Below are 56,760 nucleotides of genomic sequence, written 5' to 3'. Positions count from 1 at the left end.
GGGGCGTGGAGGTCGCCTGGCTGGAGGCCTCCGGTGACGACTCGTGGCGGGTCTACGAGCGGGTGGGTTACCGCCCAGCCGGGCACCGGCTGTACATCTCCCGCGAGGCGTAGCGCCGCGCTCAACGCGAGACGTAGGGCCACTCGCCGAACGCGAGGCGTGAGGGCCGCTCGCCGAACGCGAGGCGTGAGGGCCGCTCGCCGAACGCGAGACGCGAGGGCCGCTCGCCGAACGCGAGACGCGAGGGCCGCTCGCCGAACGCGAGGCGTGAGGGCCGCTCGCCGAACGCGAGACGCGAGGCGTAGGGCCACTCGCCGCACCTCAGACGCGAGGCGTGAGGGCGGATCGCGAAACGGCCGGTCCGGGACGGACCGGCCGTGAGCGGCATGATCGACCCGAAAGGCCACCGTGACAGGACTCTATGTTCGACCTGCTCCGATGCACCACGGTGCGACGATGTGGCCATGACCGTCGACTACACGGTGCGGCTGCGGTTCTCCGACGAGTCCCAGGCCGCGGCCACCCACACCAATCTCTCCGCGGTTCGGCTCGACGGGCGGGCGCTATGGATCGCGGGCGATGAGACGGCGACGATCGAGCGGCTGATCGCCGACGACGCGGAACGGCCCGTCGAGTTCGGGCAGGAGGCACGGTTCCGGCTGGCCGACTTCGTCGATCTGCCCGGCGTCGACGCCGACGAGGAGGCGGACGTGGAGGGGCTGGCCCGCACCGGTCACTTCCTCTGGGCGGTCGGCTCGCACAGTCTGCGCCGCAAGCAGATCAAGGACCGTCACGAGGGGCCGAAAGCGCTGCGCCGGCTGGCCCGGGTCGAGGGTCAGGCCAACCGGCAGATCCTGGTCCGGCTGCCGGTCACCGAGGTCGACGGGGTACCGACACCGGTTCGTGAACTGACCGTCGACGGGGTGCCGCACCGGGCCGCGTGCCTGAGTGCCCGCGACGACCTTCGGCGGCTGCTGCGCGACGACGAGCATCTGGGGCCGTTCCTGCCGATTCCGGGTAAGGACAACGGGCTGGACATCGAGGGCATCGCGGTCCGGGACGATCGGATCTTCCTCGGGCTGCGCGGGCCGGTGCTGCGCGGGTGGGCGTTCGTGCTGGAACTGCGGCCGTATGTGCTGGCCGACGAGCCGGGACGACTGCGACTGCACCGATTCGAGGACGGGTTGCCGTACCGCAAACATGTCCTTGATCTTGAAGGTCTGGGTGTTCGGGATCTCTGCCCGGCCGGGAACGACCTGCTGGTGCTGGCCGGGCCGACGATGGATCTGGACGGGCCGGTGCGCATCTACCGCTGGCACGACGCGTGTGTGGCGGAGGTGCCGACGATCGTGCGGCACGATCTGATCACCCGGGAACTGGAGCTGACCTTCGGCGAGGGCGACGATCACGCCGAGGGCCTGAGCCTGGTCGGGACCGATCGGGTGCTCGTCGTCTACGACAGCCCGGCAGCGGTGCGGCTGGAAGCGGACGGCGCGGTCGTCGCCGATGTCCTGAAACTCCCCTGATCCGGCGGGTCATCGCCGGCCGCCGGAAAATCGTCTGATGCGGCAGGTCTATGCACATCAGGCGACACTGGAGCTCGCGCCCGGAACCGATCCGGGCGCGCCCGGCGCGGCGATCACCGTGGCGCTCTGCGGGCGTGGGGAGCACGAGCCGCCGTGCCCGCTCGCGCCACACCACACCGCGGTGTCGCCGGTGGACGGCCGGCTGCGGTTGCGTGTGCTCTTCGCCACCGAGCCGAACCGGGTCGAGGACGTCCGAGACCGCATCGACGCGGCGCTGGCATCCGGCGACTGGCGGCTGATCGACTCCGGCTGCGCCCGGCTGGACCCCGCCGAACGGCCGCACGGTCGCCGCCTGCTGCGCCCGGCCGGACCCCGCTGAACGCCTGCACGGTCGCCGCGCTGCCTGCTGCGGCCTCAACCGCGGGCGGGGTGACCGGCCTGCGTGGGGCCGAGGAAAGCGGGCAACGCCGCCGCCGCGTCCGCGACTGGACCGCGCCAGGCCACGTAGCCGTCGGGTCGGATCAACACCGCTTCGGTGGTGTCCGCCTCCGGGACGGCCACGAGGAGGCGTTCGCCGTACCCGACGAGGGGTTCGGGGGTGACCAGCACGTGCCGCCCGGACCGCAACGCCTGGTAGAGGCGGCTGCCGCCGCGAAGGGTGACATCCGCGGCCCGCGGTGCGCCCGGATATCCGATGCCGATGCCGGAGACGACGCCGGTCGCCCGGCGGACGACCGGCGGGAGGGCGAGCAGCGCCGCGCCGACGCCGTTGCGCAGGCCACGGGCGACCACGGACCGCATCATCGCCATGCGGATGAGGGCGCCACTGCTGCGCAGCACGAGTTCGCCGACCGGGTGGCGTTCGCTCTGGTAGGAGTCGAGGAGCCCGGCGGGCGCCCAGCCGTGGATGGTGGCGGCGAGTTTCCAGGACAGGTTCGCGGCGTCCTGCAGGCCGGTGTTCATGCCCTGGCCACCGGCCGGTGAATGCACGTGGGCGGCGTCGCCGGCCAGGAACACCCGGCCGACCCGGTAACGCGGGGCCTGCCGTTCGTCGCTGTGGAAACGGGACAGCCAGCGGGCCTCGGTGATGCCGAAGTCGGTGCCGTGGACCCGGCGGGTGACCGCGCGCATCTCGTCGAGGGTGACCGGAACGTCGTCGGAGACCTGGTGCCGGCGGTCCCAGGCGAAGATCCGATACCACCCGTCGCCGAAGGGCGCGACCATGGCGAACGCGTCGCCGACGGCGTTGACCGCGAGGACGTCCTCGGGCGGAGTGGCGAGGCGCACGTCGGCCAGCATGATCGAGGTGAGCACGGCCCGGCCGGGGAAGGGCAGGCCGAGCGACCGGCGGACGGTGCTGTGCGCGCCGTCGGTGCCGACCACCCAGTCGGCGGTGACGGTCCGGTCGTCGAACTCCAGGACGACCCGCTCCTCGTCCTGCCGCAGCGCGCCGAGGCTCGCACCGCGTTCGATCCGGGCGCCGGCGGCCAGTGCCCGCCGCTCCAGGGCCGCCTCGATCCGGTACTGCGGGGTGATCAACAGGAAGGGGTAGCGCGTCGGCAGACCGGTCAGGTCCAGACGGATCCGGTCGAACAGGCGCAGACGCTCGACCCGGGCCCCACCGGTCAGGATCTCGTCGGCAAGACCACGGGCGTCGAGCATTTCGAGGGTACGGGCATGGACGCCGAACGCCCGGGTCAGGTTGGACGTCTCCGACCGGCGTTCGAAGAGGGTGACCGGGATTCCGGCCAGGGCCAGGTCGCCGGCGAGGAGCAGCCCGGTCGGACCGGCTCCGATGATCGCGACGGTGGTGTGCATGACGGCTCCTCACTCGTTTGCCAACAACTGTTGGCAACCATAGGCACGCCGGAAAGATCGAGTCAACGGTTGTTGGCAAACAGGCGTTGGCATAAAGTGGGAGTCATGACCGCACGCCGTTCCGACGCCACCCGGGCCGCCATCCTGGTCGCCGCCCGGGAGCGCTTCGCCGCCGACGGGTTCGAGCGCGCCACCATCCGCGCCATCGCCGCCGACGCCCGGATCGACCCGTCGATGGTGATGCGCTACTACGGCAACAAGGAGGCGCTCTTCGCCGCCGCGGCCGATTTCGATCTGCGCCTACCCGACCTCGGCGACACCCCGCCCGACCGGACCGGCGCGGCGCTGGTCCGACACTTCCTGCACCGCTGGGAGAACGACGAGACCCTGATGGCCCTGCTGCGGACGGCCGTCACCAAGGAGGCCGCGGCCGAGCGGATGCGATCGGTCTTCGCCCAGCAGGTCGGCCCGGTCGCCGCCCGGCTCGCCCCCGATCCCGCACAGGCCGCCACCCGGGCCGGCCTGATCGCCACCCAGATGCTGGGTTTCGCGCTGTGCCGCTACATCCTCCGGCTGCCACCTGTGGTGGGCCTGACCGCGGAGGAGGCGGTCGACTGGCTGGCCCCGACCGTCCAGCGATACCTCACCGGCGACGCCTCATGAGAAAAGCCGGGCCGATGGAGATCCATCGGCCCGGCTTTCACCGGGTGAAACTATGCGCCGCGCAGCGTGGCGCCGAACCGGGACGAGGTCAGAGCCACCGCGGCGTCGCGGGCGGCGATGGTCTCCTCCGAGGTGAGCGTGCGGTCCGGGGCACGGAACGTCAGCTTGTAGGCCAGCGACCGCCTGTCCTCCCCCAGCTGCGCCGACTCGTAGACGTCGAAGAGCGCCACCGACTCGAGCAGCGACCCGGCGCCCTCGGACAGTGCGGCCTGCACCTCGGCGGCCGGAACCGCACGGTCCAGGACCAGGGCGACGTCGATCAGCGCGGGCGGGAACGTCGAGATCTTCGGGGCGTCCACCACCGGCGCGGCCGGCAGGGCGTCCAGGCTGATCTCGGCGGCCGACGTCCGCTTCGGCAGGTCGAGGGCGGCCAGCACCGCGGGGTGCAGTTCGCCGGCGTGACCGACCACGGTGCCGTCGACCAGGACGGCCGCGCACCGGCCCGGATGCCACGGCGCGTGCTCGGCTGCCCGTACCGTGATCCGGTCCTCGGCGATGCCCGCCGCAGAGATCGCGACGCGCGCCGCCTCGATGGCGTCCGCCCAGGTCGCGGCCCGTCCGGCACCCCACCAGCCGGCCGGCTCGATGTCGCCGGCCAGCACCACGCCGAGGTGCCACGGCTGCTCGGGGACGATCGCGTTGGCCGCCGCCCACTCGGCGTTGGCCGGGCGCCGGTCCACCCCCAGCACGGGCGGGGCGGTCGAGGTCAGGTGCGGCAGGAACACCGTGCCCGCCTCGTAGAGCGCCACGTCCCGGCGGCCCCGGCTCAGGTTCCGCTTGAGCGTGCCGAGCAGCGGGCCGAGCAGCGTGGTACGCAGCAACGGCTCCTCCTCGGACAGTGGGTTGGTGAGCCGCACCGCACTGCGACGCGGATCCGCCGGGGGTAGGCCGAGGGCGTCGGCGGTGCCCGGTGACACGAACGGGTACGACAGCACCTCGACGTAGCCGTTCTCGGCGAGCGCACGACCGATCGACCGGCGCTGCTTCTGCGCCGGGGTGAGGCCACGGCTGGCCCCGGCCGGCGGCAGCACGCTCGGGATCTCGTTGTAACCGCCGAGCCGCGCCACCTCCTCGATCAGGTCGATCGGGGCGACCAGGTCGGGACGCCAGGTCGGCGGCACGACGCTGAGCACCTCGTCACCGCTGACCTCGCAGCCGATCTTGCGCAGCAGCTCAGCGGCCTGTGCACCGGTGTAGGGCAGACCGATGAGGCGGGACGGTGCCTCGGCCGGAAGCGTGAGCGCAACCGGCGCCACCACGTTGTCGATGTCAAGCACCAGCGGAGAGGCGGTACCGCCCGCGTGCTCGACCAGGATGTCGACGGCCTTCTGCAGCGCGGCGAGCGGCAGCGCCGGGTCGACACCCCGCTCCCACCGCTTGGCGGCCTCACTGAACAGCCTGTGCCGGCGTGCGGTCCGGCCGACCATGACCGGGTCCCAGTGAGCGGCTTCGAGGAGCACGTTGACCGTGCCCTCCTGCCACTCGCTGGTCTCGCCGCCCATGACGGCGGCGAGCGAGATCGGGCCGGTGTCGTCGCAGATCACCATGTCCTCGGCGTCGAGCGCCCGCGCGACACCGTCCAGGGTGGTCAGCTTCTCACCGGCCCGGGCCCGCCGGACGAGCAGGCCGCCGCGCAAGCGGTCCAGGTCGAAGACGTGCATCGGCTGACCGAATTCGAGCATCAGGTAGTTGGTGATGTCGACGGGCAGCGAGATGGCCCGGATGCCGGCCTGGACCAGGCGTCGCTGCATCCACTCCGGAGACTGCGCGTTCGGGTCGAGACCGCGGACGACACGGGCCGCGAACCGGTCACAGCCCACGACGTCGTCGATCGTGATCGGATGCGGAACGTCCGCCGTGCCCGCCGAGAAATCCACGGCGGCAGGATCGACGAACCCGACGTTGAAGTACGTGGCGAGCTCCCGCGCGATGCCACGGACGCTCATCTCGTAGCCCCGGTCCGGCGTGATCTCGACCTCGATGAGCACGTCGTCCAGGCCGACGATCGGGCGGGCGTCGAGGCCGGGCACCAGATCGTCGGAAACCGGCAGCACGATGATGCCGGAGTGATCCCCGGACAGGCCGAGCTCGGCCGCCGAGCAGATCATGCCGTTGGAGTTGCGCCCGTAGGTCTTGCGCGCACCGATCTTGAACCCGCCCGGCAGCTCCCCACCGGGCAGGATCACGACGACGAGGTCGCCCTCGGCGAAGTTCCGGGCGCCGCAGACGATCTCCTGCGGCTCCGGGTTGCCGACGTCGACGGTGCAGAAGCGGATCGGCTTCTTGAAACCGGTCAGCTCCTCGATCGTCAGCACCCGGCCGACGACCAGGTCACCGAGGATCGTCCCGGCCTGGTCGACGATGCCCTCGACCTCCATGCCGAGGTTGGTGAGCGCCGCGTCCAGCTCCGAAGCCGTGATCCCCGCGGGCAGCTCGACGTACTCGCGCAGCCACGACAGTGACGTCTTCATGACTTCAGGACTCCATTCCGAAGTTCGTGGTGAACCGCACGTCGCCCTCGACCATGTCGCGCATGTCGGAGACGCCGTTACGGAACATCAGGGTCCGCTCGACACCCATGCCGAACGCGAACCCGCTGTAGCGCGCGGGGTCGATGCCGCACGCGGTGAGGACCCGCGGGTTGACCATGCCGCAGCCACCCCACTCGACCCAGCGCGGGCCGTCCCGGTGCTCGGCGAACCAGACGTCGAACTCGGCGGACGGCTCGGTGAACGGGAAGTAGTGCGGCCGCCAGCGGGTCTTCGCGTCCGGGCCGAACAGCGCCTTGGCGAAGTGGTCGAGGGTGCCGCGCAGGTGCGCCATGGTGATGCCCTCGTCGATGACCAGGCCTTCGATCTGGTGGAACACCGGGCTGTGGGTGGCGTCCAGCTCATCGGTCCGGTAGACGCGACCGGGGCTGACCACGTAGATCGGCGGCTGCCGGTCCAGCATGGTGCGCACCTGGCCGGGCGACGTGTGGGTGCGCATGACCAGGCCGGGCAGATCGACGAAGAACGTGTCGGAGGCGCCGCGGACCGGGTTGTCCGGACCGATGTTGAGCGCGTCGAAGTTGGCCCACTCCAGCTCCAGCTGGGGACCGTCGACGATCTCGTAGCCCATGCCCATGAAGATGTCGCCCATGTGCTCCATGAGCGTGGTCAGCGGGTGCCGGGCGCCGCGCGGGCGGCGCGACCACGGCAGGGTGACGTCGACGCGCTCCTCGACCAGGACGCGGGCGGCCCGGTCGGCCTCCAACTCGGCCTGGCGGGCGTCGTAGGCGGCCTGCACGGCCTGGCGGGCGACGTTGACGCGCTTGCCGGCGTCGGACTTCGCGGCCGGCGGCAGCGAGCCGATCTCGCGGCGGGCCAGCGACACCGGGGAACGGTCGCCGAGGTGGGCGGGCTTCAGGGCCTGGAGCGCGTCGAGGTCGGCGGCGGCGGCGAACGCCTTCTCGGCCTCCGCCACGGCGCTCTCAAGCGACTCGGGTGCCAGCAGGACAGCCTGCTTCGGATCGTACGGATCGTTGCGGTAGGACATGGCTGGGCGAACTCCCTAACACCGGATTTGCCATCGGGGCGTCGCTGCTGAGCGCAGCGAAGGCCGCGGAGATGCGACAAAGCTGGAACAGTCTACGGAGGCACGGCTGAGCCGCGGCCCGCCGGTCAGGGAGTTGCGCGCAGAAGTGTCAGATCCGGCGCCCGCGACCAGCGGGCCGGATAAACGAAAGCCGACGACCTGACATGCGGCTCAGCATACCCTCAGCGCTGGGCGCGGGCCGAGGCATATAAACAGACCGCGGCGGCGGCGGCCAGGTTCAGGCTCTCGGCGCCACCGTAGATCGGCACGCGAACCCGGCGATCCGCCCCGTCGAGCAAAGAAGAGGGCAGGCCATGGGCCTCCGAACCGAACAACCATGCGGTACGGGCACCGAGCTGCCCACCATCGAGGAGGGAGTCCACGTCGTCCTCGCCGGTGCCGCTTGTCGCCAGCACCTGCAGCCCGTTGTCCTGGAGCAGTTCCACCACACCGAGCGGGGAGCGGACGACGTCCACATGGAACAGCGAGCCGGCGGACGACCGTACACACTTGCCGTTGTAGGGGTCGACGGCGTCGCCGGCGAAGATGACCGCCCCGGCGCCCGCCGCATCCGCCGTGCGCAGCACGGTCCCGGCGTTGCCGGGGTCCCGGATCTCGGCGACCACCGCGACCAGTCGCGGGTTCTTCGCCAGGGCCTCCCCGATCGGCACGTCGTTCTGCTCGCAGACGGCGACCAGGCCCTGCGGCTGGACGGTCTCGGCCAGCGCGGCCAGCGCCTCGTCGGTGACCGGCGACAACTCGGGGGCGAGCGCGGCCAGGTCGGCGTGCCTGTCGATCGCGGCCGGGGTCGCGAACAGCTCGATCACCGCGTCGGCGGCGAGCGCTTCCCGGACGGCCTGCGGACCCTCGGCCAGGAAGCGGCCGGTCTGGTCCCGGTCCCGGCGGCGCTGGAGACGGCGGGCGGCGACGATGCGGGGGGTACGGGGCGTGAACATGATCTCCTCACGACGATGCCTCCCGATCCGAAGATCGGGAGGCATCAAAACGTGCTACGCGATAGTGAAGGTTTGTTCGCGACGGTGGAGACCACCGCCGCGAACAACCTTCATCAGGCAGCCTGAGCGGCGGCGCCGCCGGTGCCCTCGGCCGCGACGGCCGCACGAGCGATCTCGACGATGGCGGCGAACGCGGCCTCGTCGTGGACCGCGAGGTCGGCCAGGATCTTGCGGTCGACCTCGACCTCGGCCAGCTTCAGGCCCTGGATCAGGCGGTTGTAGGTCAGGCCGTTGGCCCGAGCAGCCGCGTTGATACGGGTGATCCACAGCTGACGGAAGTCGCCCTTGCGGTCACGGCGGTCACGGTACGAGTACTGCATCGAGTGCAGCACCTGCTCCTTGGCCTTCCGGTACAGGCGGGAGCGCTGACCGCGGTAGCCGCTCGCGGTCTCGAGCAGGGTGCGGCGCTTCTTCTGGGCGTTTACCGCCCGCTTGACGCGTGCCATTTCTAGTTACTCCTTCAGGAAAACCGGGTCAGGCGCGCGTCAGCGGCCCAGAAGCTTCTTCACACGAGCGGTGTCGGCCTTGGCCACGGTGACCGTGCCGGTCATCCGGCGGGTGACACGGGAGCTCTTGTGCTCCAGGAGGTGACGCTTACCGGCCTGCTCGGTGACGAGCTTTCCCTTGCCGGTGACCTTCACCCGCTTACCCATGCCGGTGTGGCTCTTCATCTTCGGCACTTGACGCCTCTTTCTGATCTTTCCCCGCGACCGGGGGGACGCGGGAAAAAGCTGACTGAACTACTCTGCGGTGGTCTCGGCAGGAGCTGCCGGCGTTACGTCGGCGCCTTCGCCCTCACGCGGCTCACGGGCGGGCTTGGCGCCGGCGGCGACAGCAGCGACCGCAGCGGCCTTGGTGGCCCGGTGCGGAGCCAGAACCATGATCATGTTCCGGCCGTCCTGCTTCGGGCTGGCCTCGACGAAGCCGAGCTCCGAGATCTCCTCGCTGAGCCGGCGCAGGAGCCGGAATCCCAGCTCGGGGCGACTCTGCTCACGACCACGGAACATGATCGTCACCTTGACCTTGTCGCCCGCCTTGAGGAACCGCACCACGTGACCCTTTTTGGTCTCGTAGTCGTGCGGGTCGATCTTCGGCCGCAGCTTCATTTCCTTGATGACGGTCTGCTGCTGGTTGCGCCGCGCTTCGCGGGCCTTGAGTGCGCTCTCGTACTTGAACTTGCCGAAGTCCATGAGCTTGCACACCGGCGGCCGCGCCATCGGAGCAACCTCGACCAGATCCAGATCGACGTCCGCGGCCAGCTGGAGAGCACGCTCGAGCGGCACGATGCCGACCTGCTCACCCTCCGGACCGACCAGACGGACCTCACGAGCCCGGATCTGTTCGTTCACGCGTGGTTCGACGCTGATGGGGCCTCCTCAGTTGATACCTCACCCGGCCAGGTAGGTCGGGCGCTGCCAATGTCGGTCGGCCCCGAGTGTCCCGAGATGGGACGCCGGGAAAGTAGAAGGCCCCGTCTGCTCTCCCGAAGGAGGGCACGCCGGGGCCCGCTCGACCGGTCATCGGCGCCCAGAGGAGGACGCGCACCAGGCAGGAGATATTCCCCTACCAGGGAGACCGGACCCGGCCACGGTCAGTGACTCGGGTGGGAACCAGCGGGCTCCTCTTTCGCGCCCACTCAAACAAGTGGTGGGCGTGGTCGACTGCCCGCCATCCTATCAGGCGCCGAGCCGGCCCTGACCTGCCCTCCCGGCCCTCGCCGCACTGCGGTGCGGTCGGTCAGGTAGTGGCAGCCGCATGAAGAGCCCGCAGGGTGCGAACGCCGTCCAACGCGTAGTCCTTGTCCACGGCCTGCAACGCGTGCACCGGGACCTGATCGTCGTTCTCCAGCTCCAGATGCGCCCACGCGGAGTTCCGGTCGAACCGGACCGCCCGGACCACCGACCACGGCAGGTCGTAACCACCGATCACGTTGCGCACCCGCACCCCGGCGTCGTCGGCGGTCACCCGCGGCCGACAGAACAGCAGGATGCCGAGGCCGAGCAGGACACCCAGCCCGATCATCGCGAGCTGGTCACCGCGCTGGAAGCTGGCCTTCGAGTTCTGGAAGCCGGCCGACCCGGTCAGGCCGAAGCTGAGCACGGTGAACAGCAGCATGATGCCCGCGGCGAGCGGACCGGCGACCCAGCGGATCCTCTTCGGACGAAACAGTACGGCGGTCATCAGAGCCTGCAGTTCGCGATGTCGGTGACGAGGATGGCACGGGCACCCAGGTCGTACAGCTCGTCCATGACCCGGTGCACGTCACTGCGCTGGACCATCGCCTCGACGGCGACCCAGCCCTCCCGGTGCAGCGGGGAGACGGTCGGCGACTCGATGCCGGGGGTCAGGCCGGTGGCCTGGTCGAGCAGGTCGGCGCGGACGTCGTACGCCAGCATCACGAAGTTTCTCGCGACCAGCACGCCGTGCAGCCGGCGCAGCAACTGGGAGGCACCGGCCGGGGTCTCCCCCTCGCGCCCGATCAGGATCGCCGACGACTGCATGATCGGGTCGCCGATGGTGGCCAGGCCCGCCTGGCGCAGCGTCGCGCCGGTCTCCACCACGTCGGCGATCAGGTCGGCGACGCCGAGCCGGACCGCATTCTCCACCGCACCGTCGAGGCGCACCACGTCCGCCTTCAGCTCGTGCTCGGCCAGGTAGCGGCCGACCACACCGGGATAGGCGGTGGCGATCCGACGGCCGCCGATCTCGTCGACGCCGGTGAGCGTCCCGGCCGGGGCGGCCCAGCGGAACGTGGCCCGGCCGAAGTTCAGGTCGAGCAGCTCGGCGGCCGGGACCCCGGAGTCGACGAGCAGGTCACGGCCGGTGATCCCGAGATCCAGATCACCCGAGCCGACATAGGTCGCGATGTCCTTGGGCCGCAGGTAGAAGAACTCGACGTTGTTGGCTTCGTCACGGCAGATCAGATCTTTGGGGTCGGTGCGCTGGCGGTAACCGGCGTCCCGCAACATCTGTGACGCCGGTGCGGACAGGGTGCCCTTGTTCGGAATGGCGATGCGCAGCATGACGTGCTCCTTCAAGGTGTGAACGGGTCTTGTGGACGCGTGTCACAGATGTCGGTAGACGTCCTTGAGCTCGAGACCCGTCGCGATCATCAGAACCTGGGCCTGGTAGAGCAGCTGGGAGATCTCCTCGGCAGCGCGTTCCGGCCCCTCGTGCTCGGCGGCCATCCACGACTCGGCCGCCTCCTCGACGACCTTCTTGCCGATGAAGTGGACTCCGCGTTCGAGTGCCTCGACGGTGCCCGAACCGGGTGTCTTGTCCGCTGCCTTGCTTTGCAACTCGGCAAACAGTTCTTCGAACGTCTTCACGAGGACCGATTGTGGCAGCTCATCACGTCTTGACGACGAACGGCCCCAGCCCGTGGGACGTCTTCTAAGCTCCCGGGCATGGTCAGCCGATTCACCCCCGTTGCCCTCGGCGGCGCAGCCCTGCTGCTAGCCGCGTTGACGGCATGTGCCCCCGCAGACGAAGACGAGACGACCGCCACACCGTCGGCCGCCCCGACCGCCACGTGTGACCCGGCCTCGCTGAAGACCCTGACCGCCGGAAAGCTCACCGTCGGCACCGACACTCCGGCCTACGAGCCGTGGTTCGCCGACAACAAGCCGGACAACGGCAAGGGCTTCGAGTCCGCCGTCGCCTACCAGGTCGCCCAGCGTCTCGGGTACCAGCAGTCCGACGTGGTCTGGGCGCAGGTCGGGTTCAACAACGCGATCGCGCCGGGCCCGAAGGCGTTCGACATCGACGTCAACCAGTTCTCCATCACCGACGAGCGCAAGAAGGCTGTCGACTTCTCGTCGCCCTACTACCTGGTGCGCCAGACGGTGATCACCACCAAGGGCTCGAAGATCGCCGGCGCCAAGACACTGGCCGATCTGAAGGACGCCAAGCTCGGCGCCCAGGTCGGGACCACCAGCTACCAGGCCATCACCGACGTGATCAAGCCGGCCGGGCAGCCGCAGGTGTTCAACAACAACGACGACGCCAAGAAGGCGCTGGAGAACGGCACCGTCGACGGCATCGTGGTGGACCTGCCGACCGCGTTCTACATGACCGGCGCCGAACTGGAGAACGGCGTGATCGTCGGCCAGCTCGCCCAGGTCGGTGTGCCCGAGCAGTTCGGCATCGTGCTCGACAAGGGCTCGCCGCTGACCGGCTGCGTCAGCAAGGCGGTCGACCAGCTCCGCCAGGACGGCACCCTCGCCGTGCTGGAGAAGACGTGGCTCGCCGACACCGCCGGGGCTCCCGAACTCCAGTGACGTACCAACCGAGCATCAGGCAACAGGAACGGATCGCCTACCGTCGCGGACGGGCGGTCCGTTCCGTTCTGCTGGCCGCCGCATCGACGGCCGTCGTCGGCGTCGGGCTCGCCGTCGGCATCACCGGCGCACCGGGCTGGGAGCGGGTCAAGGAGTCCTTCTTCGACCTCGACACCGCGCGGAAGTACCTGCCGCAGATCCTGGAAGGGCTCTGGCTCAACCTGAAACTGCTGGTGGTCTGCGCGACCCTGGCACTGGCGCTGGGCCTGCTGGTCGCGGTGCTGCGGACGTTGCGGGGGCCGGTATTCTTCCCGGTACGTGCCCTGGCCACCGGATACACATACTCGTTCCGAGGCCTGCCGCTGATCATCGTGCTCTACCTGTTCGCGTTCGGCATCCCCGGACTGCGGCTCAAGGGCACCCCCGACGTGCTGGTCCTGGGCGCCGCGGCGATCATCGTCACCTACGGCGCCTACCTGGCCGAGGTGTTCCGGGCCGGTATCGAGTCGGTCCATCCGAGCCAGATCGCGGCGGCCCGGTCGCTGGGTCTGAGCTACCGGCAGGCGATGCGCCACGTGGTGCTGCCGCAGGCGGTCCGGCGGGTCGCCCCGCCGCTGCTCAACGACACCGTCGCGCTGCAGAAGGACGTCGGCCTGATCTCGCTGGCCGGGCCGATCGACGCCATCCGAGCCGCCCAGATCGGCGTCGCCCAGGACGCCGACTTCACCCCGTACATCGTCGCCGGGGTTCTGTTCGTCCTGCTCGCCCTGCCGCTGATCGCGGTCACCGACTGGGTGACGCTGCGGGCGGCCCGCCGCCAGAACGCGGGGACCTGATGCTGCTCGAATGCCGGGACGTCCGGAAGGTCTTCGGGGACCACGTCATCCTCGACGGGCTCGCCCTCGACGTGGCCGAGCACGAGGTGGTGGCGTTGATCGGCGCCTCCGGTTCGGGCAAGTCGACCCTGCTGCGCTGCGTCAACCTGCTCGCCGAGATCGACGACGGCACGATCCACCTGGACGGCGAGGAGATCACCGACCCGCGGGCCGACGCCGACCGGGTACGCCAGCGGATCGGGCTGGTCTTCCAGTCGTACAACCTGTTCCCGCACATGACCGTGCTGGACAACATCACGCTGGCGCCGGTACGCGTACACCGACGGCCGTTGCCGGAGGCGAAGGACCAGGCAATGCAGTGGCTGGACCGGGTCGGCCTGGCCGACAAGTCGGGCGCCTACCCGGACCGGCTCTCCGGCGGCCAGCAGCAGCGGGTCGCCATCGTCCGTGCCCTGGTCAACAATCCCCGCCTGCTGCTGCTCGACGAGGTCACCTCGGCTCTCGACCCGGAACTGGTCGGCGAGGTGCTGTCGATGATCCGCGAGCTCAAGGGCGAGGGCATGACGATGGTGCTGGCCACCCACGAGATGGGGTTCGCCAAGCAGGTCGCCGACCGGGTCGCCTTCCTGGACTCCGGGCGGGTCCTCGAACAGGGGCCACCGGAGCAGGTGCTCGGCGACCCCGTCGAGGCGCGGACCCGTCAGTTCCTGACCCGGATCATCGACGCAGGAAGGCTTTAGCCCGCCGCTTCAGCGCGCCGGCCAGCTGCTTCGGGTCGCGCATCCGGGCCACCCGCCCGGCCAGCTGCGCGGCCCGGACGGCCCGGCCGCCGCGCAGCCGCCGCATCTCGTCGCGCATGGTGCGCAACTGCTGCTCCCGGGTGCGCAGCTGCTGGTCGCGGAACCGCATCGTGCGTTCCAGACCGAAGATGTGCCCGGCCTGCTCCGCCACCGTAGTCCGGGCGGCCTCCGCGTCGGCCAGTGCGCTGAGCAGGTCGGGCCGCTGCTCGACACCGGCGATCTCCCGGCCCCGCGCGAGGATCTCCGGGGTGGCCTCCACCCCGGACATCGCGAGCCACATGGTGACCAGGTCGTCGCCGTCGGCCATCCACGGCGGCCACGGGTGCCGCCGGTGACCGCCGATCAGCCGGTCCCGGAAACGGATCCAGGCCGCGGCGAGCGGGACGTCGCCGTCGCTGATCGAGACGAAGTCGTGGACCTCGTCGAAGAAGGCGCCGTCCGACAGCTTCGCGGCGTAGGCCCGGAAGCCCGGCACGTCCTCGGCCGCGGCCAGCCGGAACAGCACCGTCTCGGCCGACTCGGTGTCCGGCACCAGGCGGTCACCGAAACGCCAGCCGTCCGCGCGCAGGTCGACGGCTCCGGACGGGGTGTAGGCGGTGTGTGCCGGGCCGCCCTCGCCGAGCACGACGAGCCATCGCGGCGCGACGGCGTCGAGCATCCCGGCCCGTGCCGCGGCTTCCGCAGCGTCGGTCACCGGCGCGAGCACGGGCGTCCTCTCGGCCTCGGCCGCGAGTCCGGCGAGGGCGATCCCGACGCCGGGCAATCCCCATGCGGTACGGGCGAGAGCACCCGAATCCAGCAGGGTGTGCCCGAACCACGCGTACCGCCGTGTGGACGTCCCGAGCGCCGCCTCCAGTTGGGCTGCCGACGAGGGCCGCCGCGGGTCGTCACGCAGCGGCCGCCACTCGTCGTCGCCGTACCGGTCCTTGAGGGGCCGCTGGTCCAGTAGTGCGGTGATCGAGAACCCGTTCTCCACCCCGATCACCACCAGTGCGCCCGGTGCGGCCAGCCCCCGCAGCAGAGCGGCCCGCTCCGGCCAGTCCAGAGCCGGCGAGTCCGGGCCGAGCAGCCGGTCCAGCCCGTCCGCGGCGATCACCACGTGGTACGGCTCGGGCCGCTGATCGGCCAGCCCGTCGAGGGCCCCGGCGACCACGGTGTGCCGGCCGCCGCGCAGCGCCTCGGCGTCGCTGACCGAGCGGAGCAGCACCGTGACGTCCCCGCTGCGGCCCGCTACCAGCTCGAGCACGGCTGCGTCGTGCGGCCCGGCGACCAGGACGCGGCCCGCCTTCGGGGGCAGCAGGTCGGCGAGGAGGCCGACGAGCGCCGGACCGCCGGTGGGCTGGTCGTCGGTCCACGGCTGGATCTCGCCCCGGACGACGGGCGGCAGCTTGGTCTCAGTCACGGGGGTTCCAATCGAAGAGCATGCGCATCTCGGCCGGCGGCATCAGGTGGTGCCGGCCGAGTTCGATGTCGGTGGTGGCGCGGGCGGCCGCCAGGTCGATCTCCTTGCCGAGCATCTCCGGCCACAGGCGGGCGATTCGGGCCTGCCCGCCGAAGAGCGGGTCGTCGCCCTCCAACGACATCGGGTCGCCGTAGACGGCCGGTTCGCAACCGGCCGCGACGCCGAAGAAGACGGCGGTGCTCAGCCGGTTCGCGGCGACCCGCTTGAACCGGCGGAACGTCTCCAGCTGCTTGTAGAGGAAGCGCCGGTCGGTGCCCTCGTAGTTCCAGCCGCGCTTGCCGAAGCAGATCACCTCGAAGCCGGCCTTCTCGTAGGCCCGCCGCACCTCGCGCCGCTCGAACTCGGTGTAGTACAGGCTGATCGTGACCGGCTCGGACTCGGTCTCCTTGATCTCGCTGATCAGGCGGGCGTGGTCACCCTCGATCTTCCCGCCCCGGCCGCCACCCTCCCAGCCGTGGAAGAGGAACCACAGCGTGCCGCGCCGCTCGTGCTCGGGCACCACTCCGAGGGTCGGCTCGAGCCGGTCCAGGTACAGGAACGGCGCGCCGACCACGTGATAGTCGCGGCGACCGAGCGAGTGACCGCGGCGGCGGGGCGCGTCGCTCCAGGTGTAACGCCAGGCCCCGGCGAAGAACTCGTGCACCGGATTCCAGCCGCACCCGACGTTCCACCCGTGCTGGAGGTAACCGCGGATCCGCGGCGGATGCTCGTCGTCCAGCCCGCAGTAGCGGGCCAGGATGTGCGCCTGGCCGTAGTAGTGGTTGTGGTGATGCATCGGATCAGTTCTTCTCCAGGTGCAGGGTTCCGGCCCGCGCGTAGAGCCGGTGCCGGTCCAGCGCGCGCGGCAGGCTGGTCAGCGCGAACGTCTCGGCCTGGATCGCATAGGGGAGACCGTCGCCGGCCGCGAACAGTGTCCAGTCGGCGTCCTCGGCCGGCCCCAGGTCGTCCAGGTCGATCCGGGCCTGCCAGCGGTCGCCGTCGAAGGTGATCCGGCAGACGGCGTCGACCGGGTCGTCGGAGTTCGGCAGGAACCGGCGCCACACGATCCGCTCGTAGTCCACGCCCGCCCAGCGGGGTCCCTCGACGGTCACCGACCAGCCGTCGACGTGGACGCGGGCGGCGGTCACCCGGGCCGGCATCTCCACCAGGTTCAGGTACTGGCCGGGCGAGCGGGCCACGGTGAGCAGTCGGTCGCCCTGCTGCACGCTGACCGCGCCGGTGAGCCCGGTGATCAGGATCAGCGCCTCGCCGATTTTCGGCACCAGCAGCGTCCGGCCCAGGAACGGATCGTCCGGGCTGGTCGCGTCGACCACCTCGGCGACCGGGATCCGAACCGTGAACAGGTCGCCCGGCCCGGTCTCCAGCGGCGCACGCAGCTCCCGGGCCGCGCGGGACAGCACCAGTTCGGACGCGGTGACGCCGGGCGGCATTCGGCCGGTCAGCACCAGAGCACCGCCGTCCGCGTCGGCCGCGGTCAGTTCGATCTCGCCCCGCATGCGGCGGATCAGCAGCCGGCCGTCGGATGCCTTCACCGGCTGGAACCAGGCGTCGCCGATCCGGTCGCCGACCGGGTACTGCATGTTCATCCGGAGCAGGCTCCGGCGCCGGACCGAGCCGGTGCGCAGGGTCGCGATGAGGCGCACCGCCTCCCGCTTGGCCGGCATCGCGGCGAGCAACTCCCGGGGCACCCGCGCGGTGAACCCGATCAGCCGCTGTTCGCCGCCGCGGTCGCGGACCGGATGCCGGTCGACCGTGAGCGGGGTCTCCCGCAGACCGGCCAGCAGCGCGATCCGCAGCGTGTCGTCCGCCCCGGGCGGCAGGTGGTCGATCACCGCGGTACCGCTGACCAGCAGTGCGTCATGGTCCCAGATCAGGTTGGTGGCGGCGGCCCGCAGTTCGAGGTCGCCACGCGACAGCCGGTGCACGTCCGGCGGTGTACCGGGGGTCTCCGGCAGGCCGCGCGCCCGGTAGCGCCAGGGCAGGACCGGATGCCGCTCGGCCGGGGCCGCCGAGGGACGGCCACCGTCGGCGCGGTACCTGGCGATCCGCTGCAGCAGCTCCACGTCACCGGACTGCAGACCGTGGTACTCCAGGCGCTCGATCGCCGAGGCGCCGACGAACGCCTCCGGGTCGAGCCGCCCGGTCAGCCGGCGGCCCAGGGCCAGCACCGCCTCCAGCTCGTGATCGGGTGCCGAGCCGAACGCCTGGACCACGGTGGCCAGGTCGATCAGGGTGAGGTGCCGGTGCACCTTCCAGCGCAGCTCCGGGGCCCGCCGGTCGACCATGTCCAGGATCATCTCGGCCGACCGGACCCGATCCTCCAGGTTGCCGAACTGGAACTTCAGCTGGGTGACCGACTCGCCGGATTCCCGTTCCCGCCAGTAGTAGGTGGGCGCCGCCACGCAGTCCACGGTGACCGCGTCCAGGTGGGCCTTGAGCGCCACCGGCCAGTCCTCGTAGCGCATCGCCGGGAACTCGTAGCGGAACTGGTCCCAGAAGGTGCGGCGGTACACCTTGTTCCAGACCATCCGGTCGATCGCCAGCTCCGGCCACTCGGTGACGTGGGTGGCCGGGCGGTCGGTGCCGTAGGAGAGCCGGTGCACGTACGACTGCCGTACCCCGGAGGTGTTGTTGAACCGCCGCGCGTTGCCGCCGGCCAGCGACGACGAGGTTCGGTCGAGCGAGCCGACCAGCAGCTCGTACGCGTGTCGGGGCACCAGGTCGTCGCTGTCGACGAAGGTCAGGTACTCGCCGCGGGCCAACTCGATGCCGGCGTTGCGGGCCGGGCCCATCCCCCGGTTCTCCTGGCTGATCATTCGGAACCGGGAGTCGCGCTCGCACCACTCGCGGGCGATCGCGGCACTGCCGTCCCGGGAACCGTCGTCGACCAGCACCACCTCGAAGTCCCGGAACGTCTGCCGGGCCAGCGAGTCGAGACACGGGCCGAAGTAACGCTCCACGTCGTAGAACGGCACGACGATGCTGAGCCGGGGGATCACCGCTGTAAACACCAGTTCCGGAATAGGCGACGGACCGGGCGAGCATCCCGGCGCCGATCGCCTATTCCGCGAACTACGGGTGTCCGGAGGGTGAAGACCCTCCCTACTGCTTGGAGACCTCACGAATAGCGAGGGCCGCATCGAGCACGGCGACGGTGCTCTGCCAGCCCTTGTCCTCGATCGAGTCCTCCAGACCGGCCCGGTCGCGGGCCTGCCCGAGGCTGTGCACGGTGAGCACACCGTGCGCGACCGGGGTGCCCTCGTCCAGCGCCACCCGGGTCAGGCCCGAGGTGACGGCGTCACACACGTACTCGAAATGCTGGGTCTCGCCCTTGATCACCACACCCAGCGCGACCACCGCGTCGACCTTGCGGGCCAGCGCCTGCGCCACCACCGGCAGCTCCACCGAGCCGGCCACCCGAGTGGTGATCACATTCGTAACGCCACACGCCTCGGCGGCGGCCACGGCCCTGGCGATCATGTGCTCCACCAGGTCGTTGTGCCACCGCGAGCCGACGATGCCGAGCCGGAGCCCGGCCGCGTCGACGGTCTGCATGTGCGGATCACCGAAGCCGGCCATGTTTGTCCCCCTTCATCGTCATTGTTGCCCCGATCGGGGACTGGTTCAGGCCAACTCCGCGAACAGGTGGCCCATCCGGTCCCGCTTGGTACGCAGGTACCGGACGTTCTCCGGGTGCAGACGCACCGGCAGCTCCTCGCGACCCGTCACGCGTAGCCCGTACCCCTCGAGGCCTGCTCTTTTGGCGGGGTTGTTGGTGAGCAGGCGCATCGAGCGGATGCCGAGATCGGCGAGGATCTGCGCCCCGGTGCCGTAGTCGCGGGCGTCGGCCGGCAGGCCCAGTTCGAGGTTCGCGTCGACGGTGTCGAAGCCGCGGTCCTGCAACTGGTACGCCTGGAGCTTGTGCAGCAGGCCGATGCCGCGGCCCTCGTGCCCGCGCATGTAGAGGACCACCCCGCGCCCGGCCGCGGCCACCCGTTCCAGGGCGGCGTCCAGCTGGGGGCCGCAGTCGCAGCGCCGGGAGCCGAAGACGTCGCCGGTGAGGCACTCGGAATGCACCCGGACCAGCACGTCCTCACCGTCGCCGAGGTCACCGAAGACCAGCGCCACGTGCTCGCCGTCGTCGGCGGCGGTCCGATAGCCGACCGCGGTGAAAACGCCGTGCTCGGTCGGCAGGACCGTCTCGACGACCCGCTCGACCTGGCTGCCCTCGCGGTGCCGCAGGTAGGCGATCAGCTCCTCGATGGTGATCAGGGCCAGGTCGTGCTCGGCGGCGAACTTCTCCAGGTCCGGGCGGCGCTGCATGGTGCCGTCGTCGTTGACCATCTCGCAGAGCACCCCGGCCGGACGGCAGCCGGCCAGCACCGCCAGGTCGATGGAGGCCTCGGTGTGGCCCGGGCGACGCAGGACACCGCCGGCCTTGGCCCGCAGCGGCACGACGTGGCCCGGCCGGTTGAAGTCGGTGGGCTCGCTGGCGGCCGAGGCGAGCAGGCGGATGGTGTGCGCCCGGTCGGCGGCCGAGATGCCGGTGCTGACGCCGTGCTTCGCGTCGACGGTCACCGCGTACGCCGTACCCCGCGCGTCCTGGTTGGTGTGGAACATGGGCGGCAGATCCAGCCGGTCCGCCTCGCTCTCCGGCAGCGGAACGCAGATGTACCCGGAGGTGTACCGCACCATGAAGGCGACCAGCTCCGGGGTGGCGTGCTCGGCCGCGAAGATGAGGTCGCCCTCGTTCTCCCGGCTCTCGTCGTCCACCACGATCACCGCCTTACCGGCCGCGATGTCGGCGATGGCGCGCTCGATGGTCTCAAACATTGCGGCTCCCCAGCATCTTCTCCACGTACTTGGCGATCACGTCGACCTCGAGGTTGACCGGATCTCCGATGGCCTTGCTGCCCAGCACGGTCAGCTTCGAGGTGGCCGGGATCATCCCGATCGCGAAGCTGTCCTCGTCGACCTCCATGACCGTCAGCGACACCCCGTCGACGGTGATCGACCCCTTCTCCACCACGTACTTCGCCAGCTCGGGGGGCAGCGAGAACCGCACCACCTCCCACTGGTCGGCCGGCTCGCGGGCGATGATCCGCGCCACTCCGTCCACGTGGCCCTGCACCAGGTGCCCACCGAGGCGGCTGCCCAGCGCGGCGGCCCGCTCCAGGTTGACGTTGCCGCCCTCGCGCAGGGCGCCGAGCGAGGTGCGCCGCAGCGTCTCGCCCATCACGTCGGCGGTGAACACCCCGTCGACGTTGTCGATCACGGTGAGACAACAGCCGTTCACCGAGATCGAGTCGCCGTGCCGTGCGTCCGAGGTGACCAGCGGGCCGCGTACGGCGATCACCGCGGAGTCCTCGGCTCCCTCGGTCAGGCGAACGATCTCGCCCAATTCCTCGACGATTCCGGTGAACATTCAGCTCTCCTTCGGAGGCAGGTGGTCGTTCTCTTTCGGCCGCAGGTTCGCGGTGAATCGCAGATCGCCGCCGATCTGCGTGATGTCGGTGAAGTCCAGTTCGATGGCGTCGGCTATGGTGCCGATACCGGCGTCCATCAGCGCGGCCCGCCCGTCGCCGAGCAGTTTCGGCGCCACATAGCCGACCACCCGGTCGATCAGCCCGGCCGCCAGGAATCCGCCGGCCAGCGTCGGGCCGCCCTCCAGCAGCACGTTGCGCACGCCCCGGGCGAACAGCGCGATCAGCATCGAGGCCAGGTCGACGCGGCCGTCCGGCCCGGTGCCGGCGGCGGCCGTCGTGACGATCCAGGTGGGTGCCGCCGCGTCCCGGACCCGGGCGTTCTCCGGGGTACGGCCGGACGAGTCGACCACCACACGCAGAGGCTGTTTGATCGCCAGCGTGCCGTCGCGCAGGTCACGCACGGTGAGCTGCGGGTCGTCGGCGACCACCGTGCCGACCCCGGCCACGATCGCGTCGACGGTGCTGCGCAGCACGTGCACGTCGGCCCGGGACTCGGCCGCCGAGATCCACTGACTGGTGCCGTCGGCCGCCGCCGACCGCCCGTCCAGCGTCGCCGCGAACTTCCACGTCACGTAGGGCCGGCCCCGGCGGACCGCGGTCAGCCAGGCGACGTTGCCCGCCTCCGCGGCCTCCCGCCGCACCCCGGTGACCACCTCGATGCCCGCCTCCCGCAGCGTCGCCGCGCCACCGGCCGCCACCGGCGTCGGGTCGTCCACGGCGATCACCACGCGCCGCACCCCGGCGTTGACCAGCGCCTCCGCGCACGGACCGGTACGCCCGGTGTGATTGCACGGCTCCAGGGTGACCACGCAGACCCCGCCGCGGGCCCGCTCGCCGGCCTGGGCGAGGGCGACGATCTCGGCGTGCGGCCCGCCGGCATACGCGTGGAAGCCCTCGCCGACCACGTCGCCGTCCGGCCCGAGCAGGATGCAGCCGACCACCGGATTGGGGCTGGTCGTGCCGAGGCCCCGGGCGGCCAGCGCGACAGCGCGGCGCATCGCCTCGTCCTCGGTCACCATCTGGCGCTTCCTCTCAACGCGGTACGGTCACGCGCTGAAGGGAGTTATCGCCAGGAAACGGACACCAAGGGTACGCTTCGCGCACCCCGGCCGGATCGCGCCGACGAAGGCACGACCCGCTCCGATCCCGCGCGCTGTCTCCCATCCGGACTGTCTGATCGGCTTTGCAGCCGGTCAACCGTCGGCCCTGGAGTCTCACCAGGTCCACCGTCTGCCTTGGTAGGCAGCCGGGTCGCGGGCTTACCGTCGCTTGCGCGTCGGATCACCGCCGGTTCGGAATTTCACCGAGTCCCGCCAGCGCGTGGTGGGTCACCCCTGAGTCTTGCACTACTTCGGGATTTTGCCACCTCCCTGGCGACCTACCTCACATCCGCCCGGAGTATTCCCACTGAAGCACTGGGATTTATCACTCGGATTCGCTGCGCCTGCGGTCGATCGCGACGTAGGATCCGGGCTGCGATTTCGCGACCTTCTTCATCTCCGAGGCGACCGCGATCACCACCCGTGGATCGGTGAACCGCCGCCCGTCCTCGGTCGCCTGAGCCACCCCGATCGAGAGCGTGACCAGGGCCGCCTTCTGCTTGTTGCCGCGCCGGTCGGGGACCTCGATGTAGCCACGTTGCGCGTCACCCGGCTCGTACAGCCGGTCCGCGGCCTTCTCGAAGTCGTTCACCGTCCGCTGGGTCAGCGGCAGCACCTGATCGGGATGGCAGATGAACACGAAGTCGTCGCCGCCGATGTGGCCCAGGAAGATGGACGGCTTCCCGGTCTGGGAGGCGGCCCGCTGCAGGCTCCGGGCCAGGGCGATGATGAACTCGTCGCCACGGTCGAACCCGTACACGTCGTTGACGCTCTTGAACCTGTCGACGTCGATGTAGCCGACCGAGTAGTCGTCGCCGCCACGCATCCGCTCGCTGATCTCCCGCCGCACCCGGGCGTTGCCGGGCAGGCCGGTCAGCGGCGAGACCTCACGGGCGTCCTTGTGCCGGCGCAGCGTGTTGGTGACCCGCGCGATCAACTCCTCCAGGTCGAAGGGCTTGACCAGGTAGTCGTCGGCACCGGCCTGCAGACCGTGCACCTTGTCGCCGGTCAGGCCCATCGCGGTCAACATGATCACCGGCAGGGCCGAGGTCAGCGGCTCGGCCCGGAGCTGGCGGATCAGCTCCACGCCGTCCATCCGCGGCATCATCCAGTCGATCACCGCGAGGTCGGGCCGGTGCGTCTCCATCAGGTCGAGCGCCTCCTGCCCGTCCCTGGCCCGGATCACCTCGAAACCCCGCAACTTCAGGTTGAACTCGACGAAACCGGCGATGTCCTGGTCGTCGTCGACCACCAGGATCAGGCTCGGTCCCTCTTCGGGGTCCAGCTCGGGATCGATCTCCGGGAGCGACTCAGCAGTGCTCATCGCGCCTTCCTGCCAGCACCGGGGCGAAACCTAGATAATGGTCCTTGAACCGGTCCTCACGCCAGTCCCATCCGAGCCTTCGCGAGGGCGCGCAGCTTGCGGATCGCCTCGGCCGGATCGGCGGCACCGTAGACCGCCGTGCCCGCCACGAACGCGTCCGCGCCCGCCTCGGCGGCCTGCTCGATGGTGTCGGCCGCGATGCCGCCGTCCACCTCGATGCGGATCTCCAGGTCGTTGACCTGGGCGCGGCGGCGCACGTCACGCACCTTGTCCAGCAGCTCCGGCATGAACGCCTGCCCGCCGAACCCGGCCTTGATCGTCATGATCAGGATCGTGTCGAGGTAGGGCAGCAGCTCCAGGTAGGGCTCCACCGGCGTGTCCCGGTCGATCGCCAGACCGGCCTTGGAACCGGCCGCCCGCAGCGTCTTGGCCAGCGCCACCGGGTCGTCACAGGCCTCGGCGTGGAAGGTGACGTTGTAGGCGCCCGCCTCGGCATAGGCCGGCGCCCAGCGCTGCGGGTCGGTGATCATCAGGTGCACGTCGAACGGGATGCTCGTCGCCTTGCGCAGGCTCTGCACCACCGGCAGGCCGATCGTCAGGTTCGGCACGAAGTGGTTGTCCATCACGTCCACGTGCGCCCAGTCGGCCGCGCCCTCGATCGCCTGCACCTCCTCCGCCAGACGGGAGAAGTCGGAGGCGAGGATGCTCGGCGCGATGATGGGTTCCACGCGACGAAGTCTACGGTCCGGCGATGCGAGAAAGGCCGGGCCATCCCGGCCCGGCCTTCCTTCATGACGGCGTTCGGCTTCCGTCGCCTTCGGCTTGCGTCGCCGTCGCCTTCTGCTTCCGTCGCCGTCGCGTTCGGCTTCCGTCGCCGTCGCCTTCGGCGCAGGACCTCAGCTGGTACGGCGGAGGACGGCCAGGAACATCGCGTCCGTCCCGTGGCGGTGCGGCCAGAGCTGCACCGTGGGGCCCGCACCGAGCCCCGGCATCCCCGGCGGCAGCAGCGGCCGGGCGTCCACGAAGTCGACCTCGACACCGCTGCGCCGAGCCCCCTCGCTGACCGTGACCTGCGTCTCCACCATGTGCGGGGAACACGTCACGTAGGCCACCACGCCACCCGGTCGAACCGCCCGCAGCGCGGCCACCAGCAGCTCCCGCTGCAGACGGGTCAGCGGCGGCAGGTCCGCCGGCTGCCGGCGCCAACGCGACTCCGGCCGGCGCCGCAGCGAACCCAGACCGGTGCACGGCGCGTCCACCAGCACCCGGTCGAACCCCTCCTCCGGCAGGTCCGGGTCACGGCCCACCGACCGGCCGTCCATCGGCAGCACCGTCACCGGCATGCCCTCGGTCGCGATGTCGACCAGCCGGGCCCGGTGCTCGGCCACCTCGACCGCGGTCACCTCGGCACCGCGGCTCGCCGCGATCGCGCCGATCAGGCCGGTCTTGCCACCCGGGCCGGCGCACAGGTCCAGCCAGCGGGTGTCCTGACCCTCGATCGGGGCGGCCAGCAGTGCCGCCGCCACCAGCTGCGAACCCTCGTCCTGGACGTGGGCGCGGCCCTCCCGGATGGCGGCCAGATCACGCGGCGCGCCGCCGTTGAGGTACACCGAGTACGGCGAGAACGCGCCCGGCACCCCGTCCACCTCGTCGGCCAGGTCGACCGCGTCGACCCGCCCCGGCCGGGCGCACAGGTGCACCGCCGGCGGCTGGTTGTCCTCGATCAGCAGCCGGGCCGTCTCCTCCAGGTCGCCGCCGAGCGCCTCGGCGAACGACCGGATCACCCACTGCGGGTGGTGGTGCACCACTGAGAGGTGGGCGATCGGATCGTCCTTGTACGCCGGGGAGACCCGCTCCAGCCACGCGTCGAGGGGCGTCTCGGACACCGTACGCATCACCGCGTTGGCGAACCCGGACGCGCCCGGCGCCACCGACCGGACCAGGTCGACCGTCTGGTTCACCGCGGCGTGCGGTGGCACCCGGGTGTAGAGCAGCTGATAGACACCGAGGCGCAGCGCGTCCCGTGCCGGTGGGTCGATCCGTGCGACATCCCGCTCCGCGGCCGCCGCGATGATCAGGTCCAGGGTGCCGACGGCGCGCAGCGTCCCGTAGGTCAACTCGGTCGCGAACGCCGCGTCCCGCCCGTGCAGGCCCATCCCGTTCAGGATGTCGGCGAGCACCAGGTTCGCGTACGCATCGTCGCGGAACACGGCCGCCACCGCCTCGTACGCCGCCTGCCGCGCCGGGTCAGACGGTGGCCGCCCGGCCCGCGGCGCATGGCCACTACGCCCGTCCCGCGAATGGCCCGGGCCGCTCGGTCGGCTCGGCCGTCCGCCGTGTGGGCGCGGCGCCCTGTGTTCCGTCACGCTGAGGTCCTGCTCTCTGAAGTACCGAACTCTATGTTCACGCCAGCTTCTCCCCTGCTTCGATCCGCATGCCCCGCGCCCAGTCGGTGGCGGACATCGGCTTCTTGCCCGCCGCCCGCACCTCGCCCAGGATCACCGGCGTCGTCGCCGTCCCGACCAGCACCTGCTTACGCTCCACCAGAAGCTCCCCCGGGCGCAAACCGGCGGGCCCGTTCGCGATCGGGCGCACCGGGCCCAGCTTCAGCCGCTCGTCGCGCAGCGTCGTCCACGCCCCCGGCGCCGGGGTACACGCACGGATGCGCCGGTCCACCGCGAACGCCGGATCGTCCCAGCGGATCCGGGCGTCCTCGGCCGACAGCTTCGGCGCGAACGTCACCCCGTCGTGCGGCTGCGTGTGCGCCCGTGCGGTGCCCGCCTCGATCGCGTTCAGCACCGCCACCAGCAGACCGGCCCCATCCACGGCCAACCGCTCCAACAGGTGACCCGAGGTGTCGGTGAACCGGATCTGCTCGGTCAGCGTGCCGTAGACCGGGCCGGTGTCCAGCCCCGCCTCCAGCTCGAACACACTGGCCCCGGTCACCTCGTCGCCGTGCAACACCGCATGCTGCACGGGTGCGGCGCCCCGCCAGGCCGGCAGCAGCGAGAAGTGCAGGTTCACCCAGCCGTGCTTCGGGATCTCCAGCGCCGACGGGGGGACCAGCGCGCCGTACGCCACCACCGGCACACAGTCCGGCGCCAGCTCGCGCAGCCGCTCCTGGAACTCCGGGTCGCGTGGTTTCTCCGGGGTCAGCACCTCGATGCCGCGCTCGTCGGCCCACGCACCGGCGGGCGACCGGACCAGGCGGCGGCCCCGGCCGGCCGGGGCGTCCGGGCGGGTCACCACGGCCACCAGTTCGTGGCCGGAGGCGGCGATCGCGTCCAGGCTGGGGACGGCGACCGCCGGAGTACCGGCGAAGATCAAGCGCATCCGGTCACCGGCCCGAGCTGAAGAGACCCGACCCGAAGACACTCCGGCCGTGCGGGCTCTGCTTGATCGTCGGCGGTTTCGCCGCGTCATACCACTCCGCGGAGCGGATCTGCCTCATCGCGTTCTTCCGACCGGCGGCGTCCAGCCGGTCCAGGAAGAGCACCCCGTCCAGATGGTCGGTCTCATGCTGCACGCAACGGGCCATCAGGCCGGTGCCGACCAGCTGGATCGGGTCGCCGAACTCGTTGAATCCGCTGGCCACCACGTTCTGCCGGCGCTTCGTGTCCATGAAGATCCCCGGAACGGAGAAGCACCCCTCGGGTCCGTCCTGCTCCTCCTCGTCGGGGAAGGACAGCACCGGATTGACGATGTGCCCGACCAGGTCGTCCACGTCGAAGGCGAACACCCGCAGCCCGACGCCGAGCTGGGGTGCGGCCAGGCCGACGCCACCCCCGTACTGCATGGTCTCGACCAGATCCTTCACCAGGTTGCGCAGCTCCTTGTCGAAATCCACGACGGAATCGGCCGGCGTGCGCAGCACCGGATCACCGAAGAGACGGATGGTCTGAACAGTCACGCGGTGAGACTCCTGACTCTGGTGGGCAGCACCTGACCAGTCTACGGAGTGACGCGCGCAACGCCGTGGGTGACAGCGGTCCGGCGGCCGGCATCGACGATCGGAAGCCGACGATCAGAACATGTCGAACGGGTCGACCTGGATGCGGACCGGCAGGGCGGCCTTACGCGCGCTGCGCACCCCGGCCGCCTCGTGCAGGGCGTGAGCCAGGTCGGCCGCCCGGGACCGGGTGACCCGCAGCAGCATCCGCTCCTGCTCGTCGGCGGCCGGAACCGGGCCCAGCAGCTCGGCGCCGTCCGGCAGCCGGGCCAGCGACAGCAGCTCGGCCACCGCAGCCGCCTGACCGGTGACGCTGGCCATCCGCGCGGCCGGCGGGAACCCCAGGTCACGGCGCTCGGCCAGCTCCCGCGCGGCGAACCAGCCCGGATCCCAGCGCAGCAGCGCCTGCACCGGGGCCAGCGAACCGTCGGCCACCACGACCACCCGCCCGCCCTCCTGAGCCGGCCGGGCCAGGGCCGCCGCGTTCAGCCAGCGGCGCATCGTCTCCTCGGCCGCCCGCAGGTCGGCGCGGCTCAGCAGCGCCCACGTGTCGAGCAGCAGCACCGCGCCGAACCCGCCCTCGGCCAGCGGCTCGGCCCCGGGCGTGGACACCACGACGGCGGGCTCGCCCGGCACGTCGGTCAGCACCTGCTCCCGCCCGGAGGTCCGCACCGGGAACCCGGGGAAGGCCCGCCCCAGCTCCTCGGCGGTCCGTTTGGCGCCGATCACCGAGGCCCGCAGCCGGCGATCCCGACAGTTCGGACACTGGTAGTCGGCCGAGGCCCGCCCGCACCAGTGACAGACCGGGACGTCCCGGGCGCCGTGCAGCCCCAGTGGCCCCGAACAGTGCGGACAGCGCGCCGGCGTGCGGCACTCGATGCAGGCCACCGACGGCAGGTAACCCCGCCGGGGCACCTGCACCAGCACCGGCGCTCCGGCCTGGAGCGCCTGTTTCGCCGCCTGCCACGCCACACTCGGCAGCCGGGCGATGGCCGCGCCGGAATCCCGGGCCAGCTGAACGTCGTCTCCGGTCGGCGTGATCGCCGGAGACCGGCGCCGCAGCACGGCACGGTCGGCGGCGATCTCCCGCGCCCAGCCGGTCTCGAGAAGCAACTGCCCCTCACCGGTACGCGCGAAGCCGCCCACCAGCGCCGCGCAGTCCGCCAGGCGGGCCCGGGTGAGCAGCACGTCACGCGCGTGCGGGTAGGGCGCCCGTGGCTCGGCGTGCACATCGTCGCCGTCGTCCCAGATGACGACCAGCCCCAGGTCGGGCACCGGCGCCCACATCGCCGCCCGCGTCCCGGCGACCACCGGCACCCGATGCCGGCTGGCCGACAGGAACCGCCGGTAGCGCTCGGACGGCCCGAGAGCCGCGTTGAGCGCGACGTGCAGCCCGTCACCGAGCTCCTCGGTGAGGGCCCGGTCGACCCGGTCGAGGTCACGGGCGTCCGCGACGACGATCACCACCCCGCGCCCGCTGCGCACGGTGGCCGCGGCCGCCTCCGCGATCCGCCGCGGCCAGTCCTCCCCCGGCAGGGCCGACCACACCGCGCGGGCCGGTCGGGCATCCCGCAGCGCCCGCAGATAGGCGGCCCCGGCCACATACGCATCCCACCCACCGGCCGCGGGCTCCCGAACCTCGGCAACCGCCCATCGACCGGCCGCCGCCCCGGGCCCGAAGCCCGGCGCCGATCCCGAACCCGGGCCCGAAACCACGTCGGCGGCCGGTGTCGAATCGGGACCCGCTCCGGGGACCGAAATCACATCGGCGGCGGGCGCCGAACCAGGATCCGACCTCGAAACCACATCGGCGGCGGGCGCCGAACCAGGATCCGACCCCGAGACCGAAGCCACATCGGCGGCCGGTGTCGAATCGGGACCGGAAGAAAGTGGGGAGGCGGCCGCCGCATCAGGGACGGCATCAAGCGCCGGAGAAGCGGGCGAAGCCGAAGAAGCCGGCGAAGCCGAAGAAGCCGGCGAAGCCGAAGAAATCGAGGAAACCGGGGAGTCCGCCGAGACGGCGTCCGGGACCGGCTCGGCCGGGACGGCGGTCACCGGTTGGGACTCGACGCGGGCGTGACGCGGTGGCACCGCGAGCCGGAGCACGTCGGCGAGATTGCCCGCATAACGATCGGCCACCGCGCGGGCCAGCCGGACGATCTCGGGGTCGAGGACCCGCTCGGGCGAGACCACCTTCTCCAGGTAGGCCAGCTTGCCCGCATGATCGGAGGACTCGACCCGGGCCAGTAGAAACCCGCTGACCTGCTGCCCGGCGAACCGGACCTTGACCCGCACACCCGGCTGGGCGGCCTCGTCGTCAGCCGCGGAGACCAGATAGTCGAACGGGCGGTCGAGGTGTGCCAGTGGCAGGTCCACACAGACCCGCGCGACGGGCAGCCGCTCGGCCGGCTCCCGCTCGCTGCGTGTCCCCTTGGTCCCCATGGTCGAACATTCTGCCCGCACCCTCTGACAATTCCGCCCGCCGCCGCCCCCGGCCGCGGGCTTGGCGAATCAGTGGGTGAGGCAGGTCACCGTCTGCGCCTGGAGGTCGATCTCCACGATGTCCGGGAAACGGAGGTCGGCCCAGAACCGGGCCGGGTCGGTCGCCAGCTGGTACCGGCTGGCCATCCACACCGTCGGCGCCAGGCCGTGGGTGCCGATGACGAGAGTGCGGTTCTGTTCGGCGGCGGCGGCCGCGTGGCGTACCACCGCGGCGTCGAACCGCTCGATCACCTGATCTCGCGGCTCCCACCCGTCGGGGCACTCGCCTCGCGCATAGGCCTGCGCGGCCGAGTGGTAGCCCGATTCGTCGGTGAACCACACGTGCGGTCGATGCACTTCGGCGAGGCCCGGATCACGGACCACCCGCTGAGCGCCGGCGATCTCCTGCATGGTCTGTGCGGCCTTCGGTTCGGTGCTGGCCACGTAGTAGGCCGGATGGCAGACGTGCAGCCGCATCAGGCGGGCCGCGACGCGGCTCTCCTGTGCCAGCTGCCACTGCTCCGACGGCACGTCCGGATCGACGGCCGGCATCGCATGCCGGACCACGATCACCCGATCGCCCTGAACACCCGTCATCACGGAAGCGTAAGCGCCTTCACCACCCCTGACTCTCATGCGAACGAACACGCATTTCAGGCGCCGGCGGATCACCCGTGGCGGCACTTCCTTTCCCAGCACCCGAGATTCCGGGGCCGGAACGACGGAGTTCCCGCCCCCATTCCGGGCCGGAACGGCAGAGCGCCCGCCCCCATCCCGGGGCCGGAACGGCAGAGCGCCCGCCCCCGGATGGGGAACGGGCGCCCGGCACGGCGAACAGCCTCAGGAGGCGGCGTTCTTCAGGTCGGCGGCGCGGTCGGTGCTCTCCCACTTCAGCTCCGGCAGCTCACGGCCGAAGTGGCCGTACGCCGCGGTCTGCTGGTAGATCGGGCGCAGCAGGTCGAGGTCGCGGATGATCGCGGCCGGGCGCAGGTCGAAGACCTCGCCGATGGCCTTCTCGATCCGCTCGACGGGCACGTTCTCGGTGCCGAAGGTCTCGACGAACAGGCTGACCGGGTGGGCCTTGCCGATCGCGTAGGCGACCTGGATCTCGCAGCGCTCGGCGAGCCCGGCGGCGACGACGTTCTTGGCGACCCAGCGCGTCGCGTACGCCGCGGAACGGTCGACCTTGGACGGGTCCTTGCCGGAGAAGGCGCCGCCACCGTGGCGGGCGTAACCGCCGTAGGTGTCGACGATGATCTTGCGACCGGTGAGGCCGGCGTCACCCATCGGGCCGCCGATCTCGAAGCGGCCGGTCGGGTTGACCAGCAGCCGGTAGCCCTCGGTGTCGAGGCCGAGGCCCTCCAGCTCGGGGGCGATGACGTGCTCGCGGACGTCCGGCGTGAGCAGCGACTCCAGCGAGATGTCGGCGGCGTGCTGCGACGAGACCACGACCGTGTCGAGGCGGACCGGGCGGAGCCCGTCATACTCGATGGTGACCTGGGTCTTGCCGTCGGGGCGCAGGTAGGGGATCGTCCCGTCCTTGCGCGCGGCGGACAGTCGGCGGGCCAGCCGGTGCGCGAGCGCGATCGGCAGCGGCATCAGCTCGGGGGTCTCCGAGCAGGCGAAGCCGAACATCATGCCCTGGTCGCCGGCGCCCTGGCTGTCCAGCGAGTCGCCGGCCTCACCCTCGCGCTGCTCGATGGCGGTGTCGACACCCTGCGCGATGTCCGGCGACTGAGAGCCGATGGAGACGCTCACGCCGCACGAGGCGCCGTCGAACCCCTTCTTCGACGAGTCGTAACCGATCTTCAGGATGGTGTCGCGGACGATGCTGGGGATGTCGGCGTAGGCCTGGGTGGTGACCTCACCGGCCACGTGGACCTGGCCGGTGGTGATGAGGGTCTCCACCGCGACACGGCTGCGCGGGTCCTGCGCGAGCAGGGCGTCGAGAATCCCGTCGCTGATCTGGTCAGCGATCTTGTCCGGGTGGCCTTCCGTGACCGACTCGGAGGTGAACAGACGGCGTGCCACGGTGCTCCTCAGATTTGTCGAATACAACGTAACGCGGAAGTGTAGCCAGGGTCGCTAGGCGTCGGCGGACCTGGGTTTCCATCGGATGGCGACTTGATCGAAAATCATATCGGCCACATCGTCTTTGGGTAGTTCCCCGTGAGTGGCGGTGAACCCGTCCGCCCCCAGCAGGGTGACCGTGTTGCGGTCCTGCCCGAAGACCAGATCCGGGCCGACCTCATTGACGACGATCAGGTCAGCGCGCTTGCGGACCAGCTTGCCGCGGGCGTTCTCCAGGGCGTCGTGGGTCTCGGCCGCGAAGGCGACGAGGATCTGGCCGGGGCGCTTGGCGGCGCCCAGTTCGGCGGCGATGTCCGGGTTCGTGACCAGGGTGATCGGGCCGGGCGTACCGTCGTCGGTCTTCTTGATCTTCTGCTCGGCGACCGTCGCGGGCCGGAAGTCGGCGGGTGCGGCCGCCATCACGACGACGTCGGCCGAAGCGGCCGCCTCCACGGTGGCCTTGCGCAACTCCTCGGTGGTGCCGACGCGCACGACGTCGGCCCCGGCGGGGTCGGGCAGCGACACGTTCGCCGAGACGAGTGTCACTCTGGCGCCACGGGCGACAGCCACCTTGGCCAGCGCGTATCCCTGTTTCCCGGAGGATCTGTTGCCCAGGAACCGGACCGGGTCGAGCGGTTCGCGGGTGCCTCCGGCGGTGACCACGACATGACGACCGGCAAGATCAAGAGCGAGACCACGCCGGTGTACGCGCAACGCGACCTCGAAGATCGCCGAGGGGTCCGGCAGCCGCCCCTTGCCGGTGTCCTTTCCGGTCAGGCGTCCGACCGCGGGCTCGATCACGATCGCCCCGCGCCGGCGAAGAGTCGCCACATTTTCCTTGGTGGCCGGGTTCTCCCACATCTCGGTATGCATGGCCGGCGCGTAGACGACCGGGCACGTGGCCGTGAGCAGAGTGTTGGTGAGCAGGTCGTCGGCGATGCCGTGGGCGGCCTTGGCCAGCAGGTCGGCGGTGGCCGGAGCGACCACGACCAGCTCGGCGGCTCGGCCGATGCGCACGTGTGGCACCTCGTGCACGTCGTCCCAGACCCCGGTCGCCACCGGCCGCCCGGACAGCGCGGCCCAGGTGGGCTCGCCGACGAATTTAAGTGCCGAATCGGTCGGGACGACCCGCACCCCATGGCCGGACTCGGTGAACAGCCGCAGGAGCTCGCACGCCTTGTAAGCCGCGATCCCCCCGCCCACGCCCAGCACGATCTCGGTCACAGCTTCACCATCGGCACGAATTCACCTCGGATAACAATTGATCCCGCGCCCATGATGCGGGACGCGGGATCAAACGGATCGACTTGGATCAGGGATTGTCAGTCGCCTCGGCGGTCAGCAGGCCTGCGTTGATCTCACGCATCGCGATCGAGAGCGGCTTCTCCTGCGGCGTGGTCTCGACAAGCGGACCGACGTACTCGAGAAGACCCTCACCGAGCTGGCTGTAGTAGGCGTTGACCTGGCGGGCGCGCTTGGCCGCGAAGATCACCAGCGAGTACTTCGACGAGGTCTTGTCGAGCAGCTCGTCGATCGGCGGGTTGGTGATGCCTTCGGGGTTCGCGATGGTTCCCACGTGGTGAATCCTTAATGCTCGTGTGCCAGGTATAACGAACCGAGCAATCCTACCAGCTCATCAGCGGCTCGTTCGACGAAGTCGTTCACAACGGTGACGTCGAACTCGGACTCGGCCGCCAACTCCTCGTCGGCGTGGGCGAGTCGGCGCTTGATCGTCTCCTCGTCGTCGGTCCCCCGGCCGATGAGGCGGCGCTGGAGCTCCTCCACGCTCGGTGGAGCCAGGAAGACCAGCTGGGCCTGCGGCATGGCCGCACGGACCTGGCGGGCGCCTTGCAGGTCGATCTTCAACAAAACGGGCCGGCCCTGATGGAGCCAGCCCTCGACCTGCGCGCGGGGCGTGCCATAGAGGTTGCCCGCGAACTCCGCCCACTCCAGCAGCTGATTTCCGTCGATCAGTCGCTGGAACTCGGACCTGGTCACGAAGTGGTAGTGCTCGCCGTCGGTCTCGTAGTCGCGTTTCTTGCGTGTTGTCACCGACACCGAGAGTTTGATCCACGGCGAGCGCAGCCGGATCAGCTCGATCACACTGTCCTTCCCGACCCCGGAGGGGCCGGAAAGAACGGTGAGGCGGGCCTCCGGCTGCGCGTCGTCATCCATGCTCACGGCTCATTCCTACACGAGCCGATGAGTCAGTTCGCAGCGAACTCCCCCAGGAGGGCCTTGCGCTGCTGGTCGCCGAGACCCCGGAGCCGGCGGCTCTCGGCGATCTTCAGCTTCTCCATGATCTGGGTCGCGCGGATCTTGCCGATGCCCGGCAGCGCCTGAAGCACGGCCGAAACCTTCAGCTTGCCGACGACCTCGTCAGCCTCCGCGCGCTCGAGCACGGCGGCGAGGGTGGTCTTGCCGGACTTGAGCTGTTCCTTCAGCTCAGCCCGAGCCTTGCGAACTTCCGCGGCCTTCTCCAGCGCAGCAGCACGCTGTTCGGGGCTCAATGACGGGAGCGGCACCAGTTCTCCTCAGGTCCCTGAGCGGCGGTAGTTCAATACCGGCGCTTCTGTGAAACGTGGTGTGCCATGGAACCGAAGGGGCATATGGTTCCCGGCGCCGGGAAAACTAGCGGTCAAACCGGGTTTCGGCAACGTGGGGGTACCCCCGGTCCGCCTCTTCCGGAGCCTGATAAGCAGGCCGTTTCACCCGAGGGCGGCGCGCACGTCGGCCAGAACGCGGTCTGTTGCGGCCCGCAATCCGGCGATCTCCGGGCCGCCGGTGAGAACTTCCCGTGAGTACGACGGCAACACGTTGTGAAGGCTCTCACCGAAGACGGCTCGCAGGTCATCGGGGGTTCCGCCCTGCGCTCCGAGGCCCGGAGCGAGCAGCGGGCCGTTGACCTTGGAGAGGTCGTGGCCGGTCTCGCCGATCGTCGCGCCGACCACGAGACCGAGACTGCCGAGCGGCTGTGCACCCGCGTTGACCTGGGAAATCTCATCGATCACGGTCTGCGCGACGGATTTTCCGGACGAAGTGACGGCGTGTTGGACGGCCGGCCCCTCGGGGTTCGAGGTCAGCGCCAGGACGAAGACTCCACCCCCGTGAGCGGCCGCCGAGTCGAACGCCGGCTGCAATGAACCGACTCCAAGATAGGGACTCACAGTAATCGCGTCGGCACAGAGAGTGCTTGCCGGATTCAGGTACGCGTCGGCGTACGCGGCCATCGTCGAGCCGATGTCGCCACGTTTCACATCCAGCAGGACGAGCGCACCGGCTTCTCGCGACTGTCGGATAGTTGACTCAAGAACCGCGACTCCGCGTGACCCAAATCTCTCAAAAAAAGCTGACTGCGGCTTCAGAACAGCCACCCGATCGGCCAGTGCGTCGACGACCGTACGGGCGAAGCGTTCGAGGCCGGAGATGTCGTCGGACAGGCCCCATCGGGCCAGGAGCGAGGCGTGCGGGTCGATCCCGACACACAGCGGACCACGCTCCGCAACCGCCGCGTGCAGTCGTTCGCCGAAGGTTTCCATGAACTTCTCACTCTCCCGTGTCAGCTAGCCGCCACCGCGGCGGCGATTCCGGCGGTAATGCGGGCCACGTCGGCGTCGTCGGTGACGAACGGCGGCATGGTGTAGATCAGGTCCCGGAACGGCCGCAGCCAGACCCCCTCGGCCACCGCCGCCGCGGTCGCCCGGATCATGTCCACCGGCCGATCCAACTGGACGACGCCGATGGCGCCGAGGACCCGCACGTCAGCGACCCCGCGCGCGCCACGAAGCGGCTCCAGACCGCGTTTCAGAGCGGATTCGATATTCGGTACGGCCGTCGCCCACTCGCCCGTACGCAAGAGGCTGAGCGACGCCAGTGCGACCGAACAGGCCAGCGGGTTCCCCATGAACGTCGGGCCGTGCGCCAGCCCGCCACCGTCCCCGGCGGAGATCGCCGCGGCCACGCCGGCCGTGCACAGGGTGGCCGCCAGGGTCAGGTACCCCCCGGTCAGCGCCTTGCCGAGGCACATGATGTCCGGGCTCACCCCGGCGTGATCGGCGCCGAAGAACCGCCCGGTCCGGCCGAACCCGGTGGCGATCTCATCGAAGATCAGGAAGATCCCGTGCGCGGCGGTCACCTCGCGGAGCACCCGCAGGTACTCCGGATGGTGGAACCGCATCCCGCCGGCCCCCTGCACGACCGGCTCGACGATCACCGCGGCGATCTCGTCCGCGTGACGCTCGATCGTGTCGGTGAGCCGGGCGGCGTAGCCTTCGTCCCAATCCGGGGGCGGCGCCTCGGCGAAGACCTGGACCGGGAGCACCCCGGTCCAGAGCGAGTGCATGCCGCCGACCGGATCGCAGACGCTCATCGGGTGAAACGTGTCACCGTGATATCCGCCACGCCACGTCGCGAGGCGGTTCCGGCCCGGCCGCCCGAGAGCCCGCTGGGCCTGGAGAGCCATCTTGATCGCCACCTCGACGCCCACCGACCCGGAGTCGCAGAGGAACACGTGCTCCAGGCCGGCCGGGGTGATCTCCACCAGCTCGGTGGCCAACCGGATCGCCGGTTCGTGGGTGAGCCCGCCGAACATCACGTGGCTCATCCGGCCGGCCTGCTCGGCCAGGGCCGCGTCCAGAACCGGATGCCGGTACCCGTGGATGGCCGCCCACCAGGACGACATCCCGTCGACCACCTCGCGGCCACCGGCCAGGCGTAGCCGTACCCCCTCGGCGCTCTCCACCAGGTAGGGCTCGCTGCGGCCGGGCATCGGACCGTACGGATGCCAGACATGCGCCCGATCGAGTGCCAGCAGGGTGGCCACGCCGTCGCCGTCCGCCCCCGAGGAGAGTGACCTCGGGGGAACGGACGACGGGCCGAGCGCAACGCGGTCGCGCTCGGCCGCGCTCATCGGGCCGCAGCCGCCCGTGCCGGGCGGGCGCCCCGGGCGACCTCCAGAACCAGGTCCGGGCCCCGGTAGATGAACCCGGAGTAGAGCTGCACCAGGGCGGCACCGGCGTCGAGCATCCGGGACGCGTCATCGGCCGACATGATCCCGCCGACCCCGATGATCGGCAGTCGGCCACCGCTCTCGGTGTGCACGAACCGGACCACCTCACGGGACCGGACGGTCAGCGGGGCGCCGGAGAGGCCGCCCGCCTCGTTCGCCAGATGCCGGTCGGACGGGGCCAGCCCGTCCCGGGACAGCGTCGTGTTGGTGGCGATGATCCCGGCCGCGCCGTGCTCCAGGCAGACCCCGAGCAACTCGGCGATGGCCGATTCGGTCAGATCCGGCGCGATCTTGACGAGCACCGGCACCGGGCCGGCCAGCGCCCCGAGCAGCGCCGCGATCGCATCCTTGTCCTGCAGGCTGCGCAGGCCCGGGGTGTTCGGCGAGGACACGTTGACGGCGATGTAGTCGGCGTACCGGTGCAGCAGGCGGTAGGACGTCAGGTAGTCCTCGACCGCCTCCTCCAGCGGGGTGACCTTCGACTTGCCGAGCGAGATGCCCAGCGGCACGTCGAGTGGGCCCAGCTCGGCCAGGCGGTCGGCCAGGGCGGCCGCGCCGGCGTTGTTGAAGCCCATCCGGTTGACGATGCCCTCGCTGGCCTTGGCCCGGAACAGCCGCGGCCTGTCATTGCCCGGCTGCGGTTTCGCGGTGACTGTGCCGACCTCGACGAAGCCGAAGCCGAGCGCCGGCCACGCGGGCAGGGCGATCCCGTTCTTGTCGACGCCGGCGGCCAAACCGACCCGGTTCGGGAACCGGACGCCGAAGACCTCGACCGGGTTGGAGAAGCCGTACCAGCGGCGCATCGCGGCCAGGGCGGGCGCGGGCAGCTTGGCCAGCCGGTCCAGGGTCCACTCGTGGGCGTGCTCGGCGTCCCCGCCGCCCAGCCGGAACAGTGCCGGCCGGGCGACCTTGGTGAACAGGCTCACTCGTTACCCCTGAGCAGCTTGTGCAGCTCCTGCAACGGCCGCACCGACATGTCGCCGGCGCGGAGGGCCTCGATGCCCATCACCGCGGCCGCGGCACCGGGCACCGTGGTGATGCTCGGCACGTCGGCGGTGACGGCGGCGCTGCGGATCTCGTACCCGTCGAGGCGGGCGCTCGCGCCGGAACCCTGCGGGGTGTTGATGATCAGCGAGATCTCACCGGCCAGGATCAGCTCGACGGCGTTGCGCTCGCCGGGCTTCTCGTAGTGCTTCGGCACGATCTCGCAGTCGATGCCGTACCGTCGCAGCACCTCGCCGGTCCCGGCCGTGGTGACGATGGTGAAGCCCAGGTCGGCCAGCCGCTTGACCGGGAAGATCATCGACCGCTTGTCCCGGTTGGCGACCGAGACGAAGACCTTGCCGCTGGTCGGCAGCGAACCGTAGGCGGCGGCCTGCGACTTGGCGAACGCCTGACCGAAGCCGGCGTCGATGCCCATCACCTCACCGGTCGACTTCATCTCGGGGCTGAGCAGGCTGTCCACGTTCTGCCCGGCGAGCGTACGGAACCGCTTGAAGGGCAGCACCGCCTCCTTGATCGCGATCGGCGCGTTCGCCGGCACCGTCCCGCCGTCACCGGTGGGCAGCAGCATGCCCTCGGCCCGCAGGTCGGCGATGGTGGCGCCGAGCATGATCCGGGCGGCCGCCTTGGCCAGCGGCACCGCGGTCGCCTTGGAGACGAACGGGACGGTCCGCGAGGCCCGCGGGTTCGCCTCCAGCACGTAGAGCGCCTCGTCCTTGAGCGCGTATTGCACGTTCATCAGGCCGCGCACGCCGATGCCCCGGGCCAGTGCCTCGGTGTAGCGGCGGACCTCGGCGATGTGCGAGGCGGCCAGCGTGATCGGCGGCAGCGAGCAGGCCGAGTCGCCGGAGTGGATACCGGCCTCCTCGATGTGCTCCATGACGCCACCCAGGTAGACCTCGCCGGTCGCGTCGCAGAGCGCGTCCACGTCGATCTCGACGGCGTCGTCGAGGAACCGGTCGACCAGCACCGGGTGGTCCGGCGAGATCTCGGTGGCCCGCTCGATGTAGCCCTTCAGGGTGGGCTCGTCGTAGACGATCTCCATGCCCCGGCCGCCGAGCACATAGGACGGGCGGACCAGGACCGGGTAGCCGATCGTGTCGGCGATCGCCTTGGCCTCGGAGAAGCTGGTGGCGGTGCCGTGGTCGGGCGAGCGCAGCCCGTTCTCGGCGAGCAGCGCGCCGAACAGGCCACGGTCCTCGGCCAGGTCGATCGACTCGGGCGTGGTGCCGACGATCGGCAGACCCGCGGCCTTGAGCCGGTTCGCCAGACCGAGCGGGGTCTGCCCGCCGAGCTGCACGATCACGCCGATCACACCGGGCCCGCCGGCCGCCCTACCGGAGGTGTCCTCGGCGTGGAACACCTCGAGGACGTCCTCGAAGGTGAGCGGCTCGAAGTAGAGCCGGTCGGCGGTGTCGTAGTCGGTCGACACGGTCTCCGGGTTGCAGTTGACCATGACGGTCTCGAAATCGACACCACGGAGCGCCTGTACGGCGTGCACGCACGAGTAGTCGAACTCGATGCCCTGCCCGATCCGGTTCGGTCCGGAGCCCAGGATGATCACCTTGGGCCGGTCGCTCGGCACGACCTCGGTCTCCTCGTCGTACGACGAGTAGTGGTACGGCGTGTCGGCCTGGAACTCGGCCGCGCACGTGTCGACGGTCTTGTAGACCGGCCGGATCCCGAGCCGGTGCCGCAGCGACCGGACGCCGTCCTCACCGGCGAGCTCCGGCCGCAGCACGGCCAGCTGCCGGTCGGAGAGCCCGGAGCGCTTGGCCCGGCGCAGCAACTCCTCGTCCAGGAAGGGCGCGGCCAGGATCTCGGCACGCAAGTCGACCAGGGCCTGGATCTCGTCGAGGAACCACGGGTCGATCCGGCCCGACGCGGCGTGCACCTGCTCGACGGTGGCACCCAGCCGCAGCGCCGCCTCGACCGTGTAGAGCCGGCCGTCGTGCGGGACCTTCAGCGCCTCCAGCGCCTCGTCCACGCTGGTGAACGTCGGCGCGGTCCAGAACCCGGCGGCCTTGGTCTCCATCGAGCGCATGGCCTTGTTCAGCGCCTCGGCGAAGTTACGGCCCAGGCTCATCGCCTCACCGACCGACTTCATCGTGGTGGTGAGCTCCTTGTCCGCGCCCGGGAACTTCTCGAACGCGAACCGCGGGATCTTCACGACCACGTAGTCCAGGGCCGGCTCGAAGGCGGCCGGCGTCTTCAGCGTGATGTCGTTGGGGATCTCGTCCAGGGTGTAGCCGATGGCCAGCTTCGCGGCGATCTTGGCGATCGGGAAGCCGGTGGCCTTCGACGCGAGCGCCGACGAACGGGACACCCGCGGGTTCATCTCGATCACGATCATCCGGCCGTCGTCCGGGTTGATCGCGAACTGGATGTTGCAGCCGCCGGTGTCCACGCCGACCTCACGGAGCACGGCGATGCCCAGGTCACGCAGCTTCTGGTACTCGCGGTCGGTGAGCGTCATGGCCGGGGCCACGGTCACGCTGTCACCGGTGTGCACGCCCATCGGGTCGACGTTCTCGATCGAGCAGACGACCACCACGTTGTCGTGCTTGTCGCGCATCAGCTCGAGCTCGTACTCCTTCCAGCCGAGCACGCTCTCCTCGATGAGCACCTCGTGCACCGGGGAGGCGGCCAGGCCGGCACCGGCGATCTGCTCCAGGTCGTCGCTGGTGTGCGCCATGCCCGAACCCAGGCCGCCCATGGTGAACGAGGGCCGGATGACGACCGGCAGGCCGATCTCGGCGACCGTCGCCCGTACCTCGTCCATCGAATGACACACCCGCGAACGCGGGGTCTCGCCACCGGCCAACGCCACGATGTCCTTGAAGAGCTGCCGGTCCTCGCCCTTGCGGATGGCGTCCACGTTGGCGCCGATCAGCTCGACGCCGTACTTCTCCAGGACGCCGCTCTCGTGCAGGGCGATCGCGGTGTTCAGCGCGGTCTGCCCGCCCAGGGTCGGCAGGATCGCGTCCGGCCGCTCCTTGGCGATGACCAGCTCGACGAACTCGGGGGTGATCGGCTCGACGTAGGTGGCGTCGGCGAACTCCGGGTCGGTCATGATCGTGGCCGGGTTGGAGTTGACCAGCGAGACCCGGATGCCCTCGGCCCGCAGCACCTGGCAGGCCTGGGTGCCGGAGTAGTCGAACTCGCAGGCCTGGCCGATGACGATCGGGCCGGACCCGATCACCATGACGTGTTTGATGTCCTCACGTTTCGGCACTTGCTCAGCCCTTCTTTTCCACGAGCTCGACGAAACGGTCGAACAGGTAGTCGGCGTCGTGCGGGCCGGCGGCGGCCTCGGGGTGGTACTGGACGGTGAAAGCCGGGACCTCCAGGCCCCGCAGGCCCTCGACCACGTCGTCGTTGAGGCAGACGTGCGACACCTCGACAGCACCGAACTCGGTGTCGATCCGCTCGCCTACGGGTGCGTCCACGGCGAAACCGTGGTTGTGGCTGGTCACCTCGACCTTGCCGGTGGTCTTGTCGAGGACCGGCTGGTTGATGCCGCGGTGGCCGTACCCCAGCTTGTATGTCCCGAAGCCGAGCGCGCGGCCGAGGATCTGGCTGCCGAAGCAGATGCCGAACAGCGGCACCCGGCGGCGCATGACCTCTTGCGCGAGCGCGACCGGGCCGTCGGCGGTGGCCGGGTCGCCCGGGCCGGGCGAGAAGAACACCGCGTCCGGGCCGACCGCGAGCAGGTCCTCGATCGACGAGGCGGCCGGGAAGACGTGCGTGGTGACGCCGCGCGCGGCCAGCCGGCGCGAGACGTTGCGCTTGATGCCCAGGTCCAGCGCGGCGACCGTGTAGCGGTGCGTGCCCTCGGCCTGGACGGTGTACTTCTCCGGCGTGGTCACCTGGGCCGACAGGTCGGCGCCGAGCATCTGCGGCTGGGCCAGGACCCGCTGCTGCAGGGCCCGCGGGTCCAGGTCGACCGACGAGATGCCGACCCGCATGGCACCGCGTTCACGCAGGTGGCGGGTGAGGGCGCGGGTGTCGACGCCGCTGATGCCGACGACGCCCTCGGCCTTGAGCCGGTCGCCGAGGTCGCCGGTGGACCGCCAGTTGGAGGGGCGGCGGGCCGGGTCGCGGACCACGTAGCCGGAGACCCAGATCCGGTCCGACTCGTCGTCCTCGTCGTTGACGCCGGTGTTGCCGATCTGCGGGGCGGTCTGCACCACGACCTGCCGGTGGAACGACGGGTCGGTCAGGACCTCCTGGTAGCCGGTCATGCCGGTGGTGAACACCGCCTCGCCGAACGTCTCCCCCACCGCGCCGTACGCGCTGCCGTGGAACGTGCGCCCGTCCTCGAGCACGAGGATCGCCTTGCTCATTTGACTGCCTTCCCGTCCAGAACCGTCGCCTCGCCCCGCAGGAAGGTCGCCACGATGCGACCGGGCAGGGTCATGCCCGCGTACGGCGTGTTGCGGCTGCGGCTGGCCAGCTCCGACGGGTCGACGACCCGGCGCGCGGCCGGGTCCACCAGCGTCAGGTTCGCCGGGGAGCCGACGCTCAGGTCACCGCCGTGCCCGGCCAGACCGGCGATCCGGGCCGGGGCCCGCGACATCCGGTCGGCGATCAGGTCCCACTGCGGGCCGTAGATGCTCAGCACGATCGGCAGCGCCGTCTCCAGGCCGAGCATGCCGGGGCGGGCGTGCGCCCACTCGCATTCCTTGTCCTGCACGGCGTGCGGCGCGTGGTCGGTGGCGACCACGTCGATCACCCCGTCCAGCAGTGCCTGGCGCAGGGCTTCGACGTCGCTGCGCGTACGCAACGGGGGGTTGACCTTGAAGACCGGGTCGTAGCCGGCGGCCAGCTCGTCGGTGAGGAGCAGGTGGTGCGGGGTGACCTCGGCGGTCACCCGGACGCCGCGGGCCTTGGCCTGGCGCAGTACCTCGACCGAACCGGCGGTGGAGACGTGGCAGACGTGCAGGCGGCTACCGACGTGCTCGGCCAGCAGCACGTCGCGGGCGATGATCGCCTCCTCGGCGACCGCGGGCCAGCCGGTCAGGCCGAGGCGGGTGCTGACCTCGCCCTCGTGCATCTGGGCGCCCTCGGTGAGGCGGGGCTCCTCGGCGTGCTGGGCGATGACGCCGTCGAACGCCTTGACGTACTCCAGGGCGCGGCGCATCAGCTTCGGGTCGGCGACGCAGAAACCGTCGTCGGAGAAGATCCGCACGTTCGCCGCCGAGGTGGCCATCGCGCCGAGTTCGGCCATCTGCTTACCGGCCAGGCCGACCGTGACGGCGCCGATCGGCTGCACGTCGACCAGGCCGGCCTCCCGGCCCAGGCGCCAGACCTGCTCGACCACACCGGCGGTGTCGGCGACCGGCGAGGTGTTCGCCATCGCGCAGACCGCGGTGTAGCCGCCGAGCGCGGCGGCGCGGGAGCCGGTCTCGACGGTCTCGGCGTCCTCCCGGCCAGGCTCGCGCAGGTGGGTGTGCACGTCGACGAGGCCGGGCAGCGCGACCAGCCCGGCCGCGTCGATGACCTCGGCGTTCTCGACCGGGGCCGAGATCACACCGTCGTTGATGTACAGGTCGGTCGGTTCGGCACCGAGGATCGAGACGCCCTTGATCAGGTACGCCATCACTTGCCTCCCAGCAGCAGGTAGAGGACGGCCATCCGGACGCTGACGCCGTTGGCGACCTGTTCGACGATCGTGGAACGGGGTGAGTCGGCCACCTCGGGCGCGATCTCCATCCCGCGGTTCATCGGGCCGGGGTGCATCACGATCGCGTGCTCCGGCAGCTTCTTCATCCGGGCCACGTCGAGCCCGTAACGGCGGCTGTACTCACGCGCCGAGGGGAAGTACGAGTCCTGCATCCGCTCGGTCTGCACCCGCAGCATCATCACCACGTCCGAGTCGGGCAGGACCGCGTCCAGGTCGTAGGAGACCTTCGTCGATTTGGAGAGCGCCGCGACGATGTCCACCGGGATCAGCGTGGGCGGCCCGACCAGCGTGACCTCCGCGCCGAGCGTGGTCAGCAGCAGCACGTTCGACCGGGCCACCCGGCTGTGCAGCACGTCACCGACGATCGCGACCTTCAGGCCGTCGAGACGACCCAGGCGAGACCTCATGGTGTACGCGTCGAGCAGCGCCTGGGTCGGATGCTCATGGGTGCCGTCGCCGGCGTTGACGACCGAGCCGTCCACCCATTTCGACAGCTGGTGTGGGGCCCCACTGGCCGAGTGGCGGATCACCACGGCGTCGGCGCCCATCGCCTGCAGGGTCAGCGCGGTGTCCTTGAGGCTCTCGCCCTTCGACACGCTGGAGCCCTTGGCGGAGAAGTTGATGACGTCCGCCGAGAGCCGCTTGGCGGCCGCCTCGAAGGAGATCCGGGTCCGGGTCGAGTCCTCGTAGAACAGGTTGACCACGGTGCGGCCGCGCAGCGCGGGCAGCTTCTTCACCTCGCGGCCGGAGAGCGCGGCCATCTCGGCGGCGGTGTCCAGGATCAGCGTGGCGGTCGGGGCGTCCAGGTCGGCGGCGGAGCGCAGGTGCTTGATCACGAGAGGCCTCCGAGCAGCTTGACCTCGTCGGCGCCGTCGGTCTCGGTGAGAGTCACCTTGACGCTCTCGCTGAGCGCGGTCGGGATGTTCTTACCCACGTAGTCGGCGCGGATCGGCAACTGCCGGTGACCGCGGTCGACCAGCACCGCGAGCTGCACCGAGCTGGGCCGGCCGACGTCGTTGAGCGCGTCCAGCGCGGCCCGCACCGACCGGCCGGAGAAGAGCACGTCGTCGACCAGGATGACCCGCAGACCGTCGATGCCACCGGGCGGCAGCTCGGTGCGGCCGAGCGCGCGGGTGGCCTTGAGCCGCAGGTCGTCGCGGTAGAGGGTGATGTCGAGCGACCCGACCGGGACCTCGACGCCCTCGAAGGCGTGAATCCGGGCGGCCAGGCGATGGGCCAGCGGGACGCCCCGGGTCGGGATACCGAGCAGCACGGTCCCGGTGGCGCCGGAGGTCTTCTCGAGAATCTGATGGGCGATCCGGTCGACGACCCGGTGCAGGTCGGACTCCGCCAAAATGATCTTGCTGGGTGCGTCTGCGCGTGGTTGTGCCACGGCGGACCTCCTTCCCCGCCTCACGGGACGGGTCGTTAAAGGACGTCGGTACGGGCTTGATTCTGATGAAAATCAGACCCGATGGCTGACGCTACGTTATCAGTGGACGCGGCGTTGGCCATGGTGACGTGCCTGACTGGAGCAGACCGGACAAATCCCGCCGTCTAGGGATACAGCCGGTAACTTTGGTGCGGCCCGCACGACTCATCGGTAACCAACACTTGACCGGCGGTCGCAAACTCCGTACCGTCACGCAGCGTAGCGATCCGTGAGGAAAGAACCCTCCGGGCCAGCACAGTACCGGGAGTGTCCGTATGCCGTCTGAGTACGCGAAGTCGCTGGGCGCCCGCCTGCGCTCCATCCGCCAGCAGCAGGGCCTGTCCCTGCAGGGTGTCGAAGAGAAGTCCAACGGCCGCTGGAAAGCCGTCGTGGTGGGCTCGTACGAGCGTGGCGACCGCGCCGTCACCGTGTCACGTCTGGCCGAACTGGCCGACTTCTACCGTGTGCCCGTCTCCGAGCTGCTGCCCGACGGCAGTGGCATCCGCCTCGAGGCCACCAACAAGATCGTCCTGGACCTCGAGAAGCTGTACGACACCACGGGTGAAGACCTCGCCTACGTGGCGCGGTACGCCCGGGCGATCCAGCAGCAGCGTGGCGACTACAACGGCCGGGTCCTGTCGATCCGGGCCGACGACCTGCGCGCGCTCGCCATCGTCTACGACATCTCGCCGTCCGGCCTCATCGAGCGCCTGACCGAGCAGGGCGTCCTGGTGGCCGACCCGCGTGCGTTCTTCGCCAGCTGACCGACCGGCCGGCTTAACGAAATCAGCAACACCCAGTAGCGCCCCCCGTAAAGCCCGCGTCCCCCCGACGCGGGCTTTCGCCTTTCCTCCCACCTTCCACGTCGTCGGCGGCGTTCCCCGCCCGCCCACGCCCGTCTCCGCCCGGTTTCCGGCCCGGCCCCGCCCGCCTCGGTCTGCCTCGGCCCGCTTTCGCCGACTTTCGGTTCGGCGCGGCCCACTTTCACCGGCATCCGGCCCGCTGCGGCCCCGGCCCGCTTTCGCCGATTTCGGCCCGCTGCGGTTCGCCCGGCCCGCTGCGGCTCGCCTCAGCCCGGCTTTTGCTGGCATTCAGCCTGCCCCTGCCCTCAGGCGCCCGCTTTCACCCGCTTTCAGAAACCATTCCGGCCCTCCCGCGCCCGCCTTCGACCCACTCCGACACTCCCGCCCTCGCTTTCGCTGGCTTTCGGCCCGCCTCCCCTTTTCGCCGCGAACTTGTGAACCCTGGTCACGGCTGTTCCGTACCACTCGGCGGATCGAGGGGTGTCCACGGCCGGCTGGGGAACGGGGCGCTCGGGGCCGCCCGAGCGGAATGCGGGGGTGAATCGGTGGTTGATCACCATGAGCGAGGCGAGTCTCGTCGCTCTCCGTCGCCGGTCGGGGAGCGGAGGCCGGACGCCGTTGGAAAAAGCTCGGCGACACAAGGCCCGGAAGAGACGCAAAGACTCGACGTTCCCGGATAGAGACGCGAACGCGCGAGGCCCGAAAGAAACGCGGCGACGCGAGGTCCTCGGAAAGAAGCGCGAAGACATCGGGCCCGGGAGAAGCGCGGCGGCGCGGCGTCTCCGGAGGGGCCGCCCGCACTCGACGCGATCACAGAAGGCCGCCCGAAACGCGCGGACGGCCCGGACCGTGTGGGTCCGGGCCGTCCGCGGTGAGCGTTCAGCGGGTGGCGAAGGCCGCGATCCGGTCCAGCAACCCGTTCAGGAAGCGGGGGCTGTCGTCGGTCGACATCTCCTTGGCCAGCTCGACCGCCTCGGTGATCGCCACCGGGTCGTCCACGTCCGGCTCGAAGAGCAGCTCGTAGACCGCGATCCGGGCCAGGTTGCGGTCGACCGTCGGCATCCGGTCGATCGTCCAGCCCTCGGCGTAGCTGGCGATCAGCTCGTCGATCCGGTCGAGGTGCTTGGCCACACCCTCGATGAGCGTCTTCGAATACTCGAGGTGCTCGGGATGCGGCTTCGCGATCCGGTCCAGGTAGGTCAGGAGCACCTGGCTCGGCGGCAGATCACGCAGGTCAGCCTCGAAGAGGACGTCCAGCGCTCGCTTGCGGGCCTTGCGACGCGCGAGCCGTTCCTTCTTGGGGCCTTCAGCCATCAGCTGCGGCCGAGGTAGCGGCCGTCGCGGGTGTCGACCTTGATCTTCTCACCGGTGGTGATGAAGAGCGGAACCTGAACCGTGGCGCCGGTCTCGACGGTCGCCGGCTTGGTGCCACCGGTCGAACGGTCGCCCTGCAGGCCCGGCTCGGTGTAGGTGACCTCGAGGAACACGCTGGTCGGCAGCTCGATGTAGAGCGGCACGCCCTCGTGCAGCGCGACGGTGGCCTCGGCCTCGGGCAGCAGGTAGTTGGCGTTGTCACCGACCGTGGCGCCGGGGACGTGAATCTGCTCGTAGGTGTCCAGGTCCATGAAGACGAAGTCCTCACCGTCCTGGTACAGGTACTGCATGGTGCGCTTGTCCACGGTCGCGGTCTCGACCTTGGTGCCCGCGTTGAAGGTCTTGTCCACCACCTTGCCGGACAGCACGTGCTTCAGCGTGGTCCGCACGAACGCCGGACCCTTACCCGGCTTCACGTGCTGGAACTCGACGACGCTCCACAGCTCCTTGTCGAGGTTGAGCACCAGGCCGTTCTTCAGGTCGTTGGTGGAAGCCATGTCCTGCCTTTTGTTCAGAGCGTGATCTTGATACGAATCGGTGACCGAACCACTCTACCGGCGGCAAGCTGGCCGGAGCGAATCGGGCCTACCGGGCGATGTGCTCCAGGGCCAGGCGATATCCGTCGAAACCCAGCCCCGCGATGACACCCGTCGCGACCGCCGAGATGACCGAGCGGTGCCGGAACTCCTCCCGGGCGTGGACGTTGGAGATGTGCACCTCGACCAGCTTGCCGCGCAGCATCGCGCAGGCGTCGCGCACGGCGTAGTTGTAATGCGTCCAGGCACCCGGGTTGAGCACCACGTCGGCGCCCTCGTCGGCCGCCCGGTACAGCCACTCCAGCATCTCGTGCTCGGCGTTGGTCTGTTTCACCTCGACGGTCAGGCCCAGATCCTCGGCGACGGTCTGGCACATCTCGACCAGGTCCTGATAGGTCGAGGATCCGTAGACGCCGGGCTCACGCAGGCCCAACCGGCCCAGGTTGGGCCCGTTCAGCACGTAGATCATCGGGCCACCGCCGCGTACGCCCGGCGCAGCAGGTCCTCCTCCGGACCGGCCAGGATGCCCGGCTTCGCCAGGCCGTCCAGAACCACGAACCGCAAGGTGGCCGCCCGCGCCTTCTTGTCGACGCGCATGGCGGGCAGCAGTTCGCTCCAGGCCTCTTCGGGGTACGCCGTGGGCAGCCCCAACGACTCCAGAATCGTCCGGTGCCGATCGGCCGTCGCGTCGTCCAGCCGGCCGGTGAGTCGGCCCAGCTCGGCCGCGAAGATCAGGCCCACCGCGATGGCGTGCCCGTGCTTCCAGGTGTATTTCTCACGTCGCTCGATCGCGTGACCGAGTGTGTGGCCGTAGTTGAGGATCTCCCGCAGCCCGGACTCCTTCAGATCCACCCCGACCACGTCGGCCTTGACCTGGATCTTGCGCTCGATCAGCTCACGCAGCACGTCGCTGCGCGGGTCGAGAGCGGCGGCCGGATCGGCCTCGACGAGCTCCAGGATCCGTGGGTCGGCGATGAACCCGCCCTTGACCACCTCGGCCAGACCGGCCGCGATGTCCTCGGCGGGCAGTGTGTCCAGCGCGTCCAGGTCGCAGAGCACCCCGGCCGGCGGATGGAACGCACCGACCAGGTTCTTACCGGCGGCGATGTTGACCGCGGTCTTGCCGCCGACCGCGGCGTCGACCATGCCGGCCACCGAGGTGGAGACCGGCACCCAGCGGACCCCGCGCAGCCAGGCCGCCGCGACATAGCCGGCCAGGTCGGTGGTCGCGCCGCCACCGACACCCACCACCACGTCGGTACGGGTGAAGCCGGCCGCCCCGAGCTCGTCCCAGCACCTGGCCGCGACCTCGATCGACTTGCCGCGCTCGGCATCCGGCACCTCGATCGGCACCACGGTCGCGACACCGGCCGACTTCGCGACGGCCTCGGCGCGCTCGCGGAGCGTCGGCGGGTGCAGCACCGCCACCCGGGCCGCGCCCTCGATCATCGCGGGCAGCTCGGTCGCCAGCCCTCGGCCCACGACCACGTCATATGGACGGTCGCCCGCCACCGGAATCCGCGTCACCACGGGCTACACCCTATGCGTACCGCCGCGAGCCCTTATGGGGTTATATACAGATGACCCCAAGCGGGTTACACATGACGCATGCCGAAAATCAACGTGTACCTACCCGACGATCTCGCCGACGCGGTCCGGGAGACCGGCCTGCCCGTCTCGCCGATCTGCCAACGCGCCCTGGAGCAGGCGGTCCGCCGGATCACCACGATCCGCCAGGCCGTCCTGACCGACGTCGACCCGGCCTGGCTCGCCGAGCGCCTGCCCACCTTCACCGCCCGCCTGATCACCGTCCTCAACCTGGCCACGGCCCGGGCCCGGGAGTCCGGCGCCACCTCGGTCACCACCGGTGACCTACTGCACGGCATGCTCGCCGAGGGGCAGAACCTGGCGCTGCAGATCCTCACCGCGATGGACGTCACCCCCACCTCGCTGACCGCCCCGGACGTCGCCGAGCCGCCGGCCGCCCCGGGCACCACGCTGCGGTTCAGCGGGCCCGCCGCCGTCGCGCTGGAGCTCAGCGTCGGTGAGGCGATCGGTTTCGGCCACAACTACGTCGGCTGCGAGCACCTGCTGGTCGGCCTGGCCACCGAACCGGACGGGGCGGCCGGTGAGCTGCTGCGGTCCCGCTCGGTCGACGGTAAGGCGGCCCGCCGGACCGTGGCGGCCGCCCTGACCGGCTACGCCCACCTCCGCGCCACCACCACCGACCAGGCCGCTCCCCCGGCGCTGCTGAACGCGCTCCGTGCCGAACTGGCGCCACTCGTGAGCCGCATCGAAGCCCTGGAGGCCCAACTGCCCGGCCCCGCCTCGCCGTCCGTTCAGTGACCCCACCACCCGTGGCGGAACGAGATCACTCGAACCGCTGAAATTCCCGTTGCGGTCTTCCGATACTCTCGCTGACCGCAACGGGGGGACATCAACATGGGTATCGATCGACGTTCGGTCATTCGGCGCGGCCTGCTGGCCACCGGCGGGGTGGCCGTCGGGGCCGCCGGTGCGGTCGGGCTGCCGCGGCTGTTCGGGTGGGACCGGCCTCCGCTCAGCGGTGGCTACGCGGCCGCCGCCGACTCGCCGGCCGATCTCCAACGGCCCGGGCTGTCGGTGCGCTACTACGTGGAGACAACCGAGCCGGTGGTGGCCTTCACGTTCGACGACGGCCCGGCTCCGGATTACACGCCGATGGTGCTCGACGCCCTGGACGCGGCCTCGGTCCCGGCCACCTTCTTCATGGTCGGGCGCAACCTGGAGGCCAACGCCGACCTGGTCCGCGACCGGATGAGCCGGCACGCGATCGGCAACCACTCGTGGTCGCACGACGACCTCGCCACGCTGGACAAGGCGGGCGTGCTGAGCGAGCTCACCCGCACCCACGAGATGATCCAGAAGGTGTTCGGGCGGACGACCACGCTGATGCGGCCGCCCTACGGGCACCTCGGCGGCTCCACCGTGCTGGCCGCCGACTGCATGGGCTACGACATCGTGCTCTGGTCGCACCTGATGCGCGAGCTGTACTTCGAGAAGGACCCGGACGGGCAGGTCCGCGACATCGTCGACAACGTCCGCCCGGGTTCGATCGTGCTGGCCCACGACGTCGGCAAGCCGCACCGCCTGGTGTCACTGCGCGGCCTCGGCGCCATGTTCGCCGGTCTCAAGGCACGCGGCTTCCGCTTCGTGACCGTCCCCGAGCTGATCGCCCTGGAGAAGAAGACCCCGGCGGTCTAGCGCAGTCGGGCCACGACATCGGCGGTGATCTCCGGCTCCTCGCGGCCGTCGGTGGTCACCGTGTGCGTGGCCACCTCCAGGTAGAGCGGGCGACGCTGGTCGAGCAGATGTTTCAGGGTGGCCCGCGGGTTCATCGCCAGCAGTGGGCGGCCGGCGCCCAGGCCGACCCGCTTGATCGCGTCGGTCAGCTCCACGGACAGGTAGACGACCGTGTGATCGGCGAGGATCTTACGCGTACCCTCATCGAGGATCGCGCCGCCGCCCAGGGCGAGGACGCCGCCGAACGTCTCCAGGGATGACGCCACGACCTCGCGTTCAAGGGCGCGGAACGCGGCCTCGCCGTCATCGACGAAGATCTCCGGGATCGGCTTGCCGGCCCGTTCCTCGATGATCGTGTCGGTGTCCGCGAACGGCACCCCCAACTCGGCGGCGACCGCCTGGCCGATGGTGGTCTTGCCGGCTCCCATCACGCCGACGAAGACCGCGACCGGGGCCATCAGTGGATGATCAGATTGTCGAGGTACGACTTCAGGTTGCGGCGGATCTCGGCGACCGAGTCACCGCCGAACTTCTCCGTCGCCGCCTCGGCCAGGACCAGGGCGACCATCGCCTCGGCCACGACCGCGCCGGCCGGAACCGCACAGACGTCGGACCGCTGGTTGATCGCGGTGGCCGGCTCGCCGGTGACGATGTCGACGGTCTGCAACGCCCGATTCAGCGACGAGATCGGCTTGAGCGCGGCACGCACCCGCAGCGGCTCGCCGTTGGTGATGCCCCCCTCCAGACCACCGGCCCGGTCGGTCACCCGCTTGACCCCGTCGGGCGTCGGCACGATCTCGTCATGGGCGACCGAGCCACGCGAACGGGCCTGGGTGAAACCGTCACCGATCTCCACACCCTTGACCGACTGGATCGACATCAGCGCGGTGGCCAGGCGGGCGTCGAGCTTGCGATCCCACTGCACATGCGAGCCGAGACCCGGCGGCACGTTGTAGGCCAGCACCTCGACGATGCCGCCGAGCGTGTCCGCATCCTGCTTGGCGGCGTCGACCTCGGCCACCATGCGGGCGCTGGCCTCCGGGTCGAGACAGCGCAGCGGGTCCTCGTCGATCCGGTCGAAGTCGTCGGGCGTCGGGATCACACCCGGCTTGGCGGCGACCGAGCCGAGCTCGATGACGTGCGAGACGATGTCGATGCCGAGCGCCTGCTTGATCAGCTGCTTGGCGACCACCCCGACGGCGACCCGGGCCGCGGTCTCCCGGGCGCTGGCGCGCTCCAGGATCGGGCGGGCGTCGGTGTGCCCGTATTTCTGCATGCCGGCCAGGTCGGCGTGCCCGGGACGCGGCCGGGTCAGCGCCGCGTTACGCGACTGCGAGGCCAGCACCTCCGGATCCACCGGGTCGGCCGCCATCACGGTCTCCCACTTCGGCCACTCGGTGTTACCGACCCGGATCGCCACCGGCGAGCCCTGGGTCACCCCGTGCCGGATGCCACCGATCAGCTCCAGCTCGTCCTGCTCGAATTTCATCCGGGCGCCGCGACCGTAGCCGAGACGACGACGCACCAGGTCACGGGTGATGTCAGCGCTCGTCACCTCGATCCCGGCGGGGACACCCTCGAGCAGCGCGACGAGCGCCGGTCCGTGCGATTCACCTGCAGTCAGCCAGCGCAACACGGCAACAGTCTGGCACGGCGCCCGCACGCCCTGGCACGAGGCCGCCCGCATCCCGCCCAGCGGACACCCGCGCCGCCGCTCAGACGCGGCCGGCGACCGCCTCGCCGAGAGCCGCCCGCATCGCCTCCTGCGGGGCCTCCGGAACCCCGGTGAACTGCTCGAACTGACTGAGCGCCTGAGCCAGCAGCAAATCCAGCCCGGAGACCACCGGGATGTCGCGCTTGGCGGCGGAGGCGGCCAGTGGCGTCGGCCACGGGTCGTACAGGGCGTCGAAATACACACTGCCGGGCCGCCAGGTGACCCGCTCGGCCAGCTCGTCGGCGGCCCCCTTGGGGACCGTGGACAGGACCGCGTCGGCGTCGAAGGCGCCCGCCGCGTCAGCCCAGGCGACCCCGTCGATGGTGAGCCCGAGAGCGACCGCCACCGGGCCCAGCTCCTCGCGGGCCTCCGGACGGCGGGTCACCACGGTGACCGCCTCGGCGCCCAACTCGGCCGCGGCGGCCAGGGCGGCCCGGGCGGTGCCACCACCACCGAGCACGGTGATCCGCGGCGGCGCCTCCTTGACCGCGTGCCGGCCACGGCTCAGACCGAGACCCGCCTCCCGCAGCACATGCACCATGCCCGGGACGTCGGTGTTGTCGGCATGCCACGAGCCGTCCGGCTGGCGGACCAGCGTGTTGGCCACCCCGGCCGCGATGGCCACCGGCGACGCCGAGGTGGCCAGCCGCAGCGCGGCCTCCTTGAGCGGCATGGTCAGCGACAGACCGGCCCACTCCGGGCCCAACCCGGCCACCAGATCCGGCAGCTCGGACTCGGCGCATTCGATCGCCTCATACGACCAACCGGTCAGCCCGGCGGCGGTGAACCCGGCATTGTGGATCACCGGGGAGAGCGAGTGTGCGATCGGCTTACCGCACACGGCGGCCTTCCGGCCGCTGGACGGGGTCTCGTCTTGGCTCTGCACCCGGCCCACTTTACGGGGCCGGGTGGCCGGGTCATTTTCCGCAGAGGTTGATGCCGTTGGCGCAGGCCTTCTGCACGTTCTTCTGGTGCTCGGCGTCGGTCACCGCGAACGCCGAACGCCCGCTCTTGTCGATCGCCACGAAGAACAGCCACGGCCCGTTCGTCGGGCGCAGCGCCCCGATCAGCGCCGCCTTGCCGGGGCTGTTGATCGGCCCGAGCGGCAGGCCTTTCACGATCTCGGTGTTGTACGGGTTCTTCGGGTCGTCCATCTCCTTCTGCAGGAGCTGGCCGGAGTGCTTCGGGTCCTTGCCGTTGAGCTGGAGCCAGTAGTTCGTGGTGACGTCGAACTGCAGCGGCATGTCCTTCACGTACGCCCGGTTGTAGGCGACCCGGGACACCTTCGGCAGGTCGGCGGCGATACCCGCCTCGGCCTGTGACAGCGACGCCACGATCAGCGCCTCGTACGGCGAGACCTTCCGGTTCTTCTGCACCTCGTCGGCGAAGCCCAGATCGCCGGTGACCGTGAGGAAGTGCTCCACCATGGTCCGCAGGGCGCCCTCGGCGGTGACCTTGGTGTCGAACTCGTAGGTGTCCGGGAAGAGGAAGCCCTCGATGCTCTTGGCCGACTGCTTGCCGTCACCCCGGTTGAACCACCAGTCCGGCACGCCGAGCGCCACCGGATCCTTGGCCGCCTCCTCGAAGTCCTTCACCGGGATGCCGGTGCCCTTGGAGAGCAGCTCGTAGGTCTGCTTCGCGGTCTTGCCCTCGGGGACCGTCACGCCCTTGCTGAGTCGCGTGTTCGGGTCGAGCAGCTGCGCGAGGGCCTGTTTGGCGGCCATCTGCCTACGCAACACATACGTACCGGCCTGGATGTTCTTGCTCTTGGGCTCGGCCTCGGCGGCCTCGACGAACGCCTTTGTGCTCTTCACCACATCGGCCTCGACCAGTTCGTTGCCGATCTCGGTGAGCGACAGGTTCTTCCGGATCGTCACCTCGACCGGGGTGGAACCGGAACCCTCGTAGTCGGCGGCGACGAAGAAGCTCGCGACCTTGGTGTAGCCGAAGTAGACGCCGCCACCCAGGACGGCGAAGAGCAGCAGGGTCGTGACCAGCGCGATGGCTGACCGGCCCCGCCCCTTCCGAGCCCGGTTGCCTCGCCGGGATCCACTTGACTCGGCGTCCTCTTCGAACGCCACATCCAGTTCGTCGATCATCTCGTCTGCCTCCGCTGCCCGTCCGGCCGACTCCGGTCAGAACACGACCAGCACTGACGCGCACCATACCCACATCGATGCCTTCGCGCCCACCCCTGGGTTCCTGCCTAACGCGCTGTGGCCGGCGGGGCAACCCAGGCCGGCTACAGCACCCGTCAGAGGGTCAGCAGATCGGGATACCGTTCTTACACGCGATCTGAATGTTGGCGTTGTGCTCCTCGAAGGTCTTCCCGTACGCCATCTTCCCCTTCGCATCGACCGTCACGAAGAAGAAGTAGGGGCTCTTCGGTGCCTCGATCGCGCCCTTCAGGGCGAGCTCGCCCGGGTTGCTGATCGGCCCGATCGACATGCCCGGCACGTTGTACCGGTACGGGTTGTCCTCACTGTGCAGCTCGTCGAGGGTCAGCTTCTCGGAGGACTTGCCCTCCTTGCCGTTCAGGCGCAGCCAGTAGTTGACCGTGCTGTCCAGCTGGAGGCAGCCGCACGGGAACTTGTCGGTGTACACCCGGTTGTAGAGCACCCGGGACACCGGACCCATGTCCTCCGGGAGCAGCGCCTCGACCTGCGTGATCGACGCGGCGACCAGTGCCTCGTACGGCGAGATCTGCAGTTTCGCGGCCTTGTTGGCGAAGTCCAGTTTCGTCATCTCGGCGTTGAAGTTCTTGACCAGCATCTTGAGGATCTGCTCGGCGGTGGCGTTGTCCGGCAGCTCGTAGGTGGCCGGGTAGAGGAAGCCCTCGATGTTGGCCTTGTCCACCTTCTTGCCGTCGCTCCGCTTCATCCAGGTCGCGCTGACACCCAGCTTGGTGATGTCCGACGCGGCCTTCTCGAAGTCGGCGTACTTCAGGCCGCTGGCCTTCGCGAGCTCGGTGAAGACCTGCATCTTCGTCCACCCCTCAGGGATGGTGACGGCGCCCTCGACGAACTTGTTCTTCAGGTCCAGCAGTGCGGTCACCGCGTCGCTGGCCTTCATCTCCTTGCGCAGCTTGTACTGCCCGACCTGGATGTCGGTGCTGTCCGGGTTCTCGTTCGCCGCGTTCACGAAGGCACGCGCGCTCTTGACCACACCCGAGCTGTGCAGCGTCTCGGCGATCACCGAGGCGGAGTCGCCCTTCTTCACCTCGACGATCACCTCGCCGGTGCCGGGGCCGTCGAAGTCGGCGGCCAGGAAACGGCCGGAGAAGCGGTCGTAGCCGTACCAAGCGCCGCCGCCGAGGATGCCGAACAGCAGCAGGACCATCACGAGCGCGACGACGGAGCGGCCCTTGCCCTCCTTACGGCGGTGGCGCCACCGCCCGGGGTCCGGGTTGCTCTCGAACTTGAGTTCCATCTGGTCGCTCAATTAAGTCTGCCTCCGCTGCGCGTCCAGCCAGCCCT

At 70.3% G+C, this 56,760-nt stretch carries 57 protein-coding genes and 1 riboswitch (2 of these 58 running past the window's edge); of the genes, 10 read left to right on the top strand and 47 right to left on the bottom strand.

Going from position 1 to position 56,760, the window contains the following annotated elements:
- The 3 genes from Q0Z83_RS53715 to Q0Z83_RS53705 all read left to right on the top strand — a co-directional run.
- Positions 1-113, top strand: the 3' portion of a protein-coding gene (locus tag Q0Z83_RS53715; RefSeq protein ID WP_317791291.1) for a GNAT family N-acetyltransferase. The gene continues 646 nt to the left of window position 1, outside the view; only the last 113 of its 759 coding nucleotides appear in the window; the start codon falls outside the window, past its left edge; its stop codon occupies positions 111-113.
- A 351-nt stretch (positions 114-464) separates the two neighbouring features.
- A complete protein-coding gene (locus Q0Z83_RS53710) occupies positions 465-1,526 on the top strand; it encodes a DUF3616 domain-containing protein (RefSeq protein WP_317791290.1) in 1,062 nt (353 codons plus the stop codon).
- A 37-nt stretch (positions 1,527-1,563) separates the two neighbouring features.
- A complete protein-coding gene (locus Q0Z83_RS53705) occupies positions 1,564-1,905 on the top strand; it encodes a hypothetical protein (protein WP_317791289.1) in 342 nt (113 codons plus the stop codon).
- Between the two features lie 35 nt (positions 1,906-1,940).
- Here Q0Z83_RS53705 and Q0Z83_RS53700 read toward each other — a convergent pair whose 3' ends face one another.
- Complete coding sequence (locus Q0Z83_RS53700) at positions 1,941-3,344, bottom strand: FAD-dependent monooxygenase (RefSeq protein ID WP_317791288.1); 1,404 nt, start codon at positions 3,342-3,344, stop codon at positions 1,941-1,943.
- Between the two features lie 105 nt (positions 3,345-3,449).
- Between Q0Z83_RS53700 and Q0Z83_RS53695 the strand changes: the two genes are divergently transcribed.
- Entirely contained in the window at positions 3,450-4,007 is a 558-nt protein-coding gene (locus tag Q0Z83_RS53695) for a TetR/AcrR family transcriptional regulator (protein WP_317791287.1), read from the top strand.
- A gap of 50 nt (positions 4,008-4,057) precedes the next feature.
- Here the strand turns inward: Q0Z83_RS53695 and pheT are convergent, their stop codons facing one another.
- The 9 genes from pheT to Q0Z83_RS53650 form a co-directional block, all read right to left on the bottom strand.
- Positions 4,058-6,538, bottom strand: a complete 2,481-nt coding sequence (pheT, locus tag Q0Z83_RS53690) for a phenylalanine--tRNA ligase subunit beta (protein WP_317791286.1) — start codon at positions 6,536-6,538, stop codon at positions 4,058-4,060.
- 4 nt (positions 6,539-6,542) lie between these two features.
- A complete protein-coding gene (locus Q0Z83_RS53685) occupies positions 6,543-7,604 on the bottom strand; it encodes a phenylalanine--tRNA ligase subunit alpha (RefSeq protein WP_317791285.1) in 1,062 nt (353 codons plus the stop codon).
- A 221-nt stretch (positions 7,605-7,825) separates the two neighbouring features.
- On the bottom strand, positions 7,826-8,599 hold the full coding sequence (locus Q0Z83_RS53680; RefSeq protein WP_317791284.1) for a TrmH family RNA methyltransferase: 774 nt from the start codon (positions 8,597-8,599) through the stop codon (positions 7,826-7,828).
- A 113-nt stretch (positions 8,600-8,712) separates the two neighbouring features.
- Entirely contained in the window at positions 8,713-9,105 is a 393-nt protein-coding gene (gene rplT / locus Q0Z83_RS53675) for a 50S ribosomal protein L20 (protein ID WP_317791283.1), read from the bottom strand.
- Between the two features lie 39 nt (positions 9,106-9,144).
- Positions 9,145-9,339, bottom strand: a complete 195-nt coding sequence (gene rpmI, locus Q0Z83_RS53670; protein ID WP_282764755.1) for a 50S ribosomal protein L35 — start codon at positions 9,337-9,339, stop codon at positions 9,145-9,147.
- Between the two features lie 60 nt (positions 9,340-9,399).
- A complete protein-coding gene (gene infC / locus Q0Z83_RS53665; RefSeq protein ID WP_317791282.1) occupies positions 9,400-10,008 on the bottom strand; it encodes a translation initiation factor IF-3 in 609 nt (202 codons plus the stop codon).
- A gap of 388 nt (positions 10,009-10,396) precedes the next feature.
- Positions 10,397-10,840 carry a PH domain-containing protein gene (locus Q0Z83_RS53660; RefSeq protein WP_317791281.1) on the bottom strand — a complete coding sequence of 148 codons (444 nt, stop codon included), beginning with the start codon at positions 10,838-10,840 and terminating at the stop codon, positions 10,397-10,399.
- The gene (hisG, locus tag Q0Z83_RS53655) at positions 10,840-11,682 is read right to left on the bottom strand and encodes an ATP phosphoribosyltransferase (RefSeq protein ID WP_317791280.1); all 843 of its coding nucleotides are present in this window, start codon (positions 11,680-11,682) and stop codon (positions 10,840-10,842) included. Before hisG ends, Q0Z83_RS53660 begins: the two co-directional genes overlap by 1 nt.
- Before the next feature lie 42 nt (positions 11,683-11,724).
- Complete coding sequence (locus Q0Z83_RS53650) at positions 11,725-11,988, bottom strand: phosphoribosyl-ATP diphosphatase (protein ID WP_043528313.1); 264 nt, start codon at positions 11,986-11,988, stop codon at positions 11,725-11,727.
- Positions 11,989-12,066: 78 nt separating this feature from the next.
- Between Q0Z83_RS53650 and Q0Z83_RS53645 the strand changes: the two genes are divergently transcribed.
- The 3 genes from Q0Z83_RS53645 to Q0Z83_RS53635 are packed head-to-tail and all read left to right on the top strand — an operon-like array spanning position 12,067 to position 14,515.
- Positions 12,067-12,939 (top strand): ABC transporter substrate-binding protein, encoded by an 873-nt coding sequence (locus tag Q0Z83_RS53645; RefSeq protein WP_317791279.1) that lies wholly within the window; start codon positions 12,067-12,069, stop codon positions 12,937-12,939.
- Entirely contained in the window at positions 12,936-13,775 is an 840-nt protein-coding gene (locus Q0Z83_RS53640) for an amino acid ABC transporter permease (RefSeq protein WP_317791278.1), read from the top strand. The genes Q0Z83_RS53645 and Q0Z83_RS53640 overlap by 4 nt, the downstream gene beginning before the upstream one ends.
- The gene (locus Q0Z83_RS53635) at positions 13,775-14,515 is read left to right on the top strand and encodes an amino acid ABC transporter ATP-binding protein (protein WP_317791277.1); all 741 of its coding nucleotides are present in this window, start codon (positions 13,775-13,777) and stop codon (positions 14,513-14,515) included. Before Q0Z83_RS53640 ends, Q0Z83_RS53635 begins: the two co-directional genes overlap by 1 nt.
- Here Q0Z83_RS53635 and Q0Z83_RS53630 read toward each other — a convergent pair.
- The 27 genes from Q0Z83_RS53630 to pyrR all read right to left on the bottom strand — a co-directional run bounded on the left by Q0Z83_RS53630 (position 14,493) and on the right by pyrR (position 45,560).
- Entirely contained in the window at positions 14,493-15,977 is a 1,485-nt protein-coding gene (locus tag Q0Z83_RS53630) for a hypothetical protein (protein WP_317791276.1), read from the bottom strand. The two genes, Q0Z83_RS53635 and Q0Z83_RS53630, sit on opposite strands and share 23 nt — an antisense overlap.
- The gene (locus Q0Z83_RS53625; protein ID WP_317791275.1) at positions 15,970-16,812 is read right to left on the bottom strand and encodes a hypothetical protein; all 843 of its coding nucleotides are present in this window, start codon (positions 16,810-16,812) and stop codon (positions 15,970-15,972) included. Before Q0Z83_RS53625 ends, Q0Z83_RS53630 begins: the two co-directional genes overlap by 8 nt.
- Positions 16,813-16,816: 4 nt before the next feature.
- Entirely contained in the window at positions 16,817-19,048 is a 2,232-nt protein-coding gene (locus tag Q0Z83_RS53620; protein WP_317791274.1) for a glycosyltransferase, read from the bottom strand.
- Between the two features lie 91 nt (positions 19,049-19,139).
- Positions 19,140-19,616 (bottom strand): 6,7-dimethyl-8-ribityllumazine synthase, encoded by a 477-nt coding sequence (gene ribH / locus Q0Z83_RS53615; protein WP_317791273.1) that lies wholly within the window; start codon positions 19,614-19,616, stop codon positions 19,140-19,142.
- A gap of 45 nt (positions 19,617-19,661) precedes the next feature.
- On the bottom strand, positions 19,662-20,870 hold the full coding sequence (locus Q0Z83_RS53610) for a bifunctional 3,4-dihydroxy-2-butanone-4-phosphate synthase/GTP cyclohydrolase II (RefSeq protein ID WP_317791272.1): 1,209 nt from the start codon (positions 20,868-20,870) through the stop codon (positions 19,662-19,664).
- Positions 20,863-21,462 carry a riboflavin synthase gene (locus Q0Z83_RS53605; protein ID WP_317791271.1) on the bottom strand — a complete coding sequence of 200 codons (600 nt, stop codon included), beginning with the start codon at positions 21,460-21,462 and terminating at the stop codon, positions 20,863-20,865. The genes Q0Z83_RS53610 and Q0Z83_RS53605 overlap by 8 nt, the downstream gene beginning before the upstream one ends.
- Positions 21,463-22,542 carry a bifunctional diaminohydroxyphosphoribosylaminopyrimidine deaminase/5-amino-6-(5-phosphoribosylamino)uracil reductase RibD gene (gene ribD / locus Q0Z83_RS53600; protein WP_317791270.1) on the bottom strand — a complete coding sequence of 360 codons (1,080 nt, stop codon included), beginning with the start codon at positions 22,540-22,542 and terminating at the stop codon, positions 21,463-21,465.
- A gap of 129 nt (positions 22,543-22,671) precedes the next feature.
- Positions 22,672-22,845, bottom strand: a riboswitch (FMN riboswitch).
- A gap of 103 nt (positions 22,846-22,948) precedes the next feature.
- Positions 22,949-23,947: a GGDEF domain-containing response regulator gene (locus tag Q0Z83_RS53595; protein WP_317791269.1), complete on the bottom strand. Its 999-nt coding sequence runs from the start codon at positions 23,945-23,947 to the stop codon at positions 22,949-22,951.
- 56 nt (positions 23,948-24,003) lie between these two features.
- On the bottom strand, positions 24,004-24,675 hold the full coding sequence (rpe, locus tag Q0Z83_RS53590; RefSeq protein ID WP_317791268.1) for a ribulose-phosphate 3-epimerase: 672 nt from the start codon (positions 24,673-24,675) through the stop codon (positions 24,004-24,006).
- Positions 24,676-24,843: 168 nt separating this feature from the next.
- The gene (locus tag Q0Z83_RS53585; protein WP_317791267.1) at positions 24,844-26,313 is read right to left on the bottom strand and encodes an RsmB/NOP family class I SAM-dependent RNA methyltransferase; all 1,470 of its coding nucleotides are present in this window, start codon (positions 26,311-26,313) and stop codon (positions 24,844-24,846) included.
- A 37-nt stretch (positions 26,314-26,350) separates the two neighbouring features.
- Positions 26,351-27,280, bottom strand: a complete 930-nt coding sequence (gene fmt, locus Q0Z83_RS53580; RefSeq protein WP_317791266.1) for a methionyl-tRNA formyltransferase — start codon at positions 27,278-27,280, stop codon at positions 26,351-26,353.
- Between the two features lie 4 nt (positions 27,281-27,284).
- Positions 27,285-27,857, bottom strand: a complete 573-nt coding sequence (gene def, locus Q0Z83_RS53575; RefSeq protein ID WP_317791265.1) for a peptide deformylase — start codon at positions 27,855-27,857, stop codon at positions 27,285-27,287.
- Between the two features lie 114 nt (positions 27,858-27,971).
- Positions 27,972-30,338, bottom strand: coding sequence for a primosomal protein N' family DNA-binding protein (locus tag Q0Z83_RS53570; RefSeq protein WP_378079120.1), 2,367 nt, complete (start codon positions 30,336-30,338; stop codon positions 27,972-27,974).
- Positions 30,339-30,407: 69 nt separating this feature from the next.
- Positions 30,408-30,974 (bottom strand): histidine phosphatase family protein, encoded by a 567-nt coding sequence (locus tag Q0Z83_RS53565; RefSeq protein ID WP_317791264.1) that lies wholly within the window; start codon positions 30,972-30,974, stop codon positions 30,408-30,410.
- A gap of 243 nt (positions 30,975-31,217) precedes the next feature.
- Positions 31,218-32,408 (bottom strand): methionine adenosyltransferase, encoded by a 1,191-nt coding sequence (metK, locus tag Q0Z83_RS53560; protein WP_317791263.1) that lies wholly within the window; start codon positions 32,406-32,408, stop codon positions 31,218-31,220.
- A gap of 54 nt (positions 32,409-32,462) precedes the next feature.
- On the bottom strand, positions 32,463-33,671 hold the full coding sequence (coaBC, locus tag Q0Z83_RS53555) for a bifunctional phosphopantothenoylcysteine decarboxylase/phosphopantothenate--cysteine ligase CoaBC (protein WP_317791262.1): 1,209 nt from the start codon (positions 33,669-33,671) through the stop codon (positions 32,463-32,465).
- An 88-nt stretch (positions 33,672-33,759) separates the two neighbouring features.
- Positions 33,760-34,023 (bottom strand): DNA-directed RNA polymerase subunit omega, encoded by a 264-nt coding sequence (rpoZ, locus tag Q0Z83_RS53550; RefSeq protein ID WP_015623990.1) that lies wholly within the window; start codon positions 34,021-34,023, stop codon positions 33,760-33,762.
- An 11-nt stretch (positions 34,024-34,034) separates the two neighbouring features.
- A complete protein-coding gene (gmk, locus tag Q0Z83_RS53545; protein WP_317797374.1) occupies positions 34,035-34,622 on the bottom strand; it encodes a guanylate kinase in 588 nt (195 codons plus the stop codon).
- Between the two features lie 32 nt (positions 34,623-34,654).
- Positions 34,655-34,972: an integration host factor, actinobacterial type gene (mihF, locus tag Q0Z83_RS53540; protein WP_093613818.1), complete on the bottom strand. Its 318-nt coding sequence runs from the start codon at positions 34,970-34,972 to the stop codon at positions 34,655-34,657.
- Between the two features lie 183 nt (positions 34,973-35,155).
- Entirely contained in the window at positions 35,156-35,986 is an 831-nt protein-coding gene (gene pyrF / locus Q0Z83_RS53535; protein WP_317791261.1) for an orotidine-5'-phosphate decarboxylase, read from the bottom strand.
- 20 nt (positions 35,987-36,006) lie between these two features.
- Positions 36,007-37,356, bottom strand: a complete 1,350-nt coding sequence (locus tag Q0Z83_RS53530; RefSeq protein WP_378079121.1) for an adenosylmethionine--8-amino-7-oxononanoate transaminase — start codon at positions 37,354-37,356, stop codon at positions 36,007-36,009.
- Positions 37,353-38,381 carry a quinone-dependent dihydroorotate dehydrogenase gene (locus Q0Z83_RS53525; protein WP_317791260.1) on the bottom strand — a complete coding sequence of 343 codons (1,029 nt, stop codon included), beginning with the start codon at positions 38,379-38,381 and terminating at the stop codon, positions 37,353-37,355. Before Q0Z83_RS53525 ends, Q0Z83_RS53530 begins: the two co-directional genes overlap by 4 nt.
- Positions 38,378-41,692, bottom strand: coding sequence for a carbamoyl-phosphate synthase large subunit (gene carB / locus Q0Z83_RS53520; protein ID WP_317791259.1), 3,315 nt, complete (start codon positions 41,690-41,692; stop codon positions 38,378-38,380). The genes Q0Z83_RS53525 and carB overlap by 4 nt, the downstream gene beginning before the upstream one ends.
- A 4-nt stretch (positions 41,693-41,696) precedes the next feature.
- Positions 41,697-42,803, bottom strand: coding sequence for a glutamine-hydrolyzing carbamoyl-phosphate synthase small subunit (gene carA / locus Q0Z83_RS53515; protein WP_317791258.1), 1,107 nt, complete (start codon positions 42,801-42,803; stop codon positions 41,697-41,699).
- On the bottom strand, positions 42,800-44,062 hold the full coding sequence (locus tag Q0Z83_RS53510) for a dihydroorotase (RefSeq protein WP_317791257.1): 1,263 nt from the start codon (positions 44,060-44,062) through the stop codon (positions 42,800-42,802). Before Q0Z83_RS53510 ends, carA begins: the two co-directional genes overlap by 4 nt.
- Entirely contained in the window at positions 44,059-44,979 is a 921-nt protein-coding gene (locus Q0Z83_RS53505) for an aspartate carbamoyltransferase catalytic subunit (RefSeq protein ID WP_317791256.1), read from the bottom strand. The genes Q0Z83_RS53510 and Q0Z83_RS53505 overlap by 4 nt, the downstream gene beginning before the upstream one ends.
- On the bottom strand, positions 44,976-45,560 hold the full coding sequence (gene pyrR / locus Q0Z83_RS53500) for a bifunctional pyr operon transcriptional regulator/uracil phosphoribosyltransferase PyrR (RefSeq protein WP_373871146.1): 585 nt from the start codon (positions 45,558-45,560) through the stop codon (positions 44,976-44,978). The genes Q0Z83_RS53505 and pyrR overlap by 4 nt, the downstream gene beginning before the upstream one ends.
- Positions 45,561-45,850: 290 nt before the next feature.
- Between pyrR and bldD the strand changes: the two genes are divergently transcribed.
- Positions 45,851-46,339, top strand: a complete 489-nt coding sequence (gene bldD, locus Q0Z83_RS53495; protein WP_014446326.1) for a transcriptional regulator BldD — start codon at positions 45,851-45,853, stop codon at positions 46,337-46,339.
- A gap of 918 nt (positions 46,340-47,257) precedes the next feature.
- On the opposite strand, the gene nusB is transcribed toward bldD, so the two are convergent.
- The 4 genes from nusB to aroB all read right to left on the bottom strand — a co-directional run bounded on the left by nusB (position 47,258) and on the right by aroB (position 49,818).
- A complete protein-coding gene (gene nusB, locus Q0Z83_RS53490) occupies positions 47,258-47,692 on the bottom strand; it encodes a transcription antitermination factor NusB (protein WP_317791255.1) in 435 nt (144 codons plus the stop codon).
- Positions 47,692-48,249 carry an elongation factor P gene (gene efp, locus Q0Z83_RS53485; protein ID WP_317791254.1) on the bottom strand — a complete coding sequence of 186 codons (558 nt, stop codon included), beginning with the start codon at positions 48,247-48,249 and terminating at the stop codon, positions 47,692-47,694. Before efp ends, nusB begins: the two co-directional genes overlap by 1 nt.
- An 88-nt stretch (positions 48,250-48,337) precedes the next feature.
- Positions 48,338-48,757, bottom strand: coding sequence for a type II 3-dehydroquinate dehydratase (aroQ, locus tag Q0Z83_RS53480; RefSeq protein WP_317791253.1), 420 nt, complete (start codon positions 48,755-48,757; stop codon positions 48,338-48,340).
- Positions 48,754-49,818: a 3-dehydroquinate synthase gene (aroB, locus tag Q0Z83_RS53475; protein WP_317791252.1), complete on the bottom strand. Its 1,065-nt coding sequence runs from the start codon at positions 49,816-49,818 to the stop codon at positions 48,754-48,756. The genes aroQ and aroB overlap by 4 nt, the downstream gene beginning before the upstream one ends.
- Before the next feature lie 78 nt (positions 49,819-49,896).
- On the opposite strand from aroB, the gene Q0Z83_RS53470 reads away from it, so the two are divergent.
- Positions 49,897-50,634, top strand: coding sequence for a Clp protease N-terminal domain-containing protein (locus Q0Z83_RS53470; protein WP_317791251.1), 738 nt, complete (start codon positions 49,897-49,899; stop codon positions 50,632-50,634).
- A 96-nt stretch (positions 50,635-50,730) separates the two neighbouring features.
- Complete coding sequence (locus Q0Z83_RS53465; RefSeq protein WP_317791250.1) at positions 50,731-51,531, top strand: polysaccharide deacetylase family protein; 801 nt, start codon at positions 50,731-50,733, stop codon at positions 51,529-51,531.
- Here Q0Z83_RS53465 and Q0Z83_RS53460 read toward each other — a convergent pair.
- The 6 genes from Q0Z83_RS53460 to ruvX all read right to left on the bottom strand — a co-directional run.
- The gene (locus tag Q0Z83_RS53460) at positions 51,528-52,028 is read right to left on the bottom strand and encodes a shikimate kinase (RefSeq protein ID WP_317791249.1); all 501 of its coding nucleotides are present in this window, start codon (positions 52,026-52,028) and stop codon (positions 51,528-51,530) included. The genes Q0Z83_RS53465 and Q0Z83_RS53460 overlap by 4 nt on opposite strands.
- Positions 52,028-53,206 (bottom strand): chorismate synthase, encoded by a 1,179-nt coding sequence (aroC, locus tag Q0Z83_RS53455; RefSeq protein WP_317791248.1) that lies wholly within the window; start codon positions 53,204-53,206, stop codon positions 52,028-52,030. The genes Q0Z83_RS53460 and aroC overlap by 1 nt, the downstream gene beginning before the upstream one ends.
- A gap of 79 nt (positions 53,207-53,285) precedes the next feature.
- Positions 53,286-54,170, bottom strand: coding sequence for a shikimate dehydrogenase (locus tag Q0Z83_RS53450; protein WP_317791247.1), 885 nt, complete (start codon positions 54,168-54,170; stop codon positions 53,286-53,288).
- Between the two features lie 31 nt (positions 54,171-54,201).
- Positions 54,202-55,383: an endolytic transglycosylase MltG gene (mltG, locus tag Q0Z83_RS53445; protein WP_317791246.1), complete on the bottom strand. Its 1,182-nt coding sequence runs from the start codon at positions 55,381-55,383 to the stop codon at positions 54,202-54,204.
- A 163-nt stretch (positions 55,384-55,546) separates the two neighbouring features.
- On the bottom strand, positions 55,547-56,713 hold the full coding sequence (gene mltG / locus Q0Z83_RS53440) for an endolytic transglycosylase MltG (protein ID WP_317791245.1): 1,167 nt from the start codon (positions 56,711-56,713) through the stop codon (positions 55,547-55,549).
- A gap of 12 nt (positions 56,714-56,725) precedes the next feature.
- Positions 56,726-56,760, bottom strand: partial view of a Holliday junction resolvase RuvX gene (gene ruvX, locus Q0Z83_RS53435; protein WP_317791244.1) — the final stretch only. Its footprint extends 421 nt past the window's final position; 35 of the gene's 456 nt are visible here — the last part of the coding sequence; the start codon falls outside the window, past its right edge; its stop codon occupies positions 56,726-56,728.

Source organism: Actinoplanes sichuanensis (genome assembly GCF_033097365.1).
Lineage (GTDB): Bacteria > Actinomycetota > Actinomycetes > Mycobacteriales > Micromonosporaceae > Actinoplanes > Actinoplanes sichuanensis.
This window is presented reverse-complemented; position numbering and strand designations above follow the sequence as displayed.

Coding starts and splice junctions, on each gene's coding strand:
- Q0Z83_RS53625 (WP_317791275.1), bottom strand. CDS start 16,812: ATGCATCACCACAACCACTACTACGGCCAGGCGCACATCCTGGCCCGC.
- Q0Z83_RS53685 (WP_317791285.1), bottom strand. CDS start 7,604: ATGTCCTACCGCAACGATCCGTACGATCCGAAGCAGGCTGTCCTGCTG.
- Q0Z83_RS53635 (WP_317791277.1), top strand. CDS start 13,775: ATGCTGCTCGAATGCCGGGACGTCCGGAAGGTCTTCGGGGACCACGTC.
- Q0Z83_RS53700 (WP_317791288.1), bottom strand. CDS start 3,344: ATGCACACCACCGTCGCGATCATCGGAGCCGGTCCGACCGGGCTGCTC.
- ribH (WP_317791273.1), bottom strand. CDS start 19,616: ATGGCCGGCTTCGGTGATCCGCACATGCAGACCGTCGACGCGGCCGGG.
- aroQ (WP_317791253.1), bottom strand. CDS start 48,757: ATGATCTACGTGCTGAACGGGCCCAACCTGGGCCGGTTGGGCCTGCGT.
- Q0Z83_RS53565 (WP_317791264.1), bottom strand. CDS start 30,974: ATGACGGGTGTTCAGGGCGATCGGGTGATCGTGGTCCGGCATGCGATG.
- Q0Z83_RS53570 (WP_378079120.1), bottom strand. CDS start 30,338: ATGGGGACCAAGGGGACACGCAGCGAGCGGGAGCCGGCCGAGCGGCTG.
- bldD (WP_014446326.1), top strand. CDS start 45,851: ATGCCGTCTGAGTACGCGAAGTCGCTGGGCGCCCGCCTGCGCTCCATC.
- mltG (WP_317791246.1), bottom strand. CDS start 55,383: ATGATCGACGAACTGGATGTGGCGTTCGAAGAGGACGCCGAGTCAAGT.
- fmt (WP_317791266.1), bottom strand. CDS start 27,280: ATGCGCTTGATCTTCGCCGGTACTCCGGCGGTCGCCGTCCCCAGCCTG.
- Q0Z83_RS53465 (WP_317791250.1), top strand. CDS start 50,731: ATGGGTATCGATCGACGTTCGGTCATTCGGCGCGGCCTGCTGGCCACC.
- gmk (WP_317797374.1), bottom strand. CDS start 34,622: ATGGATGACGACGCGCAGCCGGAGGCCCGCCTCACCGTTCTTTCCGGC.
- Q0Z83_RS53705 (WP_317791289.1), top strand. CDS start 1,564: ATGCGGCAGGTCTATGCACATCAGGCGACACTGGAGCTCGCGCCCGGA.
- rplT (WP_317791283.1), bottom strand. CDS start 9,105: ATGGCACGCGTCAAGCGGGCGGTAAACGCCCAGAAGAAGCGCCGCACC.
- Q0Z83_RS53710 (WP_317791290.1), top strand. CDS start 465: ATGACCGTCGACTACACGGTGCGGCTGCGGTTCTCCGACGAGTCCCAG.
- Q0Z83_RS53645 (WP_317791279.1), top strand. CDS start 12,067: ATGGTCAGCCGATTCACCCCCGTTGCCCTCGGCGGCGCAGCCCTGCTG.
- Q0Z83_RS53660 (WP_317791281.1), bottom strand. CDS start 10,840: ATGACCGCCGTACTGTTTCGTCCGAAGAGGATCCGCTGGGTCGCCGGT.
- Q0Z83_RS53530 (WP_378079121.1), bottom strand. CDS start 37,356: ATGAGCGCGGCCGAGCGCGACCGCGTTGCGCTCGGCCCGTCGTCCGTT.
- Q0Z83_RS53605 (WP_317791271.1), bottom strand. CDS start 21,462: ATGTTCACCGGAATCGTCGAGGAATTGGGCGAGATCGTTCGCCTGACC.
- ribD (WP_317791270.1), bottom strand. CDS start 22,542: ATGGTGACCGAGGACGAGGCGATGCGCCGCGCTGTCGCGCTGGCCGCC.
- mltG (WP_317791245.1), bottom strand. CDS start 56,713: ATGGAACTCAAGTTCGAGAGCAACCCGGACCCCGGGCGGTGGCGCCAC.
- Q0Z83_RS53695 (WP_317791287.1), top strand. CDS start 3,450: ATGACCGCACGCCGTTCCGACGCCACCCGGGCCGCCATCCTGGTCGCC.
- hisG (WP_317791280.1), bottom strand. CDS start 11,682: ATGCTGCGCATCGCCATTCCGAACAAGGGCACCCTGTCCGCACCGGCG.
- Q0Z83_RS53595 (WP_317791269.1), bottom strand. CDS start 23,947: ATGAGCACTGCTGAGTCGCTCCCGGAGATCGATCCCGAGCTGGACCCC.
- nusB (WP_317791255.1), bottom strand. CDS start 47,692: ATGGCTGAAGGCCCCAAGAAGGAACGGCTCGCGCGTCGCAAGGCCCGC.
- Q0Z83_RS53470 (WP_317791251.1), top strand. CDS start 49,897: ATGCCGAAAATCAACGTGTACCTACCCGACGATCTCGCCGACGCGGTC.
- Q0Z83_RS53460 (WP_317791249.1), bottom strand. CDS start 52,028: ATGGCCCCGGTCGCGGTCTTCGTCGGCGTGATGGGAGCCGGCAAGACC.
- pheT (WP_317791286.1), bottom strand. CDS start 6,538: ATGAAGACGTCACTGTCGTGGCTGCGCGAGTACGTCGAGCTGCCCGCG.
- efp (WP_317791254.1), bottom strand. CDS start 48,249: ATGGCTTCCACCAACGACCTGAAGAACGGCCTGGTGCTCAACCTCGAC.
- Q0Z83_RS53610 (WP_317791272.1), bottom strand. CDS start 20,870: ATGTTTGAGACCATCGAGCGCGCCATCGCCGACATCGCGGCCGGTAAG.
- Q0Z83_RS53680 (WP_317791284.1), bottom strand. CDS start 8,599: ATGTTCACGCCCCGTACCCCCCGCATCGTCGCCGCCCGCCGTCTCCAG.
- pyrF (WP_317791261.1), bottom strand. CDS start 35,986: ATGGAAACCTTCGGCGAACGACTGCACGCGGCGGTTGCGGAGCGTGGT.
- carA (WP_317791258.1), bottom strand. CDS start 42,803: ATGAGCAAGGCGATCCTCGTGCTCGAGGACGGGCGCACGTTCCACGGC.